At 68.6% G+C, this 57,671-nt stretch carries 48 protein-coding genes and 4 pseudogenes (1 of these 52 running past the window's edge); 24 read left to right on the top strand and 28 right to left on the bottom strand.

The window, feature by feature from the left end; all coding sequences use genetic code 11:
- Positions 1-116: the start of an MFS transporter gene (locus ACH4RC_RS36415; protein ID WP_398208477.1), read on the bottom strand. It extends 1,345 nt beyond the left edge of the window; only the first 116 of its 1,461 coding nucleotides appear in the window; the start codon lies at positions 114-116; its stop codon lies off the left edge, out of view.
- A 213-nt stretch (positions 117-329) separates the two neighbouring features.
- Between ACH4RC_RS36415 and ACH4RC_RS36410 the strand changes: the two genes are divergently transcribed.
- Positions 330-977, top strand: a complete 648-nt coding sequence (locus ACH4RC_RS36410) for a TetR/AcrR family transcriptional regulator (RefSeq protein WP_398208511.1) — start codon at positions 330-332, stop codon at positions 975-977.
- 136 nt (positions 978-1,113) lie between these two features.
- Positions 1,114-2,028 (top strand): FUSC family protein, encoded by a 915-nt coding sequence (locus ACH4RC_RS36405; protein WP_398208475.1) that lies wholly within the window; start codon positions 1,114-1,116, stop codon positions 2,026-2,028.
- A gap of 63 nt (positions 2,029-2,091) precedes the next feature.
- Here the strand turns inward: ACH4RC_RS36405 and ACH4RC_RS36400 are convergent, their stop codons facing one another.
- From ACH4RC_RS36400 to ACH4RC_RS36375, 6 genes and pseudogenes are all read right to left on the bottom strand, one after another.
- Complete coding sequence (locus ACH4RC_RS36400; RefSeq protein ID WP_398208474.1) at positions 2,092-3,180, bottom strand: hypothetical protein; 1,089 nt, start codon at positions 3,178-3,180, stop codon at positions 2,092-2,094.
- A 206-nt stretch (positions 3,181-3,386) separates the two neighbouring features.
- On the bottom strand, positions 3,387-5,147 hold the full coding sequence (locus tag ACH4RC_RS36395) for an FAD-dependent oxidoreductase (protein WP_398208473.1): 1,761 nt from the start codon (positions 5,145-5,147) through the stop codon (positions 3,387-3,389).
- Complete coding sequence (locus ACH4RC_RS36390) at positions 5,147-5,410, bottom strand: UBP-type zinc finger domain-containing protein (RefSeq protein WP_398208472.1); 264 nt, start codon at positions 5,408-5,410, stop codon at positions 5,147-5,149. The genes ACH4RC_RS36395 and ACH4RC_RS36390 overlap by 1 nt, the downstream gene beginning before the upstream one ends.
- A 95-nt stretch (positions 5,411-5,505) precedes the next feature.
- Positions 5,506-5,788, bottom strand: a pseudogene (locus ACH4RC_RS36385) (thioredoxin family protein); the annotation flags it as partial.
- A gap of 81 nt (positions 5,789-5,869) precedes the next feature.
- Positions 5,870-6,607, bottom strand: a complete 738-nt coding sequence (locus ACH4RC_RS36380) for a hypothetical protein (protein ID WP_398208470.1) — start codon at positions 6,605-6,607, stop codon at positions 5,870-5,872.
- Positions 6,608-6,848: 241 nt separating this feature from the next.
- Entirely contained in the window at positions 6,849-7,643 is a 795-nt protein-coding gene (locus ACH4RC_RS36375; protein ID WP_398208469.1) for an SDR family oxidoreductase, read from the bottom strand.
- A gap of 155 nt (positions 7,644-7,798) precedes the next feature.
- Here ACH4RC_RS36375 and ACH4RC_RS36370 point away from each other — a divergent pair, with 155 nt between their 5' ends.
- The gene (locus ACH4RC_RS36370) at positions 7,799-8,683 is read left to right on the top strand and encodes a helix-turn-helix transcriptional regulator (protein WP_398208468.1); all 885 of its coding nucleotides are present in this window, start codon (positions 7,799-7,801) and stop codon (positions 8,681-8,683) included.
- Between the two features lie 154 nt (positions 8,684-8,837).
- Here the strand turns inward: ACH4RC_RS36370 and ACH4RC_RS36365 are convergent, their stop codons facing one another.
- From ACH4RC_RS36365 to ACH4RC_RS36355, 3 genes are all read right to left on the bottom strand, one after another.
- Entirely contained in the window at positions 8,838-9,059 is a 222-nt protein-coding gene (locus tag ACH4RC_RS36365) for a hypothetical protein (RefSeq protein ID WP_398208466.1), read from the bottom strand.
- 272 nt (positions 9,060-9,331) lie between these two features.
- The gene (locus ACH4RC_RS36360) at positions 9,332-9,535 is read right to left on the bottom strand and encodes a cold-shock protein (RefSeq protein ID WP_398208465.1); all 204 of its coding nucleotides are present in this window, start codon (positions 9,533-9,535) and stop codon (positions 9,332-9,334) included.
- Positions 9,536-9,834: 299 nt separating this feature from the next.
- Complete coding sequence (locus ACH4RC_RS36355; protein ID WP_398208463.1) at positions 9,835-10,482, bottom strand: TetR/AcrR family transcriptional regulator; 648 nt, start codon at positions 10,480-10,482, stop codon at positions 9,835-9,837.
- Between the two features lie 149 nt (positions 10,483-10,631).
- On the opposite strand from ACH4RC_RS36355, the gene ACH4RC_RS36350 reads away from it, so the two are divergent.
- The 3 genes from ACH4RC_RS36350 (at position 10,632) to ACH4RC_RS36340 (ending at position 13,469) form a co-directional block, all read left to right on the top strand.
- Positions 10,632-11,390: an SDR family NAD(P)-dependent oxidoreductase gene (locus tag ACH4RC_RS36350; RefSeq protein WP_398208462.1), complete on the top strand. Its 759-nt coding sequence runs from the start codon at positions 10,632-10,634 to the stop codon at positions 11,388-11,390.
- 128 nt (positions 11,391-11,518) lie between these two features.
- On the top strand, positions 11,519-12,058 hold the full coding sequence (locus ACH4RC_RS36345) for a kinase (RefSeq protein WP_398208460.1): 540 nt from the start codon (positions 11,519-11,521) through the stop codon (positions 12,056-12,058).
- A gap of 481 nt (positions 12,059-12,539) precedes the next feature.
- Positions 12,540-13,469 (top strand): glutaminase, encoded by a 930-nt coding sequence (locus tag ACH4RC_RS36340; protein ID WP_398208458.1) that lies wholly within the window; start codon positions 12,540-12,542, stop codon positions 13,467-13,469.
- A gap of 58 nt (positions 13,470-13,527) precedes the next feature.
- Here the strand turns inward: ACH4RC_RS36340 and ACH4RC_RS36335 are convergent, their stop codons facing one another.
- From ACH4RC_RS36335 to ACH4RC_RS36325, 3 genes are all read right to left on the bottom strand, one after another.
- Positions 13,528-14,016 carry a VOC family protein gene (locus ACH4RC_RS36335; protein WP_398208456.1) on the bottom strand — a complete coding sequence of 163 codons (489 nt, stop codon included), beginning with the start codon at positions 14,014-14,016 and terminating at the stop codon, positions 13,528-13,530.
- An 81-nt stretch (positions 14,017-14,097) separates the two neighbouring features.
- The gene (locus ACH4RC_RS36330; protein ID WP_398208454.1) at positions 14,098-14,712 is read right to left on the bottom strand and encodes a hypothetical protein; all 615 of its coding nucleotides are present in this window, start codon (positions 14,710-14,712) and stop codon (positions 14,098-14,100) included.
- A 293-nt stretch (positions 14,713-15,005) separates the two neighbouring features.
- Positions 15,006-15,509, bottom strand: coding sequence for a hypothetical protein (locus tag ACH4RC_RS36325; protein ID WP_398208452.1), 504 nt, complete (start codon positions 15,507-15,509; stop codon positions 15,006-15,008).
- Between the two features lie 311 nt (positions 15,510-15,820).
- Here ACH4RC_RS36325 and ACH4RC_RS36320 point away from each other — a divergent pair, with 311 nt between their 5' ends.
- The gene (locus tag ACH4RC_RS36320; RefSeq protein WP_398208451.1) at positions 15,821-16,378 is read left to right on the top strand and encodes a hypothetical protein; all 558 of its coding nucleotides are present in this window, start codon (positions 15,821-15,823) and stop codon (positions 16,376-16,378) included.
- Here ACH4RC_RS36320 and ACH4RC_RS36315 read toward each other — a convergent pair.
- Both ACH4RC_RS36315 and ACH4RC_RS36310 read right to left on the bottom strand, forming a co-directional pair.
- Positions 16,365-17,300, bottom strand: coding sequence for a helix-turn-helix domain-containing protein (locus tag ACH4RC_RS36315; protein WP_398208450.1), 936 nt, complete (start codon positions 17,298-17,300; stop codon positions 16,365-16,367). The genes ACH4RC_RS36320 and ACH4RC_RS36315 overlap by 14 nt on opposite strands.
- Positions 17,301-17,774: 474 nt before the next feature.
- A pseudogene (locus ACH4RC_RS36310) lies at positions 17,775-18,090 on the bottom strand (transposase); the annotation flags it as partial.
- On the opposite strand from ACH4RC_RS36310, the gene ACH4RC_RS36305 reads away from it, so the two are divergent.
- The 4 genes and pseudogenes from ACH4RC_RS36305 to ACH4RC_RS36290 all read left to right on the top strand — a co-directional run.
- Positions 18,082-18,573 carry an NUDIX hydrolase gene (locus tag ACH4RC_RS36305; protein WP_398208448.1) on the top strand — a complete coding sequence of 164 codons (492 nt, stop codon included), beginning with the start codon at positions 18,082-18,084 and terminating at the stop codon, positions 18,571-18,573. The pseudogene ACH4RC_RS36310 and the gene ACH4RC_RS36305 sit on opposite strands and share 9 nt — an antisense overlap.
- 177 nt (positions 18,574-18,750) lie before the next feature.
- Positions 18,751-19,362 (top strand): hypothetical protein, encoded by a 612-nt coding sequence (locus ACH4RC_RS36300; RefSeq protein WP_398208447.1) that lies wholly within the window; start codon positions 18,751-18,753, stop codon positions 19,360-19,362.
- Positions 19,363-20,023: 661 nt separating this feature from the next.
- Positions 20,024-21,255, top strand: a protein-coding gene (locus tag ACH4RC_RS36295; protein ID WP_398208446.1) for an IS3 family transposase whose coding sequence is annotated in 2 segments (ribosomal slippage) — positions 20,024-20,345 and positions 20,345-21,255 — 1,233 coding nt in all. Because the reading frame shifts where the segments join, the coding sequence is not laid out codon by codon here.
- Between the two features lie 95 nt (positions 21,256-21,350).
- Positions 21,351-21,635, top strand: a pseudogene (locus tag ACH4RC_RS36290) (transposase); the annotation flags it as partial.
- 7 nt (positions 21,636-21,642) lie between these two features.
- Here ACH4RC_RS36290 and ACH4RC_RS36285 read toward each other — a convergent pair.
- Both ACH4RC_RS36285 and ACH4RC_RS36280 read right to left on the bottom strand, forming a co-directional pair.
- Positions 21,643-22,098 (bottom strand): hypothetical protein, encoded by a 456-nt coding sequence (locus tag ACH4RC_RS36285; RefSeq protein WP_398208445.1) that lies wholly within the window; start codon positions 22,096-22,098, stop codon positions 21,643-21,645.
- Between the two features lie 597 nt (positions 22,099-22,695).
- Positions 22,696-26,130, bottom strand: coding sequence for a DNRLRE domain-containing protein (locus ACH4RC_RS36280; protein ID WP_398208443.1), 3,435 nt, complete (start codon positions 26,128-26,130; stop codon positions 22,696-22,698).
- A gap of 578 nt (positions 26,131-26,708) precedes the next feature.
- On the opposite strand from ACH4RC_RS36280, the gene ACH4RC_RS36275 reads away from it, so the two are divergent.
- Both ACH4RC_RS36275 and ACH4RC_RS36270 read left to right on the top strand, forming a co-directional pair.
- Positions 26,709-33,851 carry a polymorphic toxin-type HINT domain-containing protein gene (locus ACH4RC_RS36275; protein ID WP_398208441.1) on the top strand — a complete coding sequence of 2,381 codons (7,143 nt, stop codon included), beginning with the start codon at positions 26,709-26,711 and terminating at the stop codon, positions 33,849-33,851.
- A gap of 1,397 nt (positions 33,852-35,248) precedes the next feature.
- The gene (locus tag ACH4RC_RS36270; protein ID WP_398208510.1) at positions 35,249-36,778 is read left to right on the top strand and encodes an ISKra4 family transposase; all 1,530 of its coding nucleotides are present in this window, start codon (positions 35,249-35,251) and stop codon (positions 36,776-36,778) included.
- Positions 36,779-36,801: 23 nt separating this feature from the next.
- Here ACH4RC_RS36270 and ACH4RC_RS36265 read toward each other — a convergent pair whose 3' ends face one another.
- Together ACH4RC_RS36265 and ACH4RC_RS36260 are read right to left on the bottom strand one after the other, a co-directional pair.
- Positions 36,802-36,996, bottom strand: coding sequence for a hypothetical protein (locus ACH4RC_RS36265; protein WP_398208440.1), 195 nt, complete (start codon positions 36,994-36,996; stop codon positions 36,802-36,804).
- 241 nt (positions 36,997-37,237) lie between these two features.
- Positions 37,238-37,522, bottom strand: coding sequence for a hypothetical protein (locus ACH4RC_RS36260; RefSeq protein WP_398208438.1), 285 nt, complete (start codon positions 37,520-37,522; stop codon positions 37,238-37,240).
- A gap of 392 nt (positions 37,523-37,914) precedes the next feature.
- Between ACH4RC_RS36260 and ACH4RC_RS36255 the strand changes: the two genes are divergently transcribed.
- Positions 37,915-38,742 carry a hypothetical protein gene (locus ACH4RC_RS36255; protein WP_398208437.1) on the top strand — a complete coding sequence of 276 codons (828 nt, stop codon included), beginning with the start codon at positions 37,915-37,917 and terminating at the stop codon, positions 38,740-38,742.
- A 95-nt stretch (positions 38,743-38,837) separates the two neighbouring features.
- Here ACH4RC_RS36255 and ACH4RC_RS36250 read toward each other — a convergent pair whose 3' ends face one another.
- A complete protein-coding gene (locus ACH4RC_RS36250) occupies positions 38,838-39,629 on the bottom strand; it encodes a transposase (RefSeq protein WP_398208436.1) in 792 nt (263 codons plus the stop codon).
- A gap of 53 nt (positions 39,630-39,682) precedes the next feature.
- Positions 39,683-39,931: a transposase gene (locus ACH4RC_RS36245; protein ID WP_398208508.1), complete on the bottom strand. Its 249-nt coding sequence runs from the start codon at positions 39,929-39,931 to the stop codon at positions 39,683-39,685.
- A gap of 387 nt (positions 39,932-40,318) precedes the next feature.
- Between ACH4RC_RS36245 and ACH4RC_RS36240 the strand changes: the two genes are divergently transcribed.
- Positions 40,319-41,602: a hypothetical protein gene (locus tag ACH4RC_RS36240; protein ID WP_398208434.1), complete on the top strand. Its 1,284-nt coding sequence runs from the start codon at positions 40,319-40,321 to the stop codon at positions 41,600-41,602.
- A gap of 312 nt (positions 41,603-41,914) precedes the next feature.
- Complete coding sequence (locus tag ACH4RC_RS36235) at positions 41,915-42,928, top strand: IS30 family transposase (protein WP_398208432.1); 1,014 nt, start codon at positions 41,915-41,917, stop codon at positions 42,926-42,928.
- A 1,204-nt stretch (positions 42,929-44,132) separates the two neighbouring features.
- Here ACH4RC_RS36235 and ACH4RC_RS36230 read toward each other — a convergent pair.
- From ACH4RC_RS36230 to ACH4RC_RS36220, 3 genes and pseudogenes are all read right to left on the bottom strand, one after another.
- Positions 44,133-44,515 (bottom strand): annotated as a pseudogene (locus ACH4RC_RS36230) (toxin Doc).
- Positions 44,515-44,754 carry a hypothetical protein gene (locus ACH4RC_RS36225; protein ID WP_398208431.1) on the bottom strand — a complete coding sequence of 80 codons (240 nt, stop codon included), beginning with the start codon at positions 44,752-44,754 and terminating at the stop codon, positions 44,515-44,517. The pseudogene ACH4RC_RS36230 and the gene ACH4RC_RS36225 overlap by 1 nt, the downstream one beginning before the upstream one ends.
- Before the next feature lie 189 nt (positions 44,755-44,943).
- Complete coding sequence (locus ACH4RC_RS36220) at positions 44,944-45,915, bottom strand: hypothetical protein (protein ID WP_398208429.1); 972 nt, start codon at positions 45,913-45,915, stop codon at positions 44,944-44,946.
- Positions 45,916-46,652: 737 nt separating this feature from the next.
- Between ACH4RC_RS36220 and ACH4RC_RS36215 the strand changes: the two genes are divergently transcribed.
- A complete protein-coding gene (locus ACH4RC_RS36215; RefSeq protein ID WP_398208427.1) occupies positions 46,653-47,144 on the top strand; it encodes a hypothetical protein in 492 nt (163 codons plus the stop codon).
- Between the two features lie 749 nt (positions 47,145-47,893).
- Here ACH4RC_RS36215 and ACH4RC_RS36210 read toward each other — a convergent pair.
- A complete protein-coding gene (locus tag ACH4RC_RS36210) occupies positions 47,894-48,316 on the bottom strand; it encodes a MerR family transcriptional regulator (protein WP_398208506.1) in 423 nt (140 codons plus the stop codon).
- A gap of 55 nt (positions 48,317-48,371) precedes the next feature.
- On the opposite strand from ACH4RC_RS36210, the gene ACH4RC_RS36205 reads away from it, so the two are divergent.
- Positions 48,372-49,343 carry an SDR family NAD(P)-dependent oxidoreductase gene (locus ACH4RC_RS36205; RefSeq protein WP_398208425.1) on the top strand — a complete coding sequence of 324 codons (972 nt, stop codon included), beginning with the start codon at positions 48,372-48,374 and terminating at the stop codon, positions 49,341-49,343.
- Between the two features lie 415 nt (positions 49,344-49,758).
- On the opposite strand, the gene ACH4RC_RS36200 is transcribed toward ACH4RC_RS36205, so the two are convergent.
- A complete protein-coding gene (locus tag ACH4RC_RS36200; protein ID WP_398208424.1) occupies positions 49,759-50,358 on the bottom strand; it encodes a TetR/AcrR family transcriptional regulator in 600 nt (199 codons plus the stop codon).
- Positions 50,359-50,474: 116 nt separating this feature from the next.
- On the opposite strand from ACH4RC_RS36200, the gene ACH4RC_RS36195 reads away from it, so the two are divergent.
- From ACH4RC_RS36195 to ACH4RC_RS36175, 5 genes are all read left to right on the top strand, one after another.
- A complete protein-coding gene (locus tag ACH4RC_RS36195; protein ID WP_398208423.1) occupies positions 50,475-50,600 on the top strand; it encodes a hypothetical protein in 126 nt (41 codons plus the stop codon).
- A gap of 3 nt (positions 50,601-50,603) precedes the next feature.
- Positions 50,604-51,296 (top strand): SDR family NAD(P)-dependent oxidoreductase, encoded by a 693-nt coding sequence (locus ACH4RC_RS36190; RefSeq protein ID WP_398208504.1) that lies wholly within the window; start codon positions 50,604-50,606, stop codon positions 51,294-51,296.
- A gap of 410 nt (positions 51,297-51,706) precedes the next feature.
- Positions 51,707-52,597 carry a sigma-70 family RNA polymerase sigma factor gene (locus ACH4RC_RS36185; RefSeq protein WP_398208421.1) on the top strand — a complete coding sequence of 297 codons (891 nt, stop codon included), beginning with the start codon at positions 51,707-51,709 and terminating at the stop codon, positions 52,595-52,597.
- 215 nt (positions 52,598-52,812) lie between these two features.
- Positions 52,813-53,328 (top strand): carboxymuconolactone decarboxylase family protein, encoded by a 516-nt coding sequence (locus ACH4RC_RS36180; RefSeq protein ID WP_398208420.1) that lies wholly within the window; start codon positions 52,813-52,815, stop codon positions 53,326-53,328.
- Between the two features lie 148 nt (positions 53,329-53,476).
- A complete protein-coding gene (locus ACH4RC_RS36175) occupies positions 53,477-54,733 on the top strand; it encodes an SGNH/GDSL hydrolase family protein (protein ID WP_398208418.1) in 1,257 nt (418 codons plus the stop codon).
- 162 nt (positions 54,734-54,895) lie between these two features.
- Here the strand turns inward: ACH4RC_RS36175 and ACH4RC_RS36170 are convergent, their stop codons facing one another.
- Positions 54,896-56,131 (bottom strand): alpha/beta hydrolase family protein, encoded by a 1,236-nt coding sequence (locus tag ACH4RC_RS36170; RefSeq protein ID WP_398208417.1) that lies wholly within the window; start codon positions 56,129-56,131, stop codon positions 54,896-54,898.
- Between the two features lie 185 nt (positions 56,132-56,316).
- Positions 56,317-56,844, bottom strand: coding sequence for a hypothetical protein (locus ACH4RC_RS36165; RefSeq protein ID WP_398208415.1), 528 nt, complete (start codon positions 56,842-56,844; stop codon positions 56,317-56,319).
- A 226-nt stretch (positions 56,845-57,070) separates the two neighbouring features.
- On the opposite strand from ACH4RC_RS36165, the gene ACH4RC_RS36160 reads away from it, so the two are divergent.
- Positions 57,071-57,619 carry an ANTAR domain-containing protein gene (locus ACH4RC_RS36160; RefSeq protein WP_398208413.1) on the top strand — a complete coding sequence of 183 codons (549 nt, stop codon included), beginning with the start codon at positions 57,071-57,073 and terminating at the stop codon, positions 57,617-57,619.
- Positions 57,620-57,671 lie beyond the last annotated feature (52 nt).

The raw sequence follows: 57,671 nt of genomic DNA, 5'->3' as shown, positions 1-57,671 counted from the left end.
TTGTCGACCATCTCGACGAAGAAGGCCAGGCAGAGTGCGGCCAGCGGGATCCACGCCGCCCGCAGCGATCCGTAGGTGCGGGTGGAAACGGGCCCGGTGTCGGTGGTGGCAGTCATGACCGGCCTCCTTTCTGATCGCGGAACGCTGCCAACTATGGAACGGCGTTCGCTCATGGAACAACGTTCGAGTCTCGAACGCTGTTCCACCATAGAACGACGTTCGATAGCGTGGCAAGTTGTGTTTGGATGGATGCCATGACACCGCCCCCGACCCGCGCACGCTCCGCCGCCGACCGGCCTCCCCGCGGGCGCCGACGTGCTTCGCACTCGATGGAGGCCGTACTGGACGCGGCCGTGGCCGTGCTCGACGAAGCCGGTGGGGCCGCGCTGACCTTCCGCACCCTCGCCGCTCGGCTCGGCACGGGCGTCGGCACGATCTACTGGTACGTCCAGAACAAGGACGAACTCCTCGACCGCGCCACCGACCATGCGATCAGCGGCGTCCTGGCTGCCGTGGAGGAGCGGCCGGACAGCGAGGACCCCATCGCCGACCTCCGCGCGATGGCCATCGCGCTGTTCGACGCGATCGTGGACCGGCCCTGGCTGTCCGCGTACTTCATGCGCAACACCGACATCCAGGGCAACTCGCTGCGACTGTACGAGCGCCTCGGCCGCCAGACGCTGCGCCTCGATCTCACCCCGCGCCAGCGCTTCCACGCCGTCTCGGCGATCACGGGCGTCGTGGTCGGGTCGGCCGCCGACCTGGGCGCGGAGATCCCCCAGGAGCTGCTCGACGGCGAGGTGGACCGCGAGGAGTACCTCGACCGTTTCGCCGAGGCCTGGCGGTCCCTCGACGCCGAGGAGTTCCCTTTCGTACGGCAGATCGCCGACGAGTTCGCCGGTCACGACGACCGGGATCAGTTCCTCGCCGCGCTGGACCTGACCTTGGCAGGCCTTCGCCTCCAGGCCGGAACCTGACCCCACGACGGCCCCGGAGCGGTTTGCGCACGGTGTGTCTTGTGTCTGGAAGCGCTCTGCCGTGCCGCCGCATGGTGGAATACCTCTTAATCGCTTTATACCCTCTTATCTTCCTGTCTCTGAATCTTTGGACCTCATGATGCGATTCAGGGCGCCACCGCCGCGTCTGGTGGCCAAGTCCGCCGCTCTGGTCCTGCTTGCCGTGGTGCCGGTGGGGCTGGCCTGGTGGCTGCTGGAGGGGGAGACGGCGCTGGCCGTCTACCTCGGCATGACCTTCATGACCATGGCAGTGGGTCGGCTCTCCCTGAGCGGCCAATGCCTGGTCGGCCTGTCCGCCGGGCTCGCGGCGGCCGTCGGCTCATGGGTGGCCGGCAGCACGCCGCTGCTGATCGCGGCGGTCGTCGCCGCCTGCGCGGCCCAGTTCTACGTCAACCGGCTCAGCGTCGGCGCGGCGGCGCTCCTGCCGTCGAACATCGTGCTCTACGCGACGCTGGCCCCCGATGCCCCCGGGCGGGTGGCGATCGCCAATTGGCTGGGCGCGGCCGTCGTCATCGTGCTGGCGGGGCTGGTGCGCATGCGTCTGACCGCCGAGCCAGCGGCCACCCGCGAGGCGATCGTCCACGCCGTCGAACTGGCCGCCGGGTGCACCGCGCTCATCGTCGTCACCCGCGCGCTGGACCTGCCACGCGGGAACTGGGCGGTGCTGACCCTCTGCCTGGTCCTGGTGCCCGGCGCCCGCCGAACCGGCAGACGCGTCATGCACCGGGCGCTCGGCACCGCGACGGGGGCGCTCCTCGCGGTCGCGGTGGCCGTCGTCGCCCCGCCGAAGGTGTGTCTGCTTCTCGCGGCTGTGTGTGCCGTGCTGACCGTCGCCTACGCCGTACTGCCCGACGACTTCCTCTACGCCGTTTTCCTGACTCCTACCGTGCTGCTGCTCTTCTCCAGCGGCAGGGCGAACGCCACGGTGCCCATCGCGCTGGAGCGCGTAGGGATGACCGCCCTCGGAGCCGCCCTCGCCCTCGCCCTGTCGCGGGGTTTCGCCCGCCTGTGACCGCGGGCCGGCTGCTCGCGGCAGTGACCCGCGGGATGACGGATCACGGATCACGGATCAAGGTCAAGGCTCACCCTGAAGCATGCGGCGACGTTCCTTCTCGCGCTTGGAGTAGGTCGCTGCGCTGATCGCCTCGTCGCTCTCGAACCCTGAACCGAGCGCGCCGCCCGCCGTGGCGGCAGAAGAGACGAAGCAGGACAGCGTCAGGTACTCCGTGGCGTTCAGCGGCGTTCGTGTCGTGGAGGCGAACACTCGGCCGTCGAGGATGAACTGCGCCCACGCCAAGTCGATGACCAGCAAGCCCCCGTAGCAGGCGAGCGCCCCGATACCCACGGTCAGAACTGTCGAGGTGTTGTAGAGCCGCGCTTTCTGCCTCGCCTCGGGCGATGCCTCCGGCGCTCGGTGCCAGAGTTCTCCGTCCACGATCAGCCAGCCGACCAGGAGTCCGATGGATCCGACCATGGCGACGACGAGGCGTGGTGCGCCCAGGGCTTCGGAGAGGCTCCAGGTGGTGGAGTCCAGGGTGGCGACGGCCCCTGTGGCGAGCGCGGCCGCCAGGGCTTTCGACAGACTCGGTACCAAACGCCAAGGCCGGTTGGCGCGGACCATACCGATGAGCACCCGCAGGTAGCCGCGCGGCCCGCTGACCACGTAGCGAAGGTCGGCGGTGTCCCTCTCACCGACCGGGCCGGGACGGACAGCCGTGAGGCGACTGGCGAAAGGTTTCAGGAGCGGCGGCTGACTCTGCGGAAGCGTCTGTGCCCCCGTGGGGTGCGGGTCCATCAGGCTGAGCACGACTTCCTCGACGGCCCGCCGCGCCCTCGACTGCAGTCGCAAGCCCCCGAGAGACGGGAGCGAGAACAGTGCCAAGCCGTGTTCGTGACTCAGATCCACCACGACTTTGCGCCCGTGTGAGTGCAGCGGAAGGTCGGTGAGGGCCACGGCGATGTCCCAACTTTCCTTGCCTGCGCGTTCCATGATCCGCCGCATCAAGGTGGGCGGGTCCTCGCTCCCCGAGGTGAACGGCTCGCTGACCACCCTGACGTCGAACTGCCGGCCCTGGCCCGCTCTTTCGGCGAGCCGGTCGGGAAGCAGCCGGGTCAGGCGCCGCGCGATGTCCGTGGGCGCGTCCGGATCCGCCAGGAGAGCCACGACCGTGACGCTCTGCGATGACACCCGCACGACCGGACCATTCTCCTCGGCTTCCCCTCCGCGATCGCAGGGGTTCACAGGATGCCCCGGGGCGAAGTCGGAGCCGTGGTGACACGCTGTTCTCGCGGGGCACCTTCATGGGCCGCGTGGGCCGCTCCTCGACCGTGAACGGCGGGCCGACTGGCAACTCTCCTCGCCTGCCCGGTTCATTCCGTCCGGGACACGGCCCCGCTCGCGGCGGGCCCCTGTCCCTCGGAGCCGGCGGTGGCCAGGTCTCGCCTCCTTCCCCGGTGCTCGTGCACGAGGCGGATCGCCATGGCGCCTTCACCGGTCGCCGAAGCCACCCGCTTCACGGAGCCGCTTCGGACGTCGCCGGCGGCGAAGACCCCGGGAAGGGTGGTCTCGAGCAGCATCGGCCCACGGCCCAGCGCGGCCCACTGCCGCGCATCGGCGACCACCTGGGCGTCGGCGCCGGTGAGGACGAAACCCTTCTCGTCCAGGGCCAGCACGCCCTTGAGCCAGTCGGTGTGCGGCCGGGCCCCGATGAACACGAACAGCGCCGTGGCAGGCAGTTCGCGGCGCTCACCGCTGGTGTTGTCCTCCACGGTCAGCGACTCCAGCTTGTCCTTCCCACTGGCTTCCCGTACTTCGGTGTGGAGCAGCACCTCGATCTTGGGGTGCTCCTCCACCTGGTCCACCAGGTAGCGCGACATGTCGGCGTTGAGGTCACCGCCGCGGACGAGGAGGTGGACCTTGGACGCGTGGTGGGCGAGGAACAGCGCCGCCTGTCCGGCGGAGTTCCCGCCGCCGACCACGGCGACCGGATCCGCATGGCAGAGACTGGCCTCGTGGACCGTCGCCGCGTAATAGACGCTGACGCCCTCCAGGCGGTCGAGGCCGGGCACTTCGAGCCTGCGGTACCACACGCCGGAGGTGAGCACCACGGCGCCCGCCCGGGCCCGGGACCCGTCCTTGAAGGTGACGGCGTACTCACCGTCCTGCTGGGTGAGCCCGCTGACCTCCGCCGGGACCATGAGACGGGCACCGAACTTGTGGGCCTGGAGCACCGCGCGTTCCATGAGCTCGCCCCCGGAGATGCCTGACGGGAAGCCGAGGTAGTTCTCGATGCGTGACGAGGTCGCGGCCTGGCCTCCGGTGGCCACCGCGTCGACGGTGACCGTGGTGAGGCCGTCGGAAGCGCCGTACACGGAGGCGGCGAGTCCGGCGGGGCCCGCGCCGACGACCAGTACGTCGCACCGTCCGGCGTCGGACGAGGGGGAGGGGGCGGGCAGTCCGATGAGCCGGGCGAGTTCGGCGTTGCTCGGATTGCGCAGCACCCTGTCGCCCTCCCAGAGGACCACCGGTGTCTCCTCGGTACGGATGGCGAACCGGCGCAGCAGTGCCTCGGCCTCCTCGTCCTTCTCCAAATCGATCCAGCGGTGGGGCAGCCGGTTGCGTGCGGCGAACTCCCGCAGCCGCAGCGTGTCCGGTGAGTAGCACGACCCAAGGATCCGGAAGCCCGCGCCGAGGCCGATGAGCAGATATCTGCGGCCCAGGTAGGCGCGGAGGACGAGGTCGCCGAGGACGGGGTCGCGGCTGACCAACTCGCGCTGCCGTTCCACCGGGACGGCGAGGATTTCTCCCGCCTGGCGCATCACGGCGGTGTCGAACGCCGCCTGTCCTTCGAGGAGGCCGAGTTCACCGAGGAACCTGCCGGGCCCGTGCACGGCGATCGTCCGCTCGTCGGGCCCGCCCAGATCGTCGACGACTTCGACGGCCCCGCTGAGGATCGCGAGGAACTCGCGGATCGGCTGCCCCTCGCGGTACAGCACCTCGCCCTCGGCGATCCTGCGGCGTTCACCTTGTGCGGCCAAGTCCTCCAGCTGCTCCGGCGCCAGGCGCGGGAACGCTCCGTACCTGTCGGGTGTCTCACCGACCGCACCGTCCTCGTGCTCGGTCGTGCTCATCAGACCAGGGCCTCGTGGACGAAGCACCAGCGCCAGTCCTCGCCCGGCTCGAAGGACCGCACGATGGGGTGGCCCTCGGCCCCCGCGTGCCGTCGGGCGTGCTTGTTGGGGGAGGAGTCACAGCACCCCACGTGCCCGCAGGTCAGACAGAGGCGCAGGTGCACCCACGGGGAATTCTCTTTGAGGCACTCCTCGCAGCCTCCGGGGGTGCGCGGAGTCACCGGGCGCACCATCGCCAGGTGGGGGTCGGGAATCGTGGCCATGAGGGTTCTCCTTCTGGGAATGGGCCCGATCGGCCGCGCCGGTCCGTGAGGGGCTTCCTCAAGCCCGGCACCGCCACGGCCGAGGGCCGTTGTCTTCACTCTCCTGCAATGGTTCGCAGGCCCTTCATCGCCTGCTCGACCCACGAGCGAAGGGCGTGCGCGGGTGCCGTACCGGTCTGCCGGGCGACCGTCTCGCCCTTGTTCAGGATGAGGAGGGTCGGCACAGCCTGCACTTCGAAGCGCCGGCTGAGCCGGGGGTTCTTGTCGATGTCCACTTTGACGAGCTTGATCCGTCCGGCGAGGTCGCGGGCGCGCCCTGTCGCGGGCTGTCTTCTCTCCTCAGGCGCATGCGGTGGCCTCCAGATCGCTGTGCACCGGACCACCTGCCAGGCCTACCGCACGCGGGCCGCCCCGGACAGGCCCGCGAGGGCAGACCCGGGTGCAACGCCTCCTGCACACCTAGAGCTCCATGGCGTCCTGGTAGTCGTCATCGCTGCTGCTGCCCTGCGAGCCGAGATCGAGACTGAGGAACGGCTGTCCCGGCGACTGCGACTCCTGCGAGGCCTCGGCCATCTCCGCGTCGGAACTGCTGCTGGAGCTCGAATCGCTGTCCGTAGAGGCCGGGGGAGTGCTGCCCAGCTTGTAGACGGCGTTGTCGCCGCTCCCGGTCTGGGTGATCAGGCCCAGGGTGACGTACCGCTCGATCAGCTTCTTGCGCTTGTCCGCCGGGATCGTCGTGCGGGTCATCCCCTCCGCGTGCGTGCCCGCGGTGGACTCGCCGGGGTCCTCGCCCCGGGAGACCTTGCTGTGGTAGTCGACCTGGGACGACATGTCGGCCCGGTCCTTGCCGAGCGCGGTGAGCGCGAACTCGTGCATCTCCTCGTTCGTCAGGTCCCTGCCGGAGGTGTATCCCAGATCGTCCATGGCGTCGTCGTAGAAGTCGAACAGGTCACTGGGGTCGAAGCCCGAGCGGATCAGGTCGTTCGTGTCGGGCGCGTTCTCCCAGGTCCCGTACGTGCCGTTGGGCTCGCTGGTGTGGTAGATGTCGATCCGCGTCGGCACCATCACCGACCGGCTGTTGCAGGCGCCCGTCGCGTAGTGCACGTGGAACTCCGCCTTGCCCGAGTCGAGGTTCGCGAGCGCGATCTTGATGGAGCGCCACATGCCGGTGCCCTGGTTCAGTGACCACTGCGGCACGATGTCCGGAGCCCCGGCGCGGAACCATCGCCGACCTGTGGCGCTCTGGCCGGCATTGCGGGCTGCTCCCGGGGCCAGAGACGCAGCTCGTGACTGCCTTTCAGCCGCCTTGCTCGGACCTCGTCATCCGTATGCAGGGACGGGTACCGACCCCGTCGTGGCGGCACCCGCCGACCGCGCGGCCGACGGGTGCCACGGGCTGACCCGCCGGGACTTCGAGACAGACGCCAGGCGGCCCGCCCTACGCGGTGGTGGCGATGCCGCCGTCGACGGGAATCACGGTGCCCGTCAGGTACGCGCCTGCCCGGCTGGCGAGGAACACGGCGACACCCGCCATGTCGTCGTCGCGGCCGATCCGCCGTAGCGGGGCCGATGCCGCGATCGCTTCGCCGAGCTCATCGAGGGTTGCGGCCATCATTTTCGACGGGAACGGTCCCGGTGCCACGGCGTTCACGGTGACGTGCTGCGGCCCCAGTTCCTTGGCGAGGACTCTGGTGAGTTGATGCAGCGCGGCCTTGCTGCTGGAGTACGAATAGTTGGGCCGCTGCGGGATATGGATGGCCGCGATACTGCCGATGTTGATGATCCGCGCGGGGTCATCGGCGCTGCCCGCCCGGCGCAGTGCGGGCAGCAACGCCTGGACCAGCCAGAACGGCGACTTCAGGTTGAGGTCGACGACCGTGTCCCAGGCCGCGTCCGGAAACGTCGCCAGCGGCTCGTCCCACATGGTGCCCGCGTTGTTGACGAGGATGTCGAGGCGCTCCGAGCCGGGGGCGACGAGGTCCGACAGCCGTCGGCACTCGTCGTGGCGGGACAGATCGGCGGGGACGGCCCGCACCTCACCGAATGCGGACAGCTGTTCCTGCGCCTGGGCGCAGGCATCGGGGTCACGTGCGGTGATGACCACGCGGACACCCGCCTGCAGGAGGCCACGCGCGATCATCAACCCGATGCCTCTGGTGCCGCCGGTGACGAGCGCGCGCTTTCCCCCCAGATCGAAACGTTCCGCATGGGTGGTGAATCGGTTGTCTGCCACTTGACGACTTCCTCTTGGGCTGTGGGCTGTGCAGGGCGTTCCGCCTTGCTGGATCCCTGAGAGGAAACCCGTGGACGTGCGCTGGTGGCAGTGACTGCTCTTCGGGGTAACGGCAGTACCTCCCAGCACACGGCCGCACGACCTACGGTGGTGAGGTGACGGACAGCGACAGGCATGCGCAGGTCGACCGGGTGCGGGAGTTCCTCAGCACCCGTCGTGCCCGCATCACGCCCCAGCAGGCCGGGCTTCCCGTCTTCGGCGGCAACCGACGCGTGACCGGGTTGCGCCGGGAGGAGGTGGCGCTGCTGGCCGGGATGAGCGTCGACTACTACATCCGCCTCGAGCGAGGGAACTTGCGAGGCGCCTCGGACTCGGTGCTGGACTCCTTGTCCCAGGCACTGCAGTTCGACGACGCCGAGCGGGCCTACCTCTACGACCTGGCCCGCACGGCCACTGCGTCCCAGCGTCAGCCGGCTGTTGCCACGGGGCGGATCCGACCGGCGGTTCTGCGGATGCTCGACGCGATGACCGACCTGCCTGCCTACATCCGCAACGGGCGGTTGGACATCCTTGCCGCCAACGCGCTCGGCCAGGCTTTGTACGCTCCGGTCTACGACTCCCCGCTGTTCTCGCAGCGTGGTCCGGTCAACACCGCGCGGTTCCTGTTCCTCGATCCGGGCTCTGCCGATTTCTGGCCCGCGTGGGACAAGGCCGCCAACGACTCGGTCGCCTTGCTGCGCACCGAGACCGGCCGCTCGCCGCACGACAAGGGCCTCACCGACCTGATCGGCGAACTCTCGGCGAAGAGCGACGAGTTCGCCCGGCGGTGGGCCAGGCACGACGTGCGATTCCACCACTCCGGGGTGAAGCGACTCCACCACCCGCTCGTCGGGGACCTGGCCATGCCCTACGAGGCCCTCGACCTGCCCGCCGACCCCGGGCTCCGTATCACCGTCTACTCGCCCGAGTCCGATTCACCCGAGCGCCAGGCACTCGATCTCCTGTCCAGCTGGACCGGCTCGACGGCATGCGAACGCTGACGACGGCTCGGAGCCGCGCTGGAGCGTGCCGAGCCTGGTCGTGGTCACCACCGAGAAGACTCGGCGCGGGCGAAACAGGCGTCGGCCCGGACGCCGTGACGGCTGCCGGGCCGGTGCAGTGCCGGGTGTGTCAGTGCTGCGGTGGTGAGGCCGGTCAGGACCAGATGGACAGGCGGGCGGTGGTGGGGGTGACGTCGCAGAAGTAGCTGACCGCCTGGCCGCGGGCCACATAATCCTTGCCCGCCGCGTCGCAGGCGGCGGCGCTCGGGTACATGCCGACATAGGTGTACCCGGTGGCCTGGGCGGACGGGGCGAGCAGCAGGGCGGCCGCGGCCAGCAGTCCGGCCAAGCTCAGGGTCGAAATCGTTGTGCGCATGGGTGTGTTGCTGCCTTCCTGTCCGGTGGCGAGCGCTCCGGTCGTGATGATCCGGTGCTTGGGAGCAGCTTGCTGTACAGCTGGACCGGAGAGCAATGGTCTGGACCAAAGCAATGTGGCTGTTCCCAGGGGCGCCCGGCGACGTCAGCAGCGGCGTCGACGTACCGGCCGTTCTCCCCGTGCGCGTGGGCAGCGTGGCCCGGGGATGTAAAAGCGTCTGGGCACGCGTGACGCCCGCCTCGGCAGGCCGGGGCGGGCGTCACGGAGCTGGATCAGGCGGGGGTGATGTTCTCCGCCTGGGGGCCCTTCTGGCCCTGGGTGACGTCGAAGTTCACCTTCTGGCCTTCCTGCAGCTCACGGAAGCCGGAGGAGTTGATGTTCGAGTAGTGGGCGAAGACGTCCGGGCCGCCACCCTCCTGCTCGATGAAGCCGAAGCCCTTTTCCGCGTTGAACCACTTGACGGTACCGGTGGCCATGTGTCCTCCAAGGGGACTAGAAGGCGGCTCCCGCACGGTGCGGGAGCCGGAGGTGGTCGTCCTGGTCCTCAGAGACTCTGGACAGCAAACTGCCCGTGAACGTGAGGTCCACGGGCGGTACTTCGGAACCACGACTGCTGACACGGACGCTACACGGTGCAGCGCTGTGAAAGCTACGTACAGCTAGTCCGGGATGCGGGCGTGTCCGGAAACTGTCGGGGTGCGCCGCCGCACCGGCCGGGGGCGGCTCCCTGGAACGCGGCGCAGGAATCCGCGCCTCACGGGGGCGGACGGGCCCCTCAGGAGTGCTGAGGGTCGTCGGCGCCGCGGCCGTAGCGGGCGAGCATCGTCGTGACGGCCTCCTCGACGGTGTGGCCGACGTCGGCGGGTGCGGGGTTCCAGTCGGCGAGCAGCATCCGCGGCCACAGGACGTAGTTGGCGATCATTCCGAGGAACTGGTTGGTGGCGCTCTGGGCGTCGGGTACCACCGCAGTGCCCGCGGCGTGCTCGGCCTCCAGATAGTGCTGTACGGAGATGAAGTAGGGCAGCTTCCCCAGCTCGAACTGGGCCCGTCCCAGTTCCGGGAAGCGCGGCAGTTCGGCGATGACGATGCGGAAGAGAGTCGCCATTGCGGGCCGGCCCATCAGGTCGGCGTAACGGCGGCCGATCGCGCGCAGGCCCGCGCGCAGGTCGCCGGGGTGCGTCGCGGGCGCCGCCGGGTCCGGCCCGCCCGTCCAGTACTCGGTGACGATGGCTTCGAAAAGCGCTGCTTTGGTGGGGAACTGCTTGAACAGCGTGGACTTCGAGACGGCCGCTTCCTGCGCGATCTTCGCCAGCGAGGTTCCGTGGTAGCCCCGTTCCAGGAACAGCTTCGTGGCCGCTGCGGTGATCGCTTCGCGTTTGCGCCGAGCGAGTTGTTGGTGGTGCGCGGAGAGTCCTGCGGTCATGGGCCCACTATGCCCCCTTGCGAGGCGAGTCACTTGACTCGCCTCTGTGTGGATGTTTACGTAGCCAGGAAGGCGAGTCGGTCGACTCGCATCCGGGTGAGGGGAGCGCCCCCGCCGGCATCCTTCCGTTCCCGTATGGAGAAACACGCATGGAGTCAGGCAAGATCGCACTGGTCACCGGCGGCAACCGTGGGCTGGGCCGGGCCACGGCCCAGTCGCTGGCCCGGCACGGAATGCGCGTCATCGTCACCCACCGCGGCGACGCGCAGGAGGCCGAGGAGACGGTCAGGAGCGTCCAGGAAACCGGCGCCACGGCCGCCGCGCTGCGCCTGGACATCAGCGACGTGGCCTCCTTTCCCGCCGTCGTCTCCGACCTGGCCGCGCAGCTGGAGCGCTGGGACGCGACCCGGCTGGACGTCCTGGTCAACAACGCCGGGATCGGCCTGTTCGGACCGCTGGAAGCCGTCACGGTCGACGACTACGACGCCGTGATGGACACCAACGTGCGCGGCACGTTCTTCCTCATCCAGGCGCTCTCGCCCGTGCTGGCCGACGGGGGGCGGATCATCAACGTTTCCTCGTCCCTCAGCCGCCACACCAGCGCCGGCACTTCGGTGTACGCGGCCTCCAAGGCGGCCGTCGAGGTCCTCAGCCGAACCTTGGCCGTGGAGCTGGGGGCGCGCGGGATCCGCGTCAACGCCATCGCGCCGGGGCCGACCGCCACCGACTTCAACGGCGGCGCCATGCGGGACGACGCGCAGATGCGCGAGACCTTGGGCGCGCAGACCGCGCTCGGCCGCGTCGGCGAACCACAGGAGATCGCCGACGCCATCGCCGCGCTCGCCTCCGAGGACCTGCGATGGGTCACAGCCCAGCGTCTCGAAGTGTCCGGTGGCGCCCTGCTGTAGAGACCCCTTGTAGGGCTCGGCTCGCTTCCCTCGCTCGTAGCTCCCGCGAGCCCGGCAACACGAGGCTCAATCCCGCCCGGTTCCGCACGGTCCACCCTGGCGTCGGCTCGTACCGCTTACGCTGGACCGTGGGAACTGACGACACGCGCCTGATCGTGATCCGCGGCAACAGCGCTTCGGGCAAGTCCTCCGTCGCGGCCGGGCTGCGCGAGAGCTTCGGCCGCAACCTCGCCATCGTCGGCCAGGACAACCTCCGCCGCACCGTGCTGCGCGAACGCGACCGGCCCGGCGGCGCCAATATCGGCCTGATCGACCTCACCGCCCGCTACGCCCTGGACAACGGCTTCCACGTCGTCGTCGAAGGCATTCTGTACGCCGACCGCTACGGCACCATGATCCAAGAGCTGGTGCACGCCCACAGGGGCGTATCGCGCTGCTACTACCTTGACGTGCCGTACGAGGAGACGCTGCTGCGGCATGCGACGAAGCACGACGCCACCTACCTGCGGGAGGTCACGCCTGACCATCTGAGCGACTGGTACCGGGAGAAGGACCTGCTCCCCGACGGTTTGGAGACCGTCATCGGCACGGACAGCACCCTCAACGACACCGTCCGGCGGATCCTCCGCGACAGCGGCTTGGACGAGGTGCTTCCAATCGACCGCTAGGGGGCAACTGGGCCTGCGTCGTGGGGGCCCGGGCACGCGCGCCGACGCCAGGGGGTCCCTGCCGGGGGTCTGGCATGTGTGGCCACCGCGTCGGCGGTGGAGCCGGGGGACCGGGGAGGCGGTCGATGGGTATCGCAGCCTGGAGGACAGTGATGCGTCGGCCGGTGCGTTCCCGGCGGTACCACTGGGACCCGCCGGAAGCGCGGCAGCTGGGCCGGCTCGTCCAGCCCGATCCAGTGATCCATCGCCCCATCCCCCATGACGGGTATCCGGAAGGCCTTCCTGCGGCCCGATCGAGTGGCGTCGCGCGGGGTGTGGCCAGCCCGTTCCGAGACGGCCATCGCCGAGTCAGCGATCATGTGATCATGGTGCACGCGCCCGACCCAGAGGGTGCCGACCGCAAACGCTGAGCATGGCTGCCTGACGACAAGCCGGTGCCGGACACCACAGGAGTCGACGTGATCACCATCGGACGGACACAGTGACCGCGGTCGGGACCGGACGCTTCGGGGCGGTGCTGAACCGCATCGAGAAGGAGACCGCCGAACTCCGCGAACGCGGATGCCCCGCCGACTACATTCCAGGGCTCGCCGGGGCCGACATCCGGCGGTTCGGCATGGCGGTCGCCGAACCGGACGGAACCGTCTACGGCGTCGGCGACTGGCGTACGCCGTTCTCGACGCAGTCCATCACGAAGGTCTTCGCCCTGGCCCTGGCGCTCTCCCTGGAGGGCGAACAAATCTGGCGCAACCTGGGCCGCGAGCCTTCGGGCAACCCCTTCAACTCGCTGGTCCAGCTGGAGTACGAGAACGGCGTCCCCCGCAACCCGTTCATCAACGCCGGCGCCCTGGTGGTCACCGACCGGTTGCAGTCGCTGACCGGCGACGCGGCCGGGCAGGTACGTGACCTCCTGCGCGCCGAAAGCGGCAACCCGGCCATCGACTTCGTACCGGAGATCGCCGCTTCCGAGGCGGCCCACGGCGACCGGAATGCGGCGCTGGCCCACTTCATGGCGTCCTACGGCACGATCGCCAACCCGGTCCCCGGCCTGCTGGCCGCCTACTTCCGGCAGTGCTCCATCGAGGCGTCCTGCGCGGACCTGGCGCTCGGCGCGAGCTTCCTGGCCCGGCGCGGTGTGCGCGAGGACGGTTCCGCCCTTCTGACCCCCAGCCAGGCCAAGCAGGTCAACGCGGTCATGCTCACGTGCGGCACGTACGACGCGGCCGGGGAGTTCGCGTATCGCGTGGGCCTACCGGGCAAGAGCGGCGTCGGCGGAGGGATCATCGCCGTCGTACCCGGGGTGTGCACCCTGTGCGTGTGGAGCCCCGGCCTGGACCGGCGCGGCAACTCGGTGGCGGGCGTATCAGCCCTCGACCGCTTCACGACGCTCACGGGTCTGTCGGTCTTCTGAACACCCGACAGCGCGCACGCCCGTGCGCTTGATGCGCGGGCACCACCGGCCGACCGCTTCACAACACAGGAGAATGCAGAGCGAGCACGTTGCCCTCGCTGTCACGGAAGCAGGCAAGGCGGGCGCCGTGTGCCCCCGCGCCGGGGAAACCCCTGCCGACCTCGACGATTCCGGTGCCGCCGTCCGATGACGACTCCTCGTCGAACACCACGCCACGCCCCACAAGCCGTGCGACGGCGCTCTCGATGTCGTCGACTTCCCAGACCATCTGCGGGGAGGTACGGGGCGGCGCTTCCGCGGTTCTCGGGACGGAGATCCTGACCACCGAGAACTCCGCACCCGCGCACCGGTACAACAAGCCGTCGGACCGCCTCTCGATCGGAGTCAGGCCGAGGCACTCCGCGTAGAACCGTTCAGCTCGGGCCAAGTCCTCGGCGGGAAGCTTCGCCGCCACCCGCGCCTTGCCCAGACTTTTCGCTTCCTCACCGAACAGATCGATCCGGGTCTCGTGTTTCGGATGGCGCCGGATACCGGAGTGGCGCTCCATGATCGGCTTGGCGATCTCGTACGCGACACGGAAGTCACTGGACCTGTAACCGTGCCGGAAAGCGTTCAGGAGCGGAAACTCCTACGGATCGTTCAGCATCTGCCAGGCGGGCAGCGGCTCCGTCAAGCTGTGCGGTATCGACGGCGACAGCTGCGAGCCTGTCCGCACCAAGGACTTGAGCCTCTGGGTGAGGTACTCCTCATCGAGCCTCTGCTGCCGGGCCAACGGAAGATGATGCACCTCGTACTCGCGCACCAGAAGTGTCAAGTCCTCGCGCATACGCGCCAGCGCTCCGCGCAGCGCCGCGTCCTCATGGACCTGCGGTGAGGAGGTGATGCGGCGCAGCACCTCGCGAACCTCGCTGAGCTGCCGTATCTGCTCGAAGTACGTCTTGGCGGTGGCATGTGCCGACAGGAGGCGGATCGCCAGTTGGACCTTGTCTTGCGCGGTGATCAGTTCCCGCAGCAAGTGTGCCCAGGCCTCCCGCTCATTGCGGGTGATGTCGGCTTGCCTGAGCACTGAACTGATAACGCCCGTTCCGGCGAACACCGACGCGATCTGCAACAGCCACTTGCCCGTTTCGGTGGGCGTGTCACCCGGTCGGCCGATGTTCAGCAGAGCGATTCGGCCCGCCGTCGACAGGAGGGCGAGGCACCCGAGCGCGGCCGCCAGCTTGCCCAGACCCGGTGCGTCCAAGAGCGCCGTTCTTCTCATCCTCGGAGTGTCCCGCCGACGGGAGTATCCGTCCAAAGCCGTGTGTCACCCACCGCCGTGCTCCATGATCTCCTGCAGCGCTTCGTCGCTCTTCGCCCGGGGGACGATCAGGACTGGGCCAGCTCCTCCTGCGCCAGGTCATCGAGGTCCTTCGCCTCGCGCGCCGGCCGGATCCGTTCCTTGGAGCCGGCCGGCAAGGGTTGCATGGCCCGGCCCCCAGCCATGCAACCCCGACGGGTGTCAGGACGTGACGCCGCGCCGCGCATGTGGCCCTGTCAGCAGTTCTTGATCTTCCAGACCGGGTCCCAGCTGAACCAGGTCGGAGCGACGGCATAGGCGGTGGAGGAGTGGTAGATGCCCCCGGCCGAGTTGTAGAACGTGGCTACGGTGCCGGTGGTCTGGTTGTTGAAGAAGCCGCCGCCGTCCCCGCCGGAACCCCAGTAGGACAGCGAATAGGTGTTGCAGTAGTACAGGTCGAACACCTTGTACTGGCCGCGGGTCGGATCCCAGACGCGCGCGCACAGATAACCGTAATCGCAACTGTAGCTTCCGCCGCTGACGTAGCGGACGTTCCTCGCGGCGGGGCTGATCGTCGGCGCTGTGGCCGGCACCCCGATCTCGTGTTCTGCGCCGGCCGCAGATGTGCGGACGCTCTGCGTGGTGGTGCCCACTGCCCGGTCGACGGCCGGGGCGGCCTGGGCCGGCGTGGTGGCCAGGAGCCCGCCGACGACCAGGCTCACCCCTGCGATGAGTCCCGCTACCTTGTGACGTAAGACCATGCTTGATCCTCCGCGTTCGTTGTCGGAACAGCGAGGTGCTTGCGCGTCACAGTGTGGGCCGATGCGCTCGCGGTGTTAAGTGGCCATCAGGTCAAGGGAGTTCGGCGTCCACCGCGATTCCGCGATAGCCGTTCTTGTACGGAGCGCTGAAGTGGACGCGGCAACGGCGAGAGTCCGCGCGGGACTGGAAGCTGGGCCCCACGGGACGATGCGCGGTGCGCGTTTGTTCAAGAACCGGGGGCCGAGGGGGTTCCAGGATGGGGCCGGTCCGGCAGCCGCCGGGCGACCACTCGTGAAGGGACGCACCTGTGTTGAATACGCGCAAGGCGACGTTCGGCCTGGTGGCAGCGGGAACGCTCGCGACTTCCGCCCTCCTCACCGCCCCGGCCGGAGCGGTCGGCGCGCCCGCCGCGGACGCCACGACCCGGTACGCCTCGTTCGAGGGCCGGACCCTGGACCTGTCCGGCGACTGGGGTGCGGCCAAGGTCTGCATGGTCTGGAAGGGCCGCGGCGTCGCGGAATGCTTCCGCACGAAGGCCGAACAGGAGGCGCGCGCCCAGCAGTTGCTCAGCACGGCCTCCTCGCAGCAGCTGCTCGCCGCCTGTTCCACGGCGCTGGATCTGTACCAGGACAACAACAGGGGAGGCCGCAACCTGAAGTTCTACGACCGCGGCTACTGGCAGAACCTCACCACCTACAACTTCAACGACGCCACGTCCTCGTACTGGACCGGCGCCTGCACGGCGCACCTGGCGGAGAACACGGGCGGCGGGGGCTACTGGTACCCCGGCAACACCGGCCCGAACCACATCGAGAACTCGATGCGCAGCGGCTGGAACGACCGGGTCAGCTCCATCAAGATCGACTGACGCTGTCCGGCAGTACGACGCTGGTGACCTGCCCGGTGACCCGGTCGACCCAGGCCGGCCCGGGCGGGGAGGCGGCCCGTTCCCTGCGGAACCTGAGGGGCGAACGCCCGCTCATGGCCGTGAAATCCCGGTTCATATGGGCCTGATCGCTGAACCCGCAAGCAGCGGCCACGTCGACGAGAGGCTGGGCGCTCCGGCCGATCAGTCGCACTGCGTGCCGGAAGCGCAGCACGCGCGCCGCGGTCTTGGGCGTCAGGCCGATCTGCTCCCGGAAGAGGTACTCAAGGCGCCGGGTACCGCGCCCGCTGCGGAGCGCCAGTTCCCCGACCGGGAGGCCGCCACCGCTGCGCAGGAGTTCGCTCCACGCGTGGCGCAGAGGGTCGGCGGCACGGGCCGGGGTCGCCTCGGCCCACGTGTGCAGGGTGTCGTCCAGCAGGGCGAAGCGCGCGGGCCATCCGGTCGCCTCGTGGAGGGCCTCGGCCAACAGGTCGGCCCTCGCGCCGAGGAGCGCGGCGGGGTCGGTCATCCGGTCGGCCAGATCAGCCATGGGATGGCCGAGGATGCCGAACGCCTCCCAGGGCGCGAGAAGCACCTCCACACCCTCCATCCGGCCCGCGTGTTCGCCGAACGTGGGCCGGGTCTGGAGGCCGGAGAGCAGCGTCGTGTAGGGGAGGGCGGGGGCATCATGGCGCGTGCCGAGCGTCACCCAGACCGGGTCGGCGAGATTGAACACCAGGGAGACGCAGCCGTCCGGGAGTTCCAGCCGACGGCGCCCGTGTGCGAGGTCCATGCGGTAACCCCGGTACCCGAGGACTCCCGGACGGAGCCGTGGATGAGGCAGGGCGCGCACCACCTCCCACGTGCCATGGGGGCAGGCGTCACTGGCCAGAGCGCGGGATAAGGGGGGTGTGCCGGACGGCATGGGTCGTCTCACCTTCTGTGGCGTCGGGCAGGCGCTGCCGGCTCCGATTGCGGTGATTCCGATTGCGGTGATGGGGAGTACAGAGGGGCGCGAAGAGGGGTCAGTTCTTCGGACGCGGCGGCTTCGTGCCGCTTTGCTCGTGTAGCTGCGAGCATGGCAGGTTCGTCCGGGCGTGTCCCATGTCCGCGCCATGCGGGAGCCCGCGGGCGACGCTTTCAAGCTCTCCTCCGTCCGCCCGAACCGCGCCTCCGCTTACGCTGCCGGTTCGCATCCCGGCACCTTCCGCACCGGGCCCACGGGCGTACTCCAGTCCCTGAGTGCCTCCTTCACCACGCCGCCACCGTTCCGTCACCCGAGCCGACCAGCCGCTGAGCGCGGTAAAACCTGGCTGGACGTGACCGCCACGCCAGTGCGCACGTGCTGACGCAGCACCGCTACAGAGCTGAGCAGGGGCCCGCTCGGCCTGGAACAGGCGGCGAGCCGGTTCAATGCGGTGGGGTTGGGGGAGGCTTGGACGACGTCGCCCCTGCGTTTGATCTCCCGGTTGAGCCGTTCCAGCGGGGTGGTCAATCAGGCCCTTCCAGTGAGCTGCGGGGAAGTCCGCGAATGCCGTGATGTCCGGTGCCGACTCCTGCAGCACCTTCTTCACCTGCGGGAACTGCCGTCGGAGCATGTCGGCGACCACGTTCAGCTGGGTGCGGACGGCCGCGGCGGTGGGTTGCGCGAAGGTGGTGCGGATGCCGGCCGACGGGCTGGGGCACATGGGCGATACCGTGACGTGATGGCGACACCCGACTTCATCCTCGCGCTGCGCAAGAAAATCGGAAGCGATCCGCTGTGGCTGTCAGGCGTGACTGCCGTCGTCATCAGGGACGATGAGGTCCTGTTGGCGAAGCGGTCAGACAACGGCACGTGGACGGCGGTGACGGGGATCATCGACCCGGGAGAGCAGCCGGCGGATGCCGCGGCCCGGGAGGTGCTGGAGGAGACCGGCATCGTGGCGGTTCCGGAGCGACTGGCGATGGTGCACGTCACGGACCCTGTCGTCTATGACAACGGGGACCAGACGCAGTACCTCGACCTGGTGTTCCGCTGTGCCTGGCACTCCGGCGTTCCGCACCCCGCCGACGGCGAGAACATAGCCATCGAGTGGTTCCCGCTGGACGACCTGCCTGCGATGTCGGACGACATGTGCCGACGCATCGCCGCTGCCGTGTCGGGCGAGCCTGCAGCCCAGTACGTTTTCTCTCAGTCTTTGCCCGGCGGAGCCTGAGAACCGGCTCCACCCCACCAGATCGGAAGCGTGGACCAGTCCCTTGTGGGACCAGCGGGGCGGCCTCTCACCGGAAGACCCAGCCCCCCCGGGGTCCCGGCCGACGAAGGTGAGGGCGCGGGCGACCGCCTCGGGGGTGGCGGCCAGTCGCAGCCAGCCGCCCGCCTGGGTGAGGCGGTGGTAGGCGCCTCCCGCTGGCTGTGCTGCACGGAGCTGTACGTCGATCGCGAAGCCGTACGTGGCACCGGAGTGGGAGCTGCCCTGAGCCGCCGTCTGTGCCAGCCCGCCGTCGACGGGGACTGTACGCAACTGGAGTGGCACACCCACGCCGGCCACCATCCAGCCCATGTCCTCTACACCCAGGTCACCGCTTCCGGCCGGCAGGAGAGCGTGGCTCTGTTGATTAACTGCGTCTCTGGTCCACTTTCGTGTGGCCGCCTCACCGACAGTGATGTCAGTGGCATGTGCTGGGATTATCTCGCTCTGTCGGCCGCTTATTGGGAGACCTTATCCATGTCTGCGTACTCGTCGCTGACTCGTGCTCTGGCGGAGGCTTTGGTCGATGTCCTCTGGTTCGTTGAGGGGTGCGAAGACGATCAGATGAATCAGGATGACGCGGTCAAGGTCTTGGAGGGCGTTGCCTACCTGGTGACGCAGTTGTCGAGTGATCAACGAATCGAGCTCATCGACCTGCTGCATTCGATGGCCGAGGAGGAGCCGGATCCATCGCGCCGCGAATTCCTCGAGGGCTTCCCCGCGGGGTTCGGCCTCGTCGAGGAAGACTCCTGACCTGCGCCTTACTGATAGAGCAGATCCCGCTTCCGGAGGAGGTCGAATCCAGCGCGGCCGAACGTCTGGTGCTTGAGCATCTTGATCCGGTTCACATGACTTCGGGCAGTCGGCACGATCCGGCCAACAGCCGCACCATCACCTTCCAGTACATCTTCACCGACTTCGAAACGACCGGCGACACCGGCGCCGCCACCCTCAAGGGCAACCTCCCGCAAAGCTGGCCGGCGCCGCCGCCGTCCGGTACACCCGTGGCGGAGATCCTCCCTCCACCCGCCGCACCTTCGCCCAGCTCAAGACCGAACCGGTGCGCCGGAGAGGTCCGAGGCCGCGTACATCCGTCAGGCGTTCTTCGTGCCCGATGACACCAAGCCGTACTTGGCGGCGAAGAAGGTCCCGGGACAGTCGGCCTCGGACCCGCTGCACCGCACCGTCAACAGCACTGGGCCGAGAGGCGCGCCGCGGCGGTCAAGCAGTGCAAGCGCCACTGGGGGCCAACTCCCGGCGGCAAGCAGTGTGACGATTACCCCTTCGCCGCAAACCCCTTCATTGATGGCATGGACGACGGCTTCACCGTCCAGGTCATCACCTGGGGCCTGTCCCCGAGTGGTGGACACCTCTGATTCCGGCCCCGCCAGGGGCTGGCTAGGAGGCATCTTTTATGGGGATGAAGGTCTACTCGTCCGAGTTCAAGGCGGACGCGGTCGTGCTGTACCTGTCGGATCCGGGCCACACCTTCGAGGGCATCGGCACGGACCTGGGGATCAGCCGCGAGACGCTGCGCAACTGGGTACGGGCCGAACGGGCCCGCCGCGAGGAGCGCGGCACGAGCAACGGCAACACGAAGGACATCCCGGTGGGCGAGGCCACGAAGCAGCAGATGGAGGCCGAGATCGCGGCCTTGCGCGCAGAGCTGAAGCAGGTGCGCAAGGAGAAGGAGAAGCTCGCGGTCGAGCGGGACATCCTGCGCAAGGCGACGAAGTTTTTCGCCGCCGAGATGAACTGGTGAACCGCTGCCGCTTCATCGAGGACCACCACCACGCCTGGGGCGTGCAGCGGTTGTGTCAGGTGCTGGAGGTGGCCCGTTCCAGCTTCTACAAGTGGCGGGCCGGCCGCGCGGCGCGGGCTGCCCGTGAGCGAGACGATGCCGTGCTGGCCGGGCGGATCCGGGCGGTGCACGCGGACTGGGACGGCACCTGGGGCCGACCCCGCATCACGGCCGAACTGCGCGAGGCAGGCATCCGCGTCAACCACAAACGCGTCGGGCGGGTGATGCGCGCGCATGGCATCGCCGGACTGCGGCTGCGCAGGCGCCATGTCACCACGGTGCCCGAACCGTCCGCCGCGGCCCTGCCGGACTTGCTGCGGCGCGACTTCACCGCCGCAGTACCGAACACCAGGTACGTCGGAGACATCACGTATCTGCCGGTAGGCGACGGCGAGTTTTTGTATCTGGCCACCGTCATCGACTGCTTCTCGCGCCGCCTGGTCGGCTGGTCCGTCGCCGACCACATGCGCACCTCGCTGGTCAGTGCCGCTCTCCGGGCCGCCGCAGCCACCCGCGGCAGCCTGGCCGGAGCGGTGTTCCACAGCGATCATGGAGCGCAGTACAAATCGCGTGATTTCGCGGCCCTGTGCGCCGAGTTGGGCGTGGTCCAGTCGACGGGCGCGGTGGGCACGTCGGCGGACAACGCCCTCGCCGAGTCCTTCAACGCGGCCCTCAAGCGCGAAACGCTCCAGGGCGCCCGCCGCTTCGACGGCGCCCGTATCTGCCGGCTGGCCGTCTTCCGGTGGATCGCTCGCTACAACACCCGCCGACGGCACTCGGCCAACGGACAGCAAGCCCCGGTCGTCTACGAGGAGCAGTCGACTACCCTGACACTTGCCGCATAACAACGCGAATGGTGTCCACCCACAAGGGACAAGGCCCAACCTCCGTCACCCCACGTTGTGTCGCCTTCTGCCGCTTGACGCAACATAGGAGCATCCTCAACGTGCACAAGGACCGCCGACTACGGGAGTTCATCGACACGCACGACTGGATCACCTGCTACTTCCTGCCCGCCTACGCACCCGACCTCAACCCCGTGGAGGGCATCTGGTCTTTGCTGCGGCGCAGCAGTCAGGCCAACACCGCCTTCACCGATCCAGACCACCTCATCAGCACGCTCCGACGTGGTCTCCGCCAGATCCAGTACCGCAGCAAGCTCATCAACGGGTGTTTCGCAGAAACGGGACTCACCTTGACGACATCACAGCGACAACGTCAGTAACAGAACCTCACCAGCCGTGTTCAGGCGGGCCGACAACGTCCTTTCCGATCATGCGGGCAAGGTGCCGCGCTCTGTCTTCGTCATCTGGGTAGACGTGGACGTAGACCGTATGGCCTGTCGCCGGTTCCAAGTTGGCGTCGGTGTTGAAGCATGCCTGAACGCCCGTGCGTGCGTACTCCGGCCCGAGGTTGAGTTCCGGCACGGCCGGCCAGCTGAGACCCATCCAGGCAAGCTGGCCCCACACCGCCGGCCGCAGCACCTCTACAGCCCTGGCGAGCACGTCCCCCTTCAGGTCCTCTTCCGCGGCGAGTGCAATCGGCAGCAGTCCAGCCAACACTGCTGAATCAACAGGCAGTTCGACTCCCCGGAAGTCGGAACGCTGATGGGTGTACACCGCCTCGGGAAAGAGTTCGCGGGCCCTCATGACATCGCGAACTTCCTGGAGTTCGGCATCGAGGCCCACCGTATGCTCCTCATGGGTATCTCCACAGCGAACAAGAGAGGAAGCGACAGAAACGATGCTTGCCACATCAGCCGACCGATACACCGGGTAAGCTTGCGTATTACCCATCAGATCCTCACCTTCCACAACGGGTGTCTCTCATTGTTTTCTCTGTGGCGTCGAGTGACGAGCGACGCATTGCAGAGTTCCGTGGCGCCGCCACGCCGTCCGCAGTAGCGATATAGAGCCCGACGCAGAACCACCTCCTGGACGTCAGACACATGGCGTCGGCCTCCTCGGTGCGCGACCGACGGCAAGGACGCCGATCGGCAGTGTGCCCCACGGGGCGAGCTGCAGCAGAGGGCGCAGCGACGCCCGACCATTCTTTCAGGGTGGGGGTTCCTGGCACGGCGCCACGGAGCCACACGGTGCCCCGGGATCGGCCTCCAGGTTCCGGACCGCTCCGCGGCTCGGTAGGGCCGCCTCCGGCGTCCTGAAAGCCCGCCGCGCGGCTCGCGTGCCTGACCAGGACCCCCGGCCCGCCTCGACGTGTCCTTGCCGGGCGCGCCCGGACCGCTGCCTGAAGTGAGCGGTCCGGGCGCCCCTGGCGTCGGTGTGTCATCCGATGGCGGTGCGGTTCTTCCAGTACGAGCGGGCGGTGATGATTTCGGTTCCTGCGCCGGGCAGTTCGTCGGTTTTTCCGGCGTACACCCGGACCGATCCGTCTGCGCGGACGGTCCAGACGTCGGGGACGGAGTCGCCGGTGACGTCGGGGGTGCCGAGGATGTGCGGGATGGAGGCGCGGGACCAGCCGCTGCCGGCGTAGGCGATGTCCGCGCCGCCTGCGGAGTTGGCCCCGGTGGTGAGCGAGTTCAGGTCGACACCCTTGCCGGAGGCGTCGGCGATGCCCTTGCGGAGGCGGAGCGTGGCGTAGGAGTCGGTCCGGTAGATCATGTCGGCGACTTTGTCGCCGGTCACGTCTCCGACGGTGACGATGTCCCGCTCGTCCCAGAGCGTCGCGGTCAGCCGGGTCGCGCTGCTGATCGTGGCCCCGTGGTAGCCGATCAGAGCCCACAGTTCCGTGCCGGCGCGGGCGAGGAAGTCGGTCTTGCCGTCGCCGGTGATGTCACCGGCCGCCATGATCTGGTCCATGGACGCAGGTGACGGGGCGCCGGCCGGAAGGAGGATCTCCCTGCGTTTGTCGACGTTTACCGCGCCGTAGCCGTCGCCGGGGTAGACCCAGAGCTTCCCGCCGACCCTCACCACGAGGTCCTGGAGGCCGTCACCACCGTAGATGTCACCGTTGTGCGTGATCAGGGCGCCCTTGAAGTGTCCGGAGGGGGCGGCGACGAAGGGGGGCAGATCGTCCTCGGAGTTCGGATCCTTGGCGGGATTGGCGCGGTAGGCGCCGGACATGGAGTAGTCGAGGTCACCGCTGGCGCGGGCCAGGTCGGGTGCGGCCTGGGACGGGTAGAGGGCGAGATCGCCCGCCGCGGTCACGACCATGAGGTCGGCGAGGTCGTCGCCGGTGAAGTCGCCGGGGCTGTCGGCTTCGTCACGCGGGCTGACGTAGAAGAAGTACAGGGTTGGTTCGGAGGGGTTGCCGGCAGCGTCGACGGCACGGATGTAGAGGACGTTGGGGCCGGCTGTCGGGGGTTTGGCGCCGGTGATGGCCGTCGCGGTGGTGACCGGGGTCCCGGCGGTACGGCTCTTGGAGAAGGTGTAGTTGGCTGCGTTGAAGCCGTACTCGAAACGGACGGTGTCGGTGGAGCGGGCGTAGACGGTGAAGGAGCCCGCCGTCCCGAACTTCAGCTTCGACCAGTTGGCGTCCTCGGCATCATTGCCGAAACCGTTCTCCGAGCCGTCGGCGTCGGGGAAGTCGGTGGAGGTGACCTTGGGACGTTTGGGTGCGGTGGTGTCCAGGACGAATCGGCAGGGTGTCTTCGCCGGCGAGTAGCCGGACGTGGCGCCCTTGTCATCGACGCTGCGCACCCGCCAGGAGTAGAGGGTGCCGTTGGTCAGTTTGCTGGTGGAGAAGGCGGGCGTGGAGCGCAGGGCGTCGCTGCCGTCACCGCCGGTGGACACCTTGCCCGTGGAGCCGAGCATGTCGCCGGTGGTGCCCCACTTGCCGGTCGGCCACAGGTCGAAGTCGAGGTAGTCGAGGTTGCTGTCCTTGTCCTTGCCTCGCGCGGTGAAGGTGACACTGCCTGCGCCCATGCGCGCGTACGGCGCGGTGGTGGTGCACTTGGCGTCGGGGGACAGGTCGAGGTTGGTGGGAGACGAAGGGCGACGGTTGTAGACCAGTTCGAGCGCTGGGCCGTTGTCGCCGTTGGCCTGGAACTTCTTCCAGGAGTACTGCGACTTCTCGTCCCGGGCGCGCAGGCCGAAGGTGATCTCGGAGCGGCCGAGGTCGGCGTAGTTCTGGGCGGCCTTCTTCACGTCGAAGGTTTCGTAGGCGTCGCGGCAGCCGGTTTTGTAGCCGTGCGCGAAGCTGCGCGTCTGGAGCCTGTTGCCGTCGGTGAGTTTCGGGGCGTTCTTCCAGTTGGTCTTCTTGCTGATCGCTCCGGTGACGTGGACGCTCATCGACCGGGAGCTGCAGGACCAGGAGTAGGTCTCCAGGAGGCGCAGCCTGGCGCTGGTGATCTTCGCTCCCTTGAGGTTTCTGTCGAAGTCCATGTTGAAGAAGGAGCGGGAGGTGCCCCAGGTGTCGGACTCGAAGCCGACGCGGGCCTCGTGGGTGCCGCCCTTGTTGAAGCCCTTGCCGTTGTAGAAGGTGGCGTGGGGGTGCCGGCTGTAGGCGGTCGTCCAGTTGTCCATGTGCTTGGTGACGGACGGGTCCACGAAGACCGGGTAGGTGGTTTCCGGGGCGTTGAGGAAGTCCGGGTCCGGGGTGATGACCCAGTTGGCGCCGGAAAGGTCGGACTCCACGGTGTTGCCCAGGGATTCCGGTGACGGCCCGTCGAGCAGCGGGAGCGAGAGGGTCGCGGCCGATCCCGTCTGGGACGGGCCGGGGGTGGGTTCGGCGGGAGCGGTGGGTGTGGCGGTCTCCGAGGGGATGACTTCGGGGCCGTCGGTGGGTGTCGGAAGGCTCGGGGCTTCGGATTCCGGGTCGGTCTGCTCGTCCGACTCGGTGTCGTTCGTCGCCTCCTCGGTCGGCACCGCTTCCGGTGTCCAGGACTCCGAGTTGCTGGGCTCGGGGCTTTCCGAGCCGGTCGGCTGGGCGGTGGCTCCGGCCTGTCCGTCGGTGACGGCGGGCTGGCCGGTGGAGTCCCACATCAGGGGGGTTCCGGAGCTGGCCACGTCGTCGCCGTAAGAGGTCTGGGCGGTGAGGACGCCGGACAGCGGGTCGAGGCGGAAGGTCAGGTCTTCGGAGCTGATGCCGTAGCTGAGTTTCTGCACCAGTGGGTTGGCCGCGGCTGCCCGGTTCTTCAGGACGAGGATCTGGGCGAAGCCGTCGTTGTCCGCTGTGAGCACCAGGTCCGCACCGGGAAAGATCTCCGGGTACAGGGCCCGGGAGCCGTCGATGACGGGAGCGGGGACCGGTCCCGGCCAGGTGACCTGGATGGCGTACTCACCGGCATCGCCCACATAGAGCGTGACAAGCTCGCTCGCTCCCGCTGCGGTTGCAGCGGGAGCGTCCTTCACCAGTGACACACGCTGCGCCCCGGCTCGGGAGGCGCGCTGCGGGCTCCGCTCGCCTGAGCCCGCGGAGAACACCACCCGGGCGCTGGTGGCCGTGGTCTCCCACCCGGCTTCGCTCCGCCGCAGATCCGTGTCGATCGCGCGCCATTCGCCGTCCTTGCGGACCCGGATCGGCGCGGCGTGGACTCGCGTGGCGAGTTGTCCGTCGGGACGGGCCCAGGTGGTCGAGTGGTCGGTGCGCTCTGCGGTGACCTCGACCTGCTTGCCTGTACGGGCGGCCTGGGTGAAGGCGGTGCTCTCCGCGACCGCCTTCGCCCGCCGCGGCTCGGCCTGCTGCCGTTCGTCGGAGCTGTTGAGGCCGGCATAACCGATGCCGGTCGCTGCGATCGCCGCGGCCAGGGCGAACGCCATGGGGCGCCGTCCGGGTATGCGAAACTGATTGGTTGGCATCGTGAGAGGTCCCTTTCCCCATGCCCGGCGCGACAGATCAACGCGTACGGGCTCCTCCGGAACGATGTGGCCGGCCATGGCAAAGCGGACCGTTCCGTACGGGGGCGCGGGCATGGCAGGGCGAGCTGATGATGACTCATGAGCCGCCTGTCGTCACCCTGTGAATCCTCGCTCCCGCACCTCGGGTCGGGCGGCCTGTCGCCCGACCGGGTGCGCGTTCCGCCGGAGCTGGTGTGACTGCAAGGAGCCGGGAGGGGGCTCATACGGGTACGAAGTCCCCACTTAGGGGCAGCTTTTAGCGCTTATCGACGTGCATAACGCGGCATAGGGCCCAAGGCGCTATCTACAGGTCTTCAAACGGATATCGCCTAGTCGGCAACATCTGTGCATCACCTTTCCGGTACGTGACGTGACGATGATCACTTATGGCCAGAACTTCTGGCGTTTTTTCACACCGCTCTCACAGAATTCGCCCGATCTGTTTCGTCCTGCGCGAGGTCCCTCTCCGACCCCGCTCCAAGTGGTCCGGGGGACCCTCCGTGTTCGGTCGAACTCGCCTTCCTCGCAGCCTGCGCCTGCGCAGAGTTGTCGTTGCCGCCACCGGTGCCGCAGTGCTCGTCGGCCTGCTGCCGGCGACGGCGGTGGCCGTGCCGCCGGTCCCGCTGGTCAACGAGCCGGGGCGCGAGGCCCTGCGCCTTGAGTCGCTCGACACAGTGGTCCCGGCCGACGGCAAGCCGGTCAACCAGGACGTCGAGAGCCTGAAGACCGACATCCCGCAGGACAGACAGGAAGCGCCGCCCGGCACAGCCACGCCACTTCCCGCCTCCAACGGCACCGTCACGTTTCCGTCCGCCGCCGCGCGAAGCCTGTCCGGCGCAGAGCCTCGGCTCGCGGCCGAGGTACCGGTCACGCTCGCCCCGGCCGAGGGGCAGCCCACCCCCACCGGCGGGTGGGGCGTGAGCGTGGATGCCCGCACCGACGTCACCACGCAGGGCGTGGACGGCGCCGTCATCCGCGTCGACCCACCGGACACCGGAGCGGTGCCGGTCTCACTCTCACTGAACTACGGAAGCTTCGAGAACCTTTACGGCGCCGACTGGGGCTCCCGGCTGCGTCTGGTCCAGTTCCCCGCGTGCTACCTGGCCACCCCCGACGTCGAGGAATGCCAGGCGTACACGGAGCTGGAGACGGTCAACGACCCGGACACCAACACGGTCTCCGCGACCATCGACCCGGCCGCCGACGACAGCGTCGACGCGACATCCGAAGGCACCTCCGCACAGTCGGCTGGCTCCCGCCCCCTGAACGCGAAAGGTCTCCTGAGCGCGGCGGGCAACGGCGACTCCACCGTGATCGGCGCCGTCGACTCCGGAACCGGCCCCGGCGGCTCGTTCAAGGCGACCCCCTTCGCCGCAACCGGCTCCTGGTCACACTCCGGCAACTCCGGCGCCTTCGTCTGGTCCTACCCCCTGACCGTTCCCGCGCCCCCGGCCGGCCCCGTTCCGACCGTCGCGCTCACCTACAACTCGCAGTCCGTGGACGGCCGCACCGGCGTCTCCTCCCCGCAAGCCTCGTGGATCGGGGAGGGCTGGGAGTACGACCCCGGCCACATCGAGCGCCGCTACCGCAGCTGCAAGGACGACCGGAAGACCCTTGACGCCGGGGCCCCCAACAACACCGCCAAGTCCAACAAGACCTCCGACCTGTGCTGGGTCTCGCACAACGCGGTGATGTCCCTCGCCGGCCGGACCACCCAGCTGGTCCGCGTCGGCACCACCAACACCTACCGCCCCGCGTCCGACGACGGCACCCGGATCACACTCAAGACCGGTGCGGCAAACGGCGACAACGACGGCGAGTACTGGGAGGTGACCACCACCGACGGAACCGTGTACACCTTCGGCCGTCATGAGGTCGGCGGCGGTCACGCCGACACCAACTCGGTCTCCACGGTCCCCGTCTTCGGCAACCACCCCAGCGAACCCTGCCACGCCACCACCTTCGCCGACTCCCGCTGCGGAGCGGGCAAGCAGCAGGCCTGGCGCTGGGGCCTGGACAAGGTCACCGACGTCCACGGCAACGTGATGGTCGTCAACTGGAAGCAGGAGACGAACTACTACGCCGTCCGCGACAAGCGCAAGACACCGGAAGCCTACGAGCGCTTCGCCTACCCCACCGTCATCGACTACGGCATGCGCTCGGACAACCTGTCCAAGCCTGCCGCGCAGATCAGCTTCGGCGTCAAGCAGCGCTGCCTGAAGTCCACCACCGCCTGCGACGCGGCGAACTTCGCCAAGACCGACGACCCCGGCGCCTACCGCCCCTGGTGGGACACCCCCGGCAACCTCAACTGCAAATCGACCTCCAAGCTCTGCCCCGGCTTCCCGTCCTTCTGGACGCAGATGCGCCTGGACACCATCACCACCCTCGGCGCGCGTCCCGGCGTGACCGGGCTGGGCAAGGTCGATGTCTACGCCCTCCACCAGTCCTTCCCCGCCGACTGGTACGACACCTCACCAGGGCTCTGGCTCAACTCCATCACCCGTACCGGATACGGCCCCGGCGACACCACCGGCACCGTCCAGTCCAAGGACGGCGTGAGCTTCGGCGAGTACCGCGTCGGTTCCACCTCGCCGCTCGGGTCCCGCCTGCGTGACCGCCAGCTCCCCAACCTCGTCCGCAGCGGCCCCAAGGACCAGCGCCCCGCCTTCACCCGCCCCCGCATCGGCACCGTCGCCACCGAAGCCGGCGCCGACATCGAGGTCGAATACACCGGCGGCTGTGCCGCCCCGCCCTCCGAGGACAAGGAGAAGGCGAACACAACCTGCTACCCCGTCCGCTGGTCCCCGGACGGCGAGGAGCGCACCCCGCCCAAGCAGTGGTTCAACAAGTACGTCGTCGCCTCCGTCGCGGAGAGAGACAAGGTCACCAACCACGGCGTGCCGATCGTCACCAAGTACAAGTACACCGGCCCTGCCTGGGCCAAGTCCGACGACGAGTTCCAGCGACCCGCCCTGCGCACGTACAGCGACTGGCAGGGCTACCGCCAGGTCGCCGTGGCCAAGGGCAGCAAGACCACTTCCAGCAATACCGGCAACGACGATCCGCAGTCACAGTCGTACTCCGAGACCCGCTACTTCCTCGGCACCGGCGGCGAACTCAAGGACACCACCGACACGTACACCCTGGTCAGCGACGATGGCCCCCAGTACGCGGGCCAGGTCGCCGAGGTGCTCACCTACAAGGACTCGGACAAGCAACTCCTCAAGCGCACCCTGAACTTCCCCTGGTCCAAGCAGACCGCCTCCCGCACCCGGGAGGCCGAGGACAGCTCGGCCATGGAACCGCTCCTCGCCCACCGCGTCGGAATCAAACGCACCGACGACATCCAGGTCCTCAACGACGGATGGCAGTCCAAGCGCATCCTCACCACCGTCGACGACACCTACGGCCTGCCCACCGAGACCGAGAGCTTCGTCGTCAAGCCCGACGGCACCAGCGGCGAAACACGCTCCGAGCAGGAATGCACCCGCAACACCTACGTCCACAACACCGACACACACCTGATCGGCCTGATCTCCCAGACCAGGACGATCGCCGTGCCCTGCGCCCAGTACACCGGCGCGAACTACGCCACGCAGCTGCTGAAATCGGTCCGCACCAGCTACGACAACCTCGCCTACGCCGCCACGCCGCTCAAGGGCTCGCCCACCTCCGTCGCCGAGTCCAACGGCGAGGGCGACGCGCACAGCGTCGTCACCAACACCACCTACGACCCGCTCGGCCGCATCCGCAAGGTCACCAGGCCCGATCAGGGCACCACCGAGAACGTCTACACGCCGGCCGACACCGGCGGCCCGCTCACCGGCCTGAAGACCGTCAACGCCCTCGGGCACGCCACCACGACCACCTTCGACCCCGGACGCTCGCTCCCCCTCACCGTCACCGACCCCAACGGCCGCGTCACCCGGTACGAGTACGACAACCTCGGCCGCCTGACCAAGGGCTGGTCCCCGACCCGCTCCAGCGGCACCCAGACACCCGACGTCCAGATCAGCTACCAGCAGGCCAGCGCCACCCCCTCCAGGACCAGCCCCGTAGCCGTCACCACGAAGACGATCAAGGACGACGGCGGCTACGCCTCCTCGGTCACCATCTACGACGGCCTGCTCCGCCCGGTCCAGACCCAGAGCGAGGCCCACGGCCCCGGCCGCATCATCACCGACACCTCCTACGACGACCAGGGCCGGACCAGCGTCGTCACCAGCGGCTACCTCGCCGCGGACCAGCCGGCCACCACACTGTTCCAACCCAAGTCCACGAGACTGATCCCCAGCTACGTCAGGACCCAGTACGACGGCATGGGGCGCACCGTCCGGCAAGCGACCTATCACGCCGGTGACTTCAAGTACGAGACCTTCACCTCGTACGGCCCGAACACTGTGCACGTGGACCCTCCGGGCAACACGACCCCGGCGACGTGGACGACCACGGACGCCCTCGGCCGGGTCACCGAGATCGAGCAGTACACCGACGCCGGCCAGTCGACCACCCGGTCGACCCGCTACGCCTACGACGTCCGGGGCAACCGCTCGGAAGTCACCGACCCAGACGGCAACAAGTGGACGTACAAGTACGACGTACGCGGCCGCGTGATCGAGTCCACCGACCCAGACACCGGCACCACCAAGACAACCGCGTACGACGACGCCGACCGCCCTCTCACCACGCAAGACGCCAACCAGAAGTACCTGCACACGACCTACGACGCGCTCGGACGAGTGACGGCCGTCCGCGAGGGTTCGGCCACGGCCGACCCGATCAAGTCCTTCACCTTCGACGCCGTAGGCGCCCTCGGCATGCCGGCCGCGGCGATCCGCCACACGGCGGACGGCGACTACGTCACCAAGATCACCGGCTACACCACCGACTACCAGCCCACCGGCCGGGACATCACCATCCCCGCCAACACCAAGACCACCGGGCTCTCAGGTACCTACTCATACGCCTACAGCTACACGCCCACCGGCAAGCCCCTCTCGGTGACCTACCCGTCGAAGGGCGGCATCGCCGCCGAGAAGGTGGTCACCCGCTACAACGAGGACGGCCTGCCCGAATCCACGGCCGGCTCCAGCTGGTACACCGCTGACGTCACCTACTCCCCGTTCGGCGACGTCCTGCGCACCGTGTCCGGCTCCCAGCCCTATCGCGTGTGGACCACCAACTTCATCGACCCGCACACCGGACGCCTCCAGCGCACCGTCGCCGACCGCGAGACCGCCTCACCCCACCGCATCACCGACAGCTACTACGCGTACGACGCCTCCGGCACGATCACCTCGAACGCCCGCAAGCTGAGCGAAGCCTCGGGCTCCACCTGGGACACGCAGTGCTACACCTACGACGCCCTGGGCGAGCTCGTCCACGCATGGACCTCCAACATCGCTCCCACCGGCACGGGCAACGGATGCAAGACCGCCAACGGTGCCACCTTCGGCTACCGCACCGACTACGCCGACTCGTCCGGCCCCGTCGCCGATGCTCCTGACGCGGAGACCGACGCCACCAGCCCGGACGCCTCACTGGCCAAAACGCTCGCCGCAGCCGCCCCGGCCACCGGCACGGTGGCGACCTCCGCCACCGCCTACCGCCAGGCCTTCACCTACGACTGGATCGGCAACCGCTCCACTCTCACCGAACACAACGTCACCGATCCCACCAAGAACATCACCTATCGCTCCAATTACGGCACCACCATCACCGGAAACGGCGCGATCGAACCGGTCACGACCCAGCCACACACCCTGGCCTGGGTCTCCACCACCCCCACCGGCGCCGGCAGCGCCTACGTCTACGACCTGGCCGGCAACACCAGGACACGCGACCTGGCCAGCGACACCCAGAGTCTGACCTGGAACGCCGAGAACAAGCCGGCCACCGTCACCGCCGACGCCACCACCATCAACTACACCTACGACACCGGCGGCCAACGCCTCCTGGAGAACTCCAGCGAAGGTTCCACCCTCTACCTTCCCGGCGGCGAACTCACCACCGACAGCACCGGAAGAATCACCAAGGCAACCCGCAACTACGCCCACCCCGGCGCCCCCACAGTCGTCCGCACCTCCAACGGCTCCAGCACTGGCCACACCCTCAACGTCCAACTCACCGACCATCTGGGCACCGCCAACACCACCATCCAGATGGCCGCGAACCAGCCGGTGACCAGGCGCGCCTTCAAACCCTTCGGTGAGGCCCGCGGCCCCAAGCCGACCTCCTGGCCGGACAGGCGCAGCTACCTGGGTACCGGCATCGACGACAGCGCCATAGGCCTGACGCACATCGGCGCACGCGAGTACGACCAGGCCAACGGCCGCTTCCTCAGCGCGGATCCGCTCCTGGACATCACCGACCCGCTGCAGATGAACGGCTACTCCTACGCCCGCAACAGCCCCCTCAGCACCAGCGACCCGGACGGCATGAAGCCGGTCAGCAACTGCTACCGGGGCTGCGAAGACGGCGACACCACCTACCGGGACTGGATGGTCCCGAACGACGACGGCACATGGGGCTACCGCTACGAGAGCTCCGTCTACACCTACAACTCGCAAGGCGACGTCCAAAGCGTCAACCGAACCGGCAGCTACCACCCGCCACTTGGCACGACGACCGTCGTCAAGCGGTACAACAACAAGCCTCAGACGAACACGCTCAAATTCATCGCCTCCCTCGTCATCCCCGACGTCGAGGCATGGAAAAAGGTGCTCAGCGGAGAGGCAAACGGCTGGGACTACCTCGGCGTCGCCTCGGACCTCCCCTTCACAAAGGTCCTGAAACTGGTCCCTGGATCGGTCGTGAAGAAGGGCAAGAAGGCAGTCCAAGGGTGGCTCGAGAATTTTTCCAAGGGATGTAAGTGCTTCCTCGCCGGCACCGAAGTACTTATGGCCGACGGCGGAACCAAGGACATCGAAAAAATCAAGGTCGGCGACGAAGTTGTCGCCACAGACCCTGAAACCGGGGGGACCCGCCATCGGAAAGTCACCCGCCTGATCGTCACCGAAGACGACAAGCACTTCAACGAACTCACGATCGAAACTCCCGACGGCCCCAAGAAGCTCACCGCCACCCACGAGCATCCGTTCTGGGTTCCCGAGGTCGGTGCCTGGGTCGAGGCCCGCAAGCTCGCCGCCGGCACGACACTCAGAACCCCCGACGGCACCACCGTCCGCATTATCAGCAACCGGGCATACACCAAACACGCTCGTACATACAACCTCACAGTCGAGGATCTGCACACGTACTATGTGCTGGCGGGGGAGGCGCCGGTTCTCGTACATAACGCAGATGAAGACGATCTGTGCAAGCTCACTCTCGGCCCCAACTTGAGAGGGCAGACAGCGGAAGGGATTACCGCTGAGCGTGGCGACACTGTGCTCGCCCACGAGAAAAGGATTATTAACGAGTTCGGGGATCGAAATGGTTGCGCTGCTTGTGGTGCCAAAAAGTCGGGCTGGAGTGATGGTCACTGGACTGGCGACCACAACCCGCCGTACAAGCTCTCCCTGAATGGTCCTTGGACTCTCTATCCGCACTGTAAGGCATGCTCCAGGCAGCAGGGCGGAATCGTACGAACGCTAGGCAAGGACTATTATGACTTCCCGGTGTGGAAGCCGAGACAGTAGGTGGATATAGTGATGCTCTTCGCCTCATGCACGACAAAATTCGCACATGGCCTAGTCGTTGCTGCCGCGCCGGGGAGTACGGACAGCCACCCAGGCTGGGACGCGGCTACTGATGTAGTGCACGGGGGCCCGGATTCTCTGTTCATTGCCGTGCAGCAAGCGGATAGCGGCCCTGCGTCAGTTCAGTGTGTGCAAGGTCCTTACCAGCCGAGTGAAAAGGTCCTTGTGTACTCGGGGAATTTGACTCTCCCCAAGGCGTCCCTCGAAATTTCGGACCCGAATGAATCGGTGAGAATGCTGATTCCCATCCCAAACGTGGAGAGCCGGGTCGACGTTTATGGAGACGGCACTGATGAGCCTGACGAGGTGATCATCGTTCTGACGGGCGACGAGTCTTGGTGATGCACCAATTTCGACGCAAGGGATTTCCCCGTAATGGGCGACGCAAAGGGCCCTGATTGCTGCGTGACGCGCCTTGTTTTCGCGTAGCGGAGAAGGATCCTCCAAAGCGTAGGAAGCTCCGCCGTATAGTATTTTGGCGGGGCTTCCCGGCCCATCCCCGGGTCCGCTTCGTCCCCGAGGACGCAGCACGGTAGGCGGCCGGACGATGCTGAGCAGCACCATCGGCCCCGCTTTGCGATGGGCGGGCGTCTGGAACCCGTCCCACTTGGGTGTGGCTCCCCTCCAGTGAGCCTTTCTGATCTGTGCCGTTGCTGATCGCGTTGGTTTGCCGGATCGTCGTGTCCAAGGTCGGGATCTTGGGGGTAACGATGGTTTCGTGGCTGAAGGAGCTGAATCGACGCGAGGCTTGCGCACGGCACCAGATTTCGGAACTGCGGCAGCAGATCGCGGAGTTGACGGCGCGGCTGGCTGAGCAGGGGTCCGTTGTGTCCCGCTTGGAGATCACGTGGGAGACGATGACGGAGATTCTTTCTGGGGACGGCACGGAAGAGCCGGAGGAGGCGGAAGGGGTGGCGGCGGTGCCGGATCCGGAGGCGTTCGAGGTCGGTTCGCCGGTCGGGGTGCGGCTGGTGCCGTCGTGGTCCGAGCAGCTGGGGATGGAAGCACTGCCGCAGGGGTACGCGGACATCGTGGAGGTGCTCGCCGATGCGGTGCATCCGCTGAGGGCCCATCAGCTGTGTTCCGTGCTGGGGCTGTCGACGGACAAGTCCAAGGTGGAGGGCTTCCGTTCGAAGCTGAAGCGGCTCACCGAACGGGGCTGGATCGCGGAGGTCTCACCCGGGTTGTTCGCGCCCGGGACGCTGAGCCGGCGACGGGGCGTGCGCCGGTGCACGGCCACGGCTCCGCCGCTGTATCGCGCGCCGGTGAGCAGGAGGGCTCCCGCTCCTAGTGTCGAGGGTGACGAAACCATCCGACCCGCAGGATCGAGAGCCCGAATGGAAGGCTACGAGCATGCCGCGATGGCTGACCCCTTTGCCCGCGCGGTTTCTTTCTTCATGCAACTCATTGCCGATCTCTCCGGCCCCGACACGCTGTCACTGCCCCACCAGGTCGTGGAGGAGACCGCCGCCAAGCAGGGCCGGGAGCTGGCCCGACTGCTGCTGCAAGCCCACCTCGACCTGCGCGCGCACCGCGAGGAGACCCGGCTGAGGAAGCTGGATGGGACCGCTCGCGCGGCCTTGGCTGACGGACGCACCCGCCTGGAGTGCGGACACCACCGAGAGCTGGCCACGGTCGTCGGCACGGTAACCGTGGCCAGGTGCGCGCTCAGGTCGCCGGGCCGGCCCAACGCCTATCCGGCCGACGCGGTCCTCGGCCTGCCGCGCGAGCGGCACAGTCTGGGAGTGCGGAAGCTGGCCGTGCTCGAGGCGGTGCGCGGCTCCTACGACACCGCGCTCGAGGCGGTCACCCGCGCCTGCGGGAAGGTGGCCGGCAAGCGCCAGCTCGAACATCTCGTGCGGGCGGCCGCGGTGGACGTGGCTGCCTTCTACGCCGCCCGCACCCCGCAGCCGGCGAGCGCGTCCACACTGCTCGTGCTCTCCGCGGACGGCAAGGGAATCGTGATGAGGCCCGCTCACCTGCGCGAGGCCACCCGCAAAGCGGCCGAACGCGCGAGGCGGACCTTCCGCACCCGCCTGGCCACCGGCGAGAAGACCGGGCGCAAAAGGATGGCGACGCTGGCCGCCGTCTATGACGCCGAGGCGGCCGTGCGCCGCCCGCACGACATCATCGCCCCGCCCGGCGGTCGCAGCGACACGCGCACGCCCCGGCCCGGGCCGAAGGCCCGGGCGAAGTGGCTGACCGGATCCATCGAGCACGACCCCGACCACGTGATCGCCGCCGCCTTCGACCAGGCCGCCGCCCGCGACCCGCAACACCAGAGGTGCTGGGTGGTCCTCATCGACGGCGCCCGCCACCAGCGCGAGGTGATCCAGGCCGAAGCCGCACGTCGCGACCTGCGCATCCACATCGTCCTCGACATCGTCCACGTGATCGAGAAGTTGTGGGCCGCGGCCCGCTGCTTCTACCCCGCCACCGACCCGGACGCCGAGCACTGGATCGCCGCCAAGGCAGCCCGCATCCTGCGCGGATGCGCAGACCGGGCCGCTGACGAGATCCGTGCCGAGGCCGACGACCGCCACCTGGCAGCCGAGGACCGCACCGGCGTCGACAAGGTGTGTCAATACCTCCACCACAACGCCGACTTCATCCACTACGAGAAGGCCCTCGCCTCCGGCTGGCCGATTGCCAGCGGCGTCATCGAGGGCGCAGCCCGCCACCTGATAGCGGACAGGTTGGATATCACGGGCAGCAGATGGAGCGTTCCCGGCGCCGAAGCCGTCCTCCTCGTTCGCGTCGTCCAGGCGAACGGAGACATGCCCCAGTACTGGGACTTCCATCTGCACGCCGAACAGCACCGACTCCACCCCGCCGCTGACAAGGTGAACTACAAACTCACGGCCTGATCGACAACCTCACTCACGGAGAGCTACACCCTTCGAAAATCACCTCTCCTGCGGTCCCGGGTCTGCCGGAACGTCAGCCGCTCCACCGGCAGGCAAAGGCGATGCAACTCCTTCACCTCCGTGGGGGAGACACGCAGGGAGACGCGGGACGCTGCGATGAAGATGATCGCTTCGCGGCAGTAGCCCTGCTCGCCGAGCAGGCAGGCCTCGAACCTCACCGCCCGACTCGAAAACGCGCGCCTGTTCGCGCTCCCGGCGGCCACTGAAGTCCGGGGCGAGAAGACTCGCCACGGAACCGATCACATGGTCAAGCACTCCGGCCCTCTCCTCCGTCCGCGAAGCATGGAGCCGCCCGGGCGCCTGAGGCAGGGCCCTGACGGCCCGCGGAACCGGCGACCTAAAAAAGCGCCGGTCGCGCGCAGTTATTGTCCGTCAATACCTGGGGGTGTCCGGAGGGGCCTAGCGGACAAGAGCGTGAATTGCGGCCGCGAAGTTGAACACGGCCGGAATGACGAAAACACCCCCGGCCACGATGTATTCGGTTCCGGCGGCGCGGCGCAGGCGGCTGGCCGGCGGCGGCGGAACCAGCTGATTCCCCACCTGGACCGTCTCGGTCTGGGCAATCAGGCTGCGACCCGTGCGGCGTTGCCTACGCCCCCACCCGATGAAGAAGAAGGCGCACGCTGCGGTGAAGGCGGCGAGCTGCAGGTGCTCGCCCGGCGAGTCGGCGGCAGCAAGCATCATGGTTGCGTATGGCACAGGAACGTCCCCCCAAGTGATCAGTATGAAGGGGTGACAGCGGCCACTTCCTTCCCCGCGTACGGCCAGTGAGGTGTCACGCTCTGTGAGGAATGCCTGGGTCTCTACGCTGCTCCCTCGGTAGAGGGGGGGAGATCGTTCAAGCGGTCGATGTCAGGCCGATGCCACCGATGCGACGTTCAGAACATGACCGTTGATCTACGGATGATGAAGGCGTCCTGGCGCACGTGGGGGCAGCAGGGGCCCCGACGGGGGCGCTGGGTCGCGATGTTCTGGGCGGTGGTGTATGCCGGATTCGGCCTGATCTGTGCGTTGACGGGGACTCCACTGTTCGACTCCGGCGGCAACATGGGGTCTCCACGTCGGGTTGGGCAGTCATGGCAGTGGGGATACTGGCGGCGCTGACCTGTGCGGCGGCGTCGCGATACGGGCTGCGGCCTGCGCTGCGAACGTCGCTGTGGACGGTGTGCGGCCTGGCCGGCCTCGCCGCGTTCGGCCTGCTCATGGATGTGATCACGCTCATGTTCGGTGAGGGCGTGGACAGTTGGCCCGCAGCTGCGAACCATACGCTGGCGGCGACCGGGGGGCTCTTGCTCGCAGCCACCGTCCGCTCTGGGCAGCGCCCGACTGTCGAGGCTGCCGCCCTGGCGGCCTCTGCCGCACCCCGGCCGGTTCAGCTCGCCGCCCGGGCCGGCACGGCGGCCTTTCTCCCGTACGCGGCGATGAAACAGGTCTGGGCCTTCGGCGGCACCTTCGCCGGTACATCCGGCGCGGAGATGCGCGCGGCCTCCGAGCGCAATGGCGCCTCGCAGATCTGGCTCACCTTGGAGTCCTGGGGCCTGGACGGCACCATGCTGTTGGCCGCACTCGGCATCTTCCTGCTGTGGGGCCTCGTTCGCCCCTGGGGTCAGGTCTTCCCGCGCTGGACGCTGTTCCTCCGCGGTCGACGCGTCCCGCGCTGGCTCCCTCTGACCCCGGCCCTGATCGGCGCCGCCACCCTCGCCCCGTACGGTGTGCTCGGCCTCGGCTATATGGCGCTGGCCACGATGCACGTGGTGACGATACGGAACGGCGATTTCCACCTTCCGGACGACGCACTCGTGGTCGGCTGGATCGGCCTGGCCGCGTTCGCCGTGTACGGATACGCGTTGGTTGTGGCAGCCCGCTCGTATTGGTTGCGGACCTGCCGATTGCCTCACAGGTAATGACACTGCGTGACCGGCTGCGGCCAGATGACTCCCCGCTAACTGGCCGCGGGCGGGGAATCTGAACGGCTCCCCCAAGATTTCCGTGAAGGCGATCACGAGGCTGTTGTCCCGGTGACTCTGTGTGTCCGTCGGCTGTCGGCCACGAGGAGCACGCGTTTCCTGAGCAAGGAGAAGCCCGCCCGCCCCGCCATCTGCCTCTTGATCGATTTCAGGTCCGTAACACGGCCCTCGACAATGCCCGAATTGAACGGGCTGGACAGCCCTTGGACGACGGCGTCGAGATCGCTGCGGAGGTTGCGGGCGAAGCCGCGGATCATGGAGAGTTCGGCGTCTTCGGCCCGGTCGATCCAGCCGGGCAGTTCCCGGACGCCGTCCAGCCGGTCCATGATCTTGGCGAACTCGCGGACGTGGCCGGCGGTGTCGGCCAGTTCCGGGCATTGGTCCAGAAGTTGCTGAAGGCGAAGGGACTCCTCGCTGGTCAGGCCGTCAGGGTGCCGGGTGAACCAGGTGGTGGCCTGGCGCACGGTCGGCGCCTCGGGTAGGCCGCCCCGTGGCGGGTCGGTGCCGCGCAGAGGTTCCAGCCAGCGGCGCACGCTGCGGGCGCTGCCCAGGTAGCCGAGCTCGCGCAACTCGAGGTGGAGCCTCCTGCTGCCGGTGCAGCCTTCGTTCCACCGCTGGTTGAGGTAGGGGGTGTAGCAGGCCAGCCCACGGCGGCCGCGGCGCGGATAGTTGGAGATCATGTCGTCGGCGGTGGCGGCCTGGGCGTAACGGCGTACCGTTTTGCGATCCAGGCCGAATTGGGCGGCGATGCGCTCGATGCCGACGCCCTTGTCATACAGGGCGTGGACCTCGGCGTGCCGGCGTCGGGTCTGCGCGGCCTGCACTCCCTCCGGCCTGGATTCTTTGACCGGAGGGGCCTGGATTTCGCTCGACGGTTTCAGACAGTCGCGGTGGGCGCCGACGGCCTTCTCGACGGCGTCGCACAGGTTCTTCCAGACACATGCCAGCGATCCGCGATCTGGACGGCGTCCGGGGCCGCGGCAGAGGCGGCCGAAGCGTACGCACCGGCCCGGTCGCGGCAGATCGCCTCGATGCCCTCGCGGGCGGCAAGCCAGTGGGCAAAGGTGTCCGCCTCCCGGTCTTCCAGCAGGTCAACGGGGGCTCCGGTTTCGCAGTCGACCAACACACTGCCGTACAAGCTCCACCTCGCCCCGCGTCGAGGCCGCGATGCACAACATGCCGCCCTCCACGCCCACTTGCTCCACCAGCACTCCGCCCAGATGCGGTAACAGGGACTTCAGCAGGTCCTCACACGACCCGAGTATGCGCGCATGCGTGACGGGGTGTCACCGGCGTGGGAAGGCATCGGTCGTCTTCACGGAAATCTTGGGAGAGCCGAACTACATGGCCGTTGACATCATGGCGAGAGCAGACGCAGCGCCGCGCTGACAACGCCTTGTGGACAGCGCAGGGGGGCACGCCCGGGCGTTCCGTGTCCGGGACGTGTCCGGGACATGTCCCGGACAGGGAACCGAGGGTCGGAGCGGCTGGCTCACCCTTAGCGTCGTTCGGCATGGACACCACACGCAGAGCGCTACTGAAGAGCATCGCGGCTGTTCCCCTGGCGGTGACGGCTGGCGGGTTGCTCGTGCCGTCCGCGGCACGGGCGGCGGAGCCTGAGTACGGACTGAGAATGTATGACCGTGACGGCGCGCCGACCGGCACGACGTGGGCAGCCGCCACCCAGGGCCTGATCATGAGGCAGCGGCTCGGTGTGGCCGGCCTCGTCGACGACGTGCTCAACAGGGCCGAGCGGCGCGCTTCGGCGCCCGGTGACTGGCGGGACGGTCCGGGTTCGGCCCCCAAACCCGACCGCTTCGACTTCGCCTTCGGATGGGACGCGAGACCCAAGTACCGCGAGGACGCCCGCGGAACACGGTGGTATCCCCAGGGCATCAGCACAAGCTACGACGCCTACGGCGGGTCCGTGCCGGGGAGCGGGGGCAAGAAGGTCGCCCTCGTCTCCTGGTACGACAAGCAGGCGGGCGGAAATCAGGGCGCCAGAGTGTCCGTCATCGACGTAACCCGCACCGGCTCCTCGGCCCGCCCGCGGTACGACCACATTCTCCTGGTCATACCGACCAAAGAGGCCGGCGAGCCCTACAGCTTCAACGTCACCGACCTCCACGCGGGAGGTATCGCATGGGTGGGCAAGTGGCTCTACGTGGCAGACAGGGCCCATGGCCTGTACGTCTTCGACACCACCAGAACGCTCAAGGTGTCGCGCGGGTCGACGGAAGAAACCCGGGAGCACGCCAAAAACTGGTGCGGCTACCACGGAGGGGACAAGAAGTACTATGCGCACGGCTACCGGTACGTCATGCCCCTCCACCGCGTGTACCGGCCGGCCGGGTGGTCGGCGGAGCTGGCCTACTCCCAGGTGTCCGTGGACCGCACCCAGGGGGCCACACAGTCGCTCGTCGTCAGCGAGTACTTCGAGACAAGCTCCGACGGCGTAGCCGTGCGTTGGCATTTGACCGGGGCCGGCTATATCGCCGCTGAACGGGCCGCCTCCGCCTGGTCTCTGCGCGTCCCCAGGGTGCAGGGCGCGGTCTGTGTCGGTGACCAGACCTACTACTCGACCAACGCCCCCGTGGACGCCGGCACACCAGACGACGGGCCGAAGCAGGGAAGTCTTTGGCTGCAGTGGCCTCGGGGCGCGGAGATGACCTCGCCCCGCGGCGGGCTCGGCCTGGGCCCGGAAGACCTCAGCTACCAGCCGCGTACCAGGGGAGGCTCACTGTGGGGCCTTGCCGAACACCCTGGCACCCGGCGCGTCTTCCGCATCCGTCTCTGACAGCACCACTGCACCGCAGGAGGAAGCCGGACGCCATCCCGGCCTCGGGCCCCAGTAACGTCAGACCATTTCGCCACTGGCCCGAACCCGGAAACGCGTGCTGCCTACGGATCGAGGTCAGCGGGAAGAGCGCAAGCGCCATGTGGATGAACGGCCACTTCCTCAATACCCCCTCCGAGTATGCGGCCCGTCGACGACACCGGAATCCGCACCCTGCAAGAGCGTGCCGGACAGTGTCCCACCAGTACGGTCACTATCAGCCCGCACTCTGACCACGCGAGGGCACGCGCAGCTCCCCGCCGGGAGCCGCGCGTGCCCCCACATGCACCGCGCCATCTGAGCGGCAGCGAGCGCGAGGAGATATCTCGCGGCATCGCCGCCGGGGAATCAGCCCGGCAGCTGGCGAAGCGGCTGGGCCGGTCCCCTTCGACCGTTTCCCGCGAGATCGCCCGCAATGGCGGTCGGGACCGCTACCGAGCCGCCTCGGCAGATGCGGCCGCCTACGAGCGCGGGCGCCGCCCCAAGCAGGCCAAGCTCGCCCAACGGCCCGCTCTGCGCGGCCTGGTGGAAGCCAAGCTGGCTCTGTGCTGGTCACCCGAGCAGATCGCAGGATGGCTGCGACGACAGTTTCCTGGTGACATCTCCATGCAGATCTCGCACGAAGCGATCTATCTCTCGCTCTACGACCCACGTCGGTGCCAGGCGATCGACCGCAGCCTCACCCAGCGGCTGCGGTCAGGCAGGCCCATGGGCCGCCCGAAGCTCGCCCGTCGGCCCACCGGGCGGGGCATCATCCGCGGCATGGTCTCCATCACCGCCCGCCCCGCCGAGGTCGAGGGCCGCAAGGTTCCCGGTCACTGGGAGGGTGACCTCGTGATGGGCACCCGGCCCTCGGCCGTGGCCACGCTGGTCGAGCGCACCAGCCGCTACACAGCCATCGTCGCGCTGCCCGACGGCATCAAGGCCGAGCGGGTCACTCCGCACCTCGCCAGGAGCCTGCTCGGCATCCCGCCCCAGCTACGACGAACGCTCACCTGGGACCGGGGCCGCGAGATGGCCGAGCACCAGGCCATCACCGCCGAGACGGGTATGCCGGTCTACCTCTGCAAGCCGCGGAGCCCGTGGCAGCGCGGCACCAACGAGAACACGAACCGGCTGCTACGGCAGTACCTGCCCGAGGGCGCGGACCTCCGCACGTTCAGCCAGGGCGACCTGGACGCCATCGCCCACGAGCTCAACCACCGTCCACGCAAGACCCACGGCTACCGCACTCCGGCAGAGGTCTACGCTGACCTCCTGAACAGCGGTGATGCGTTGACCGCTTGAGTCGCCGCCGTTATGGGACAGGGCGCCGGGGTAGGCGGTGGTGTGGCCGTGGCTAACCTCGACGGTGAGTCGGACCCCGCCCCTCGGTGGTCCCGCGCCCTCCAGCGGCCCGCGCCCCTTCCCGGCCGACGTGGACCAGGCGCAGCGACACCCCACGCCGACACCCCGCAAAACGGCAGGTCAAAGACCACTGGTGCGCTGAGTGGTGCACAAACCGGTGCGCACAATGGTGGGCGTTTTCAGGGCGCACCAGTTGAGCGTCGGCAGTCGACGCCGCGGCGATGCGGTCCGCGCCGGTCTCCATCCAGGACGTCTGGAACCGGTCGCCGTCAAGGGGTTCGTCCCCCGGGGCCCTTCGGTGCATCTTCCAGAGCCACCCTGTGTATCCGTCACTGAGCTCAGTAGCACAACACCCCCCACCCGCACCCCCAACACCCCCCGCCCGCACCCCGAACACACCCAACCGGACCCCACCGCCCCCGCCCGCCGCGTACGCGCACCACTCGTAGGCGTCTGGACCGCCTGCGCCGCATCGCCGCTATCCACGTCTTCCGCGGGCTCTGCTATGGCCTGGGGACCGCCGCCTCCGGCCTCCTCGGCTACTGGATCCAGCAGAACTACCTATGAACCCAGCGGTTTGCTGTTCGTGCTGTCCCACACCGCGATGCGGAGTTCCGCCCTCTCGCCCGCGAGCCGCCCTGACCCGGCCATACGCGCCACGGGACAATGACCGAATCCCCGCGCGTGCGGGCAGCAGTTCCTGACGTCGTGTTTCTTGTCGAGGTTGAGGCGACCATCCCCACGCGGGCGGGGAACAGTTGGGGGATTGCGGGGCATCGACGCGAGTACCGGGACCATCCCCGCGGGCGCGGGGATGGTCCCGAACGCTACAAGCGCATCCCCTCGGCCTGCCAGCGGCTTGGGCATCTGCAGTCCGCCCGCAGGGGCGGCCGAGCCGCTGCGCGTTCATGCAGGGGCAGCCTGACGTGGACCTGGTCCATGGCGGCCTGCAGCAGGCCTTGCACCTTGAAGAGTTCTCCGCCTCCGTCTCACTCACCCTCGACAGGCCCTCGTCGATGCGCTCACAGCGGCACAGCGCGTTGGCGGTGTCTGCCGAAAGTGGTGAACCGCGGGGCGGTGGTGGCTGCCGTCGGTGTGTGGTGGTGTGGCCTCCTGTGAGCCCGGTGGCGGCCGACTGGGGACTTCAGATGCGCCAGGAGCGGAGTGCGTCCGCGATGTCAGATACCTTGAGTCGGCTCTCGCGGACTTTTCTGATCAGGTCGGACAGCGCCCCGTAGGGCGGGTCAATGCCCTCGCCCGACTGGTCGAGGTACTGAGCGGTCACGAAGGCCGCGAAGAGGCTGTTGCGGTGGGGAGCGGTTCGAGGTGCACGAGGGTGTGCAGGAGTGCGGCGGCACGCCACGCGGCGTCGGGGTTGGACTCGGCCAGAGTCGGCGTGCGGGTCTTGTGGCGGGCGACCGCCGCGACCAGAGCCGAGTAGTCGGTGACGGACACATCGTCGTGCCCCAGGGCGAGGTCCTGGACGTCCAAGAGCCAGGAGACGTCCACGTACAGAATCTCGCTCATCAGGCGGCAGTGGCTCCCCGGTCGCGCTCGGAGGCAGGAATGTCGTCCGGGAACGCGCTGTCGAACTCCTCGCGCAGCCTGTCCGCCCAGGACGCAGCGCCTGCCACGAACCGCTTACGGTGCATCTCGCGCACCCCCAGGTCGTGCACGTACTGCTTCAGGCTCTTGCCCTCGGCGGCGGCAGCAGCACGCACGCCTTCCATCTCTTCGTCGGTGAAGGACACATTCAGTGACGGCATACCTCTATGGTACCTACTTGGTACCTACCGAGGGAACGGGAGAGGCGTTGCGCTTGCGCCCTGCGCCCGCCGGGGATCACCCCAGGATCTGTGAGCACGAGGTCATGCACCTCTGCTCCCCGCGCCTGACGGCGGCCAGCAAGATTACGGTTTTCGTCTGGGTGCGTGCGGGTCAGTTCTAATCGGCGGTCAGGCGGGGACACCGGCCCGGTCCAGGACTGCGGCCATCTCGTCCTCGGGGAGCGCCGGGTTGGCGCCCGCGCTGGAGGCGAGTTCGGGGACGTGGAGCGCCTCGCGGAGCCGGTGGAGCGGGAGGCGCGGGTCGCCGGCCGCCGCCTGACGCGTCCATGTGGCGGGGTCATGGCTGAGCCGCTCGATCAGCGCGGGTGTGGCCGCGGGATCCCGGACGGCCAGTCGGCGGTAGTTGCCGTCCGGGTGGTGCGCGTAGCGTGCGGCGAGGCCCTCGCGGGGGAAGTGGGGGTGCGTTTCCGCCATCCAGGCGGAGAACGTCCCGCCGAGCCTCGCGTACACCCGCATGAGGACCTCCTCGGGGGTGTCGGGGTGGTGGATGCCCAGCCGGTTGTCCACCACCGGGTCCTCGCCGCGTGCGAGGAGGCGCAGCAGGTCGGGTGGCAGGTGGGGGCTTGCGGCGGCGGCGCGCCGGAGCAGCGGGTGGGCGGAGGTCGCGGCCCGTCGCAGCACCTCGGGGTCGGCGAGCCCGTCCCGTACCCACTGCACGTTGTGGCTCCGGTCGAAGTCCCCGACCGTGAAGTCGATGGCCATGCGCTGTGTCTCGTCCAGCTCGGGCCGCAGGGAGATGGCGAGCCGTACAGTTTCGTCGGAGTCGACGGCCAGTCGCTCGACGAGGTCGGCGGGCAGCGACGGGTTCTCGGCGAGGGCGCTCAGATGGGTGCGGTCTGCGACGCACCGCTCGGCGTCGGCGCGGACGAGGAGCCCTCGGCGCGCCGCCTCGGTGGCGGCCCTCGGATTACGCAGAAGGCCGGCGGTGATGTGTGCATCCCGTTGGCACGCCCGCAGCGCGGCGGCCCGCCGTACCTCGGGATCGGGGTCGGCCAGCAGCGCCGACCGCTCGCCAGGTGGCAGGATCTCCCAGGCACGTGTCGCTTCTCGTCGTGCCGCCGGAAGGCGATGAGCAGTCATCGAGGCAAGAACCGACGGCGCCAGCTGCCGCGAGTGCAGAAGTGCCGTCCGCACACCTGGGGCGGGGTCGTCGAGCAGGCGGGCGCACACGGCGTCCGGGAGCGGCGCGATCCCAGTGCGCGGGTACGGCTCCGGTCCGGACGCAAGGGCAGCCCTCACCTGGGGAGAGGGATCATCCGCGAGCCGGGCCCGCTGTGCAGGCTCCGCCCTCGGGCTCTCGGCGAAGTCGATCCGGCAGCCCGGGTTCGGGTGGGCCAGGATCGCCACGACGGCCGGCTCAGGAAGTCCGGCCCGCTGGACGGCACCACGTGGCGGACCGGCACCGTTCCCCTCAAAGGCGAGCAAGCGCAACAGCAGCAGCAACGGCAGCGACGGATTGCGAGCGACACCAGTCAACGCGGATGCGTGAAACGCCACCATGATGTCCCTACCCCCTGTGTCTTCCCTGTGGGCCGGCCGCCATGATCTCCCGTAAGCCCGGCGAGAACCGCCGGACAGCATCACCGGCCGCCGCGCAGGACTGTTGTGGCTGCGCAGTCGCCTGAACCAGGCGGGCCGCCCATGCGCTGCGGATCAGAACCGGCTCCAGTGCCCACCAGCCGCTGGGCCGCTTCCTGCTGACGGCGGCTCCCTATGCGCTCGCCGCGGCCACCTCGATCGCGGTGACACAGCTGGCCCAGGCAGGTGCGGCAGCGGCGCGCGGGGCAGAGGCGGGTGGCGTTTCGCTAGGTGGGGCGGTGGTGTTGCTGGCCACGCTGGCGGCCGGGGCGCTGGCCTGCCTGGGGCGCTGGCCCTCGGCCCGGATACTGAGCGCGCTGATCCTGGTGCCGCCGCTGGCCCAGGTGCACGCCTCCCTCTGGCTGATCCCGCTGCTGACCCTGGTCGCTCTCATGCCGGGCGCCACCGGACCGGCCAGGACCGACCGACACCTGGCCGTGGCCTTCGCCGTGCTGACCTGCCTGCCCACGCTCGCCACGGCGACCGTCGGCGAGACCACGGCCAGCCTCGGCATGATCGGTCTGCTGCCGCCCGTACTGGTCATACTCGCCTTGAGGGCTGCCGCCCCGGACGGCCGCCTCCTTCACGTCCTGGCCATCGCCGTCGCGAGCCTGCCGTGGAGCGGCGCACCGGCCGCCTCCCCGATCGGTCTCGCCCTCGTGACGCTTGCCCTCGCAGCGGCCTGGGGCGCGGGACGAACACTTCGCACCCGTCGCCGCGCCACGGCCTGACCCGTCGCGAGCGGTGCCGCATTGTGCCGGCCGTCCAGGACTCGGCAGACGCCGAGACCTAGGCGGCCAGAGCGAGGGACCGGTGGCTGGCCGCTGCCTCGGCGACGAGGGTCAGCCCGTTCGCCCCGTCCTCCCCGAACGTCTCCCGTATCTACAGCGTCAGCAGCGCCCGGACTGTTGCTTCATGGAAACAGTGTTGGCTTGTGGTGTGGGTGCGGATGCCCCAGCCGCGCAAAAGGTGCGCTGGGAGCGCGGCAGGGACATTGGCAGCCGGTGCCCGCCCAGACGGGCATGTGCCCGCCCGGCCATCACGGCTGTGCCGGCCGGCCGGGCGCGGGATCCACTCATGCGCTGTCCCGCGGTGATGAACCGTGACCTGTTGTCCCAAGCAACGGCTCCGCCTGAGTGCCCCCACATACTCCACGTAACCACGATTCCGACACAGTTCTCTCGCATATTCCCTTTCGGTGCCGGACCTGGCCGACGCAGGCCGTGCGGGTCGCGCCGGCACTCTCGAAGTCGCGGGCACCGTAGTAGCGCGGTGAGCCCCCAAAGAGACCAGCGGAACGCCCTGGCGGTCAGTGGTCTTGACGGCGTGATGATGAGTTGCGTACCGCTGCCCTGACGCTGGAACCTTGTGGACCGCACCCGGCGGGAGAGCGGCAGGATGTCCACGGTCCGTCGCGGGGCGTCCGATGCAGCTACGGCTTGTCGCACCGTTGTCGGCGTAGCGCACCCGAGGCGGTTGCTCAGGTTGTCGGGTCCCAGAGCCCGTCGGTTTCACCGCGGATGAGGTGTTCGGCGTAGACGCCGACCTTCCAGGCGATGACGGACCGGCACTCCTGAAGCGCCTGGATCTGTGCGTCGACGCGCTGGCGGTGGGCGTCCAGCAGCCGCAGACGTGCCTCTTCGTTGCCCGGCCCGTGGCGTACCAGTTCGGCGAAGCGCTTGAGGTCGGCGAGCGGCATGCCGGATTCGCGGAGCTTGACGCAGATCAACAGCCACTCGACATCGAAGGAGGTATAGCGCCGTCTGCCGCCGGACGTGCGCCGGACCGGCCCGACGAGCAGGCCCTCGCGCTCGTAGAAACGCAGCGCGTGCACGCTCAGTCCAGTGCGCCCGGCTACCTCGCCGATGCTCAGCGACGGTACGGCAGCCTTGGTCGTCGTCATGCCGCTCACCCCCAGACTTGATCTAGACCTCGCTCTAGATCTTAGCGTCCGGGGCATGACCATGACTGACCAGCAGCCGCTCGGCTCGCCCTTCTCCGCTTCCACCAGCGCCGAGGACATCGTGGCCGGCCTCGACCTTTCCGGAAGGACGGCCGTGGTGACCGGGGGCTACTCCGGGCTCGGCCTGGAGACCACCCGGGGCCTGACAGCCACCGGAGCCCGGGTCATCGTTCCTGCCCGCCGCCCCGACGTTGCCCGTACCGCTTTGAAGGGGGTGAAGAATTGCGACGTCATCCCCATGGACCTGGCTGACATCGACAGCGTCCGCTCGGCCTGTGCGCACATCAGCAGCCGGCTCGACCGGCTCGACCTCCTGATGGCCGTCGCCGGAGTCATGGCCACCCCGGAGCGACGCGTCGGCCCCGGCTGGGAAGGCCAGCTCACCGCCAACCATTTCGGGCACTTCACCCTCGTCTGCGAGCTCTACCCGCTCCTCGCCGCCGCAGACGGCGCACGCGTCATCGTCAACAGCTCCGCCGGACACACTCTGACCGGCATGCGCTGGCACGATCCGCACTTTCGTACCGGCTACGACAAGTGGCTGGCCTACGGCCAGGCCAAGACCGCCAACGCCCTGTTCGCCGTGCACCTCGACGCCCTCGGGCAAGACGACGGTGTCCGGGCCTTCGCCCTCCACCCCGGCAAAATCATCACTGGACTCCAGCGGGAGATGCCCCTCCAGGAACAGATCGACCGCGGCTGGGTGGACGAGCACGGCAACGTCATCGGCGAGGGTTTCAAGACCGCCTCCCAGGGGGCAGCCACCGGCCTGTGGGCCGCTACATCCCCACTCCTGGACAGCCGCGGTGGCCTGTATCTGGAGGACTGCGACGTTGCGCATGTCTCCGCACCCGGCACCCCCATGGACGACGGCGGCGTACGCGCATACGCCATCGACCCCGACGAGGCGGCCCGGCTCTGGTCCCTGTCCCTCGCCGTGACCGGCGCCACGCCGATCACCCCGTGAATCCGCGCTCTGCATATACCGTGCTGCCCGCAGCTGCGGCGGGCAGCACGGTGCGGACCGTCCTCAGAACTGATGAGTGCTTCGGCAGGCAGACACGGCGCAACCCCTGCGGCGGGTGTGGGGGCTGCGCGTGCCCTTGTGAGCGGCGGCCGAAAGGCCGTAGCGATGCACCCCTTCGAGCCACGCCCCCGCATTCCCGCTCTCTGCCCTCCATGCGCAGCAACTGCCCCGGTTGGACGTGGGTCAGTACCGGGACACGGTCGGCCGGTCGGCGTTCATCCAGGTTTCGCCTACGCAGGTCCAGCAGGCCACTGGGCGCGGAGGTGATGGCCCCTGGCGCGGTCAACCACGGCAGTAACAGGACCGCCACGATGACGACGGTCCACTGCGGGCGGCCCCGCCATGAAGTTGGTGATCAGGCTCTGAAGGCTTTGAGCGTGGCGTCGACGAGCGCGTCTGCGTATGCGCTTGTCAGCGGACGGCTGCGGTGCAGCCAGCTCTGGAAGAGCGGCGCGTAGAGCATTTCGAGGGCCAGGTCGAGGTCGGCGTCGGGGGCGAGTTGGCCCGCCTTCTGGGCGCTGCGCAGGCGCGTCTTCTTCATCTCGTCCATCGGCCGGGCCAGTTTCTCGTTGAACTCGGCAGCCAGCGCGGCGTCGTTGGCGATCTCGGTGTTGAGGGCGCGGATCAGTTTGTCGAAGGAGGGGTCGGTGAACTCCTCGACGGTGGCGCGCATGACGACTTTGAGGTCCGCCTCGAGGTCGCCGGTGTCCGGCAGGGTGACCGACTGTCCGTCGGCGTCCTCGCTCAGGGCCAGCAGGGCGGCGAAGACGACCGCGCTTTTCGAGGGCCACCGTCGGTAGATCGTCTGCTTGCCGACGCCGGCGCGGGTGGCGATGGCCTCGATGGTGACTTTCTCGTACGGCTCTTCGGTGATCAGGGCGCGGGCGGCCTCGAGGATCGCCTGCCGGGACCGTTCCTTGCGCCGGGAGTGGTCCGGCCCTTTCTCCTTCGCCATGCGGTCAGCCTACCGCCGTAAGTAAACGAGACGAACCGTATTGAAATATGAGGGCCGGTGCCCTACGGTCGAACCGAACCGAGACGGATCGTTTTAGTTACTTAGGGTGATGCATCATGACGCACGCGCGCGTATGGCTGATCACTGGCGCCTCCCGCGGCCTGGGGCGGGCTTTCACCGAGGCCGCGCTGGCAGCCGACGACCGCGTGGTGGCCGCCGCCCGCAACACCGGGCCTCTGTAGGACCTGGCCGCCAAGTACCCCGACCACCTGTTCCCGCTGTCCTTGGATGTCGCTGACCGCCGGCAGGTGTTCGACGCGGTGGAACAGGCGGCGGCCGCCTACGGGAGGCTGGATGTCGTCGTGAACAACGCCGGCGTCATGCTCTACGGCATGGTGGAGGAGGCCATGGAAGAGCAGATCCGGGCGCATATGGAGGTGAACTTCTTCGGCGCGGTGTGGGTGGCCCAGGCAGTGCTTCCTCATCTGCGTGCTCAGGGCGGCGGGCGGCTGCTGCAGGTCACCTCGATGGGCAGCGGCGGCGGCATGGCCACCGTCGGCTTCTACGGTGCGGGCAAGGCCGCACTGGACTCGGTGAGCGAAGCACTGGCGATGGAGGTCGAACAGTTCGACATCAAGGTCACCATCGTGCAGATGGGCGGCTACAACACCGGTCTGTTCACCGCCGGCACCACGAACACCGAGCCCCTGGCGCAGTACCAGGACCTGCGCACCGAGATGGAGGCGATGTGGGGCGATGCGCTCGCCCCGGAACCGGACACCGCCGCCCCGGTCATCATGGAGCTGGCCGCACTGCCGAACCCGCCTCGACGACTGATCATCGGCAGCCAGTCCTTCGATCACGTCCTGCAGATGAGCCAGGCCGAAGCAGATCTGTACCGCTCCTGGGAACACCTCAGCCGCATCGCGCCAGGCTGACCAAGCCCACCTCCCGCTTCCTGTGACCGCGGCTGGCTCCCCAGGGCGGCTGTTGGTGGCCTCCTCCTCGGCCCCGCTCACTGTGCTGCTGCCCGACCGGTTTCCGGTCGGGCAGCAGCACTTCGGAATTTCCTGCACGGTCGCGACTGCACTGACCTCCAGTCCAGGCGGGCGCAGGCGTGTTCACTGTCGCACGGCCGATCACCGGACGCGCGTATCGGATCCAAGGTCCGATAGCGAGGTGGTGTCGGTGCGGCCCGCGTAGAACCCCAACGGTCCGACACGGTCACGTGGGCCGACGCCACCCCTTCTGCGACGACGTGCCGACCGGAACCCGGAGCGGGTGGCGTCACCTTTGCGCTGTGCCATACGTCAGGCAGGCGATGACGTTGTCAAGGGAAGGAACTGGGATGGGGACTCCGGCCGAGTTGCTGGCTGAGCAGTTCGAGGAGCACCGGTTGCACCTGCGCGCGGTCGCGTATCGCATGCTCGGTTCCCTGACCGAGGCGGACGACGCGGTCCAGGAGACATGGCTGCGGCTGTCCGGCTCGGAGAACCGGCGCATCGACAATCTGGGCGGGTGGCTGACCACCGTGGTCGGCCGAATCTGTCTGGACATGCTCCGCGTAAGAAAGCGCCGGGGCGAGCAGGCGCTGGACGGGCGCCTGCCCGATGTGGTGATAGACCGCCAGGACGCCCCGGATCCGGAGCAGGTGGCGCTGCGCGCGGACTCGGTCGGCCTGGCACTGCTGGTGGTGCTGGACTCGCTGCGCCCGGCCGAGCGGCTGGCGTTTGTGCTGCATGATCTGTTCGGGCTGCCGTTCGAGGAGATCGCTCCGATCGTCGACCGCACGCCCCAGACGGCCAAGAAGCTGGCCAGCCGGGCGCGACTGCGGGTCCGCGGTGCGGCGCCCCCGCCGGATCCGGACCGCTCAAGCCAGCGCCGGATGGTGGATGCCTTCCTGACCGCCGCGCGCGGCGGCGATCTGGACGCGCTGATGGCCCTCCTTGACCCGGACGTGGTGCTGCGCGCGGACGGTGGTGCCCTTGCCGGGGGCCTGCGGTCGATCCATGGCGCCACCGCGGTGTCCGGGCAGCTTGGCACCTTCCAGCAGATGGCGACCGCCGCCACCAGCTACCCGGCACTCGTCAACGGCTGCGCCGGCCTGGTCAACACACTCGACGGACAGCCGCTGTCCGTCATGAGCTTCACCGTCGCCGGGGGAAAGATCACCGCCATCGACATCCTGTCCGACCCCGACCGTCTGGCCCGGCTCGACCTCGAAGCCCTCACGGCCTGATCCATCCCCCGCCGGCCCCCTTCCCGTCGACTCCCGGTCCTCGGCAGGGGGCCGACTGCTCGATGCGCCGATGGTGGCGCACACCAGCGCCGAAAGTTGCCGCTCAGCGGTCACCTTCGCCCCCTCCGTGACGTCAGGTGAGGGAACGAGCCGATCAAGCGGCTTGCACACCACCCTCGCGCCAGCCCGTACAACAGTCTTCGAAGGGAAACACCGTGGACGCGTCCGCGAACCATCTCGACACACTCACCTCCCGCTTCTCCGACCCGCAGCAGCTGGTCCCCGAACTCGGCGACGTCAGCGCCGCCCTGTTCAAGATCACCGGCAACGCGACGGTGCCGAGGAGCACCGTCGCCCTGGTCCACCTGCGCGCCGGGCAACTCGTCGAGAACACCTACCTGACGGTGATGCACACCGACAACGCGCGCCGCGCGAAGGTGCCTCAGGAGAAGATCGCCGCCGTCGCCTCCTGGAAGGACGCCCCGTACTTCACCGGCGCCGAACGAGTGGCACTGGAACTGGTCGAAGCGGTACTCACGCCCGGCGAGCGCACAGAGCGCGTGCCCGACTCCCTGTACGCGCGGGCGGCCCAGCACTATGACGCAAAGGCGCTGGCCACCCTCGCCATGGCCATCGGACAGGTCAGCTTCTTCATCCCCCTCGCGCTGATCGGCAAGCCACTGCCCGGCGTCCCGATGGCCCAGCAATGGCGCACCGCTCCGGCCCACTGACCCCCGACCACGCCCGCCAGGAGGCTCCGCAGCCATCTCTCGAGCTGCGGGCCCCCTGCCGGTCCCGCTCGGCCACCGCCGGCCCCCTCTCCTCGAACCCAAGCCCTCGCACGCTGTGCAGTCCACCAAAGAAGGAACATCTCCGCCCATGAGCGCACCCCAGCCCCGCCCTTCACTGCTCGACGCCGCCTCGTCCGCGCAGACCTCGCGCCCGGCGCCCGGTACGGACACTGTCTGGCACGGCGCATGGACCACCCCGGCCATGCGACCCTCCACGGCACCGTGGTTCGCCACCTGGGCCGAACAGGGCTTCCACAATCACTCGCTGCGCCAGATTGTCCGCGTCAGCGCCGGCGGCACCACGGTCAGAATCCGGCTGTCCAACGCCTATGGCACCGCGCCTCTGCGCCTGGCCGGTGCCAGCATCGGCCACACCCTGTCCGGCGCGACGATGCAGCCGGGCAGCCTGCGCACGCTGCTGTTCGAGGGCGCTGCCTCCGTCACCGTGCCCGCGCATGGCCGCGCCGTGAGCGACCCGGTCACCCTGCCCACGCAGCCGCTGCAGAAGCTCACCATCACGCTGTACTTCCAGGCGGCCACCGGACCGGCCACCTACCACCAGCTGTCCATGGCCACGACCTACCGGGCCACCGGCAACCACCTCCACAGCCCGGCCGCCACCGCCTACAGCGACAAGATCGAGCCCGGCTACGGGTCCTGGTACTACCTGGAAGGCATCGAGACGGCCGGAGGGCCTCCTTGGCCGCCCGCGGTCGTGGCCTTCGGGGACTCCCTCACTGACGGCTTCGGCGCGACCATCGACGGCGACGACCGTTACCCCGACCTCCTCGCCGCGCGCCTGATCGCCGCCGGCCGCCCCCGGCCGGTCCTGAACGCCGGCATCGGCTCCAACAAGCTGCTCACCGCCTCGGCTCTTGGCGGGGATGCCGGAATCGCGCGGTTCACGCGGGACGTCCTCGACCAGCCCCGCGTCGGCACCGTGATCGCTTTGATAGGCATCAACGACCTCCAACAGAGCGACGACGCGGCGGGCGGGGCCGGGCGCGATGTCCCGCCGGTCACCGCGCGGCGGCTGATCGGCGGGCACCGCGCCCTGATCCGCGCCGCCCACGCCCGCAACGTCAGGATCATCGGTGCCACGCTCACTCCCTATCGTGGCGCAGCGGGCTGGTCCGTCACGGGCGAGTCGGTCCGTGCCCAGGTCAACGAGTGGATCCGCGGCAGTGGCGCGTACGACGCCGTCGTCGACTTCGCCCGGGCCCTGGCCCTCGACAGCGGCGACCGTATCCGGGAGGACCTGCACATCGGCGACCACCTCCATCCCAACCCCGCCGGCTACCAGGCCATGGCCGATGCCGTCGACCTGGCCGCCCTGGAGCAGTGAAGAGGGCTTACGCAGGCGTCAAATGCGAGAGCGGCGGCCTGGGCACCGGCCGGCGCGTTCTCGATCCTGCCCCCTGCGGCGTCGGCATCCCAGCTGCTCGATATTTTCGAGTTCTTGGCCGGTTGCAACGCGACACCGCGACGGTGGAGCAAACAGATACGTTCATGTCCCTGTCTTGTCCCGCGCGGTGGTCGTGGCCGGTTGGAAGGTGACTTCGGGATGTGCGGGGGTGGGGCCGTCGAGTACCGGGCGTGGCAGGCCGCGCAGGTGGAGATCGAAGAAGGCGCTGATGTAGTCGCGGGTGATGGACCAGGCCCGCGTTCCGGTGAGCGGCGTATCAGGGCCGGTCAGACCGAGCTGGTCGGCGAGGTAAGGGAAGTCGGTGAAGGAGAGATGCTCGGCGCCGATCACGGTCAGCCAGCGTTTCCAGCCCGTGAGGTGTCTCCACGCATCGGGCCAGTCGGAGTCTGCGGCGTGGGGGCCGTGGACGGTCGCGGTGCCGAGCATCAACAACGGGCGGTGCCCGAGTCCGGCGGCGGCCGGCTCAAGGAAGAAGTCGCCGTCCAGGTTGATCCCGGCCCGTACGCGGTCATCGGCGGCCATGCTCGCCGCGGCGGCCGCGCCGCCGAGGGAGTGACCGGCAACACCGACCCGGTCCGGGTCGATCGACCGGGACAGCAGGCCTGCCCCACCGGTCAGTTGGCTGATCACGAAGGACAGATCCGCGGCTCGCACCCGGGTGGCGGCCGCCTGTTCCTGGTGCGTGGCCACCTGTTCGCAGGCCAGGCAGGTCAGCATCCGGCCGCCCGGGAAGAGGGTGCCGACGGATTCGTAGGCGTGGCCCACGGTGGCCACGACATAGCCGCGGCCGGCCAGGTCATCGGCGAGCGAGGTCAGGGTGGAACGCGGCAGCGAGAAGCCAGGGGAGAGCACCACCAGCGGAAAACGCCCCCGCGCCGGAACCGCCCGCACGCGCGCGTAGGTCCGTGCTCCGGAAACCGTCGCGGCCGGGATCACCCCGGCAAGCCCCCTGGACTCCAGCAGCAGACCGGCCTCGGCCTCGCTCATATAGGGCGCCGGCCGGCCGCCCTCTCTGCGCGCCGGATAGGACAACGACACCATCAGCTCGCGTGCGCCCGCCGACGGAGCCCACGGATCGGCGCGCTTGAAGTCGACCAGATGCACAGTGCGCCGCCCCACAACGTAGGGGCCGGTAGGACGCGGCAGCGCCAACCCGCGCGTCCCCGCAAGCCGGGAAACGCCCTGCGCCGTCGCGCTCGCGGGTGACTGCGGTGAGGCTGACGGCGCGCTGTGGGCGGGGGCGCCGGTGAGGAGCGGGGCGGTCAGGACAAGACTGAGGAAGGTGGCCGTGGTGAGGTGACGGCGTCTGCTGATCATGCCGCCGACGCTAGGCGGAGCGCGAACCGTAACGCGTCGCCCCGCAGGGGTAGTTGGGCATACCTCCGTGGTCTGACTGCCGTCGCAGACCGGGACCGTCCTGCGACGGCATCAACGAGGACGGAAGGCCGCTCCGGACGCAGGTACTCAGTCGGGGCGCAGGCGCTCCGCTTCAAACCAAAGGATCAGGGGTGGCGGTGGAGGCTTGCATCCTGTGCCGAGCGGGACCCGGCAGGACCGGCACCAGTGTCGGACCTTTCCGTGGCTTCTTTCCTGCTGGAGTCTGCGGTGCTTTTGGCTGGCCCGTCCTTCGGTTCCTCCGGCACATCACGCCACGTGCGCGGACGCCAGAACACCCCGGCGGACACCCACAGGGCCAGGCAGAGACCCCCAGAGACCACAAGCAGCCCCGCACTGTCGCCCTGCTCGCCGGAGCGGCCCCACAGGGCGATCCCGAAGCCGACCTGCACGAGAGAGCCGACCACCGACAGCACCGCAAGCACGGTCCGGGTGGTCACCCGGCGCCCGGGCATGCTCCCGCCCTTGGCGTCGTGCCTGCGCACCGCGCCGCGGATGCCATGCCGGCGCTCAAGAAACCCCCAAGTGATCCAGGACAACAGACCGAGGACCGCCAGAAGCCAGGTGAGGTTGAGGATGATGTCCACCCACAGGACCTCCGTGTAGTCGACGAACTTGCCGCTCGCCAGTTCCACACCGCACACGGAGGCTTCCGTCGAAATCGTCATAGGACACAAGTGGCCGGACAGACCGGAACGACTCCTGCCACTTCGGCCGGACCCATAGGGCCGGGCCGGCCGGGCTCCCGTTCGAGCAGCCCGTTCACGACGGCCCCCACGCCACAGCCGCCGGTGCATACGCTGGGCTGCTTGCCGTTGGCCGGAACGCTCGAACCTGGCCGCCACGGCCGCGTACGGCGTCATGTACCTGGAAGCAGCCGACGTCACCGTCGAGCCCGCCCATGCCCCAGCGGACGCCCCAGAGGCGCCCTCCTCGGCCCCGCCTGCACCGCGGGGAAGATCCCTGCACTCCTGCGGACCTGGCCCGCCGTCACCTGATACCGCCCAGCCCCCAGACGGTGACCCGCTGCAGGAGGCGGTGGTCGCGCACGCGGATGTCGACCAGGCCAAGGGCGTCATCTGCCTGGCGGGCCGGCTGACGCCCGCGGAGACGTGCGACGTGCTGCGGGAGATAACCATGCGGACGAACAGCAAGCTCCGCGACAGTGCCCCGCAGATCATCACGTGGGCGCACCCGCCGATGCGGCACCCTGCTGCGCCAGGAGTTGCAGCACCAGTGCCTGCTGCGGCACGCCCTGCCCGCACCGGCCAAGCTGCTCCGCGTCCGGCAGGGCTCAGGCTGGCACCCACCCTGGGTGGCGCCGGCGGTGGCTTGCACGGCGACCCAGGGGAGGGCCCCAACGTACTTGGGTGCGGATCCTTTGGAGTGACGATCGGAATCAGGCGGTAAGGCTGTAGTTCTGCTGGTCAAGGCTTTGGTAGAGGCGTTGATGTTCGCGGGC

It is taken from the genome of Streptomyces sp. NPDC016845, from assembly GCF_044332585.1.
Taxonomy (GTDB): Bacteria; Actinomycetota; Actinomycetes; order Streptomycetales; family Streptomycetaceae; genus Streptomyces.
Note: the sequence above shows the minus strand (reverse complement) of the source record. Positions and strands in the feature narration are given on the sequence as shown.

Coding starts and splice junctions, on each gene's coding strand:
- ACH4RC_RS36195 (WP_398208423.1), top strand. CDS start 50,475: ATGACGCACGCGCGCGTATGGCTGATCACTGGCGCCTCCCGCGGCCTG.
- ACH4RC_RS36225 (WP_398208431.1), bottom strand. CDS start 44,754: ATGCCGTCACTGAATGTGTCCTTCACCGACGAAGAGATGGAAGGCGTG.
- ACH4RC_RS36210 (WP_398208506.1), bottom strand. CDS start 48,316: ATGACGACGACCAAGGCTGCCGTACCGTCGCTGAGCATCGGCGAGGTA.
- ACH4RC_RS36315 (WP_398208450.1), bottom strand. CDS start 17,300: ATGCCGTCCGGCACACCCCCCTTATCCCGCGCTCTGGCCAGTGACGCC.
- ACH4RC_RS36170 (WP_398208417.1), bottom strand. CDS start 56,131: ATGATCAGCAGACGCCGTCACCTCACCACGGCCACCTTCCTCAGTCTT.
- ACH4RC_RS36395 (WP_398208473.1), bottom strand. CDS start 5,147: ATGAGCACGACCGAGCACGAGGACGGTGCGGTCGGTGAGACACCCGAC.
- ACH4RC_RS36360 (WP_398208465.1), bottom strand. CDS start 9,535: ATGGCCACCGGTACCGTCAAGTGGTTCAACGCGGAAAAGGGCTTCGGC.
- ACH4RC_RS36220 (WP_398208429.1), bottom strand. CDS start 45,915: ATGACTGCTCATCGCCTTCCGGCGGCACGACGAGAAGCGACACGTGCC.
- ACH4RC_RS36270 (WP_398208510.1), top strand. CDS start 35,249: ATGGAAGGCTACGAGCATGCCGCGATGGCTGACCCCTTTGCCCGCGCG.
- ACH4RC_RS36405 (WP_398208475.1), top strand. CDS start 1,114: ATGATGCGATTCAGGGCGCCACCGCCGCGTCTGGTGGCCAAGTCCGCC.
- ACH4RC_RS36160 (WP_398208413.1), top strand. CDS start 57,071: ATGTACCTGGAAGCAGCCGACGTCACCGTCGAGCCCGCCCATGCCCCA.
- ACH4RC_RS36260 (WP_398208438.1), bottom strand. CDS start 37,522: ATGATGCTTGCTGCCGCCGACTCGCCGGGCGAGCACCTGCAGCTCGCC.
- ACH4RC_RS36350 (WP_398208462.1), top strand. CDS start 10,632: ATGGAGTCAGGCAAGATCGCACTGGTCACCGGCGGCAACCGTGGGCTG.
- ACH4RC_RS36325 (WP_398208452.1), bottom strand. CDS start 15,509: ATGGTCTTACGTCACAAGGTAGCGGGACTCATCGCAGGGGTGAGCCTG.
- ACH4RC_RS36280 (WP_398208443.1), bottom strand. CDS start 26,130: ATGGCGTTCGCCCTGGCCGCGGCGATCGCAGCGACCGGCATCGGTTAT.
- ACH4RC_RS36200 (WP_398208424.1), bottom strand. CDS start 50,358: ATGGCGAAGGAGAAAGGGCCGGACCACTCCCGGCGCAAGGAACGGTCC.
- ACH4RC_RS36390 (WP_398208472.1), bottom strand. CDS start 5,410: ATGGCCACGATTCCCGACCCCCACCTGGCGATGGTGCGCCCGGTGACT.
- ACH4RC_RS36355 (WP_398208463.1), bottom strand. CDS start 10,482: ATGACCGCAGGACTCTCCGCGCACCACCAACAACTCGCTCGGCGCAAA.
- ACH4RC_RS36335 (WP_398208456.1), bottom strand. CDS start 14,016: ATGGAGCGCCACTCCGGTATCCGGCGCCATCCGAAACACGAGACCCGG.
- ACH4RC_RS36255 (WP_398208437.1), top strand. CDS start 37,915: ATGGCAGTGGGGATACTGGCGGCGCTGACCTGTGCGGCGGCGTCGCGA.
- ACH4RC_RS36240 (WP_398208434.1), top strand. CDS start 40,319: ATGGACACCACACGCAGAGCGCTACTGAAGAGCATCGCGGCTGTTCCC.
- ACH4RC_RS36305 (WP_398208448.1), top strand. CDS start 18,082: ATGGCGACACCCGACTTCATCCTCGCGCTGCGCAAGAAAATCGGAAGC.
- ACH4RC_RS36410 (WP_398208511.1), top strand. CDS start 330: ATGGAGGCCGTACTGGACGCGGCCGTGGCCGTGCTCGACGAAGCCGGT.
- ACH4RC_RS36205 (WP_398208425.1), top strand. CDS start 48,372: ATGACCATGACTGACCAGCAGCCGCTCGGCTCGCCCTTCTCCGCTTCC.
- ACH4RC_RS36365 (WP_398208466.1), bottom strand. CDS start 9,059: ATGCGCACAACGATTTCGACCCTGAGCTTGGCCGGACTGCTGGCCGCG.
- ACH4RC_RS36185 (WP_398208421.1), top strand. CDS start 51,707: ATGGGGACTCCGGCCGAGTTGCTGGCTGAGCAGTTCGAGGAGCACCGG.
- ACH4RC_RS36175 (WP_398208418.1), top strand. CDS start 53,477: ATGAGCGCACCCCAGCCCCGCCCTTCACTGCTCGACGCCGCCTCGTCC.